This is a genomic window from Streptomyces sp. NPDC003034 (assembly GCF_053591375.1).
Genome location: NZ_JBSFTS010000020.1, coordinates 56,720 through 112,812 on the forward strand (window position 1 = coordinate 56,720; position 56,093 = coordinate 112,812).

Annotated in this window: 51 protein-coding genes and 2 pseudogenes (2 of these 53 running past the window's edge); 16 read left to right on the top strand and 37 right to left on the bottom strand. The window is 72.2% G+C overall.

Annotated elements, in window-relative coordinates; all coding sequences use genetic code 11:
* The 6 genes from ACWDX7_RS20150 to ACWDX7_RS20175 all read left to right on the top strand — a co-directional run.
* A protein-coding gene (locus ACWDX7_RS20150) for a MaoC family dehydratase (RefSeq protein WP_451489461.1) crosses the window boundary here: on the top strand, positions 1-164 show its 3' portion. 349 nt of this gene lie to the left of the window's left edge; only the last 164 of its 513 coding nucleotides appear in the window; its start codon lies off the left edge, out of view; its stop codon occupies positions 162-164.
* 2 nt (positions 165-166) lie between these two features.
* Positions 167-1,372, top strand: coding sequence for an acyl-CoA dehydrogenase family protein (locus tag ACWDX7_RS20155; RefSeq protein WP_451489460.1), 1,206 nt, complete (start codon positions 167-169; stop codon positions 1,370-1,372).
* 186 nt (positions 1,373-1,558) lie between these two features.
* Complete coding sequence (locus tag ACWDX7_RS20160; RefSeq protein ID WP_451489459.1) at positions 1,559-2,215, top strand: phosphatidylserine decarboxylase; 657 nt, start codon at positions 1,559-1,561, stop codon at positions 2,213-2,215.
* A 64-nt stretch (positions 2,216-2,279) separates the two neighbouring features.
* Positions 2,280-3,059, top strand: coding sequence for a CDP-diacylglycerol--serine O-phosphatidyltransferase (gene pssA, locus ACWDX7_RS20165; protein WP_451489511.1), 780 nt, complete (start codon positions 2,280-2,282; stop codon positions 3,057-3,059).
* 191 nt (positions 3,060-3,250) lie between these two features.
* Positions 3,251-4,741, top strand: coding sequence for an AlkA N-terminal domain-containing protein (locus ACWDX7_RS20170; RefSeq protein WP_451489458.1), 1,491 nt, complete (start codon positions 3,251-3,253; stop codon positions 4,739-4,741).
* A gap of 16 nt (positions 4,742-4,757) precedes the next feature.
* Positions 4,758-5,279 (top strand): methylated-DNA--[protein]-cysteine S-methyltransferase, encoded by a 522-nt coding sequence (locus ACWDX7_RS20175; RefSeq protein WP_451489457.1) that lies wholly within the window; start codon positions 4,758-4,760, stop codon positions 5,277-5,279.
* Positions 5,280-5,441: 162 nt separating this feature from the next.
* Here ACWDX7_RS20175 and ACWDX7_RS20180 read toward each other — a convergent pair whose 3' ends face one another.
* The 3 genes and pseudogenes from ACWDX7_RS20180 to ACWDX7_RS20190 all read right to left on the bottom strand — a co-directional run.
* Entirely contained in the window at positions 5,442-5,870 is a 429-nt protein-coding gene (locus ACWDX7_RS20180; protein ID WP_451489456.1) for a hypothetical protein, read from the bottom strand.
* A gap of 176 nt (positions 5,871-6,046) precedes the next feature.
* Entirely contained in the window at positions 6,047-6,547 is a 501-nt protein-coding gene (locus tag ACWDX7_RS20185; protein WP_451489455.1) for an NUDIX domain-containing protein, read from the bottom strand.
* Positions 6,548-6,583: 36 nt separating this feature from the next.
* A pseudogene (locus ACWDX7_RS20190) lies at positions 6,584-7,295 on the bottom strand (BCCT family transporter); the annotation flags it as partial.
* A gap of 218 nt (positions 7,296-7,513) precedes the next feature.
* Here ACWDX7_RS20190 and ACWDX7_RS20195 point away from each other — a divergent pair.
* Together ACWDX7_RS20195 and ACWDX7_RS20200 are read left to right on the top strand one after the other, a co-directional pair.
* A complete protein-coding gene (locus ACWDX7_RS20195; protein WP_451489454.1) occupies positions 7,514-8,662 on the top strand; it encodes a glycerate kinase in 1,149 nt (382 codons plus the stop codon).
* A 206-nt stretch (positions 8,663-8,868) separates the two neighbouring features.
* Positions 8,869-11,667 (top strand): SpoIIE family protein phosphatase, encoded by a 2,799-nt coding sequence (locus ACWDX7_RS20200; protein ID WP_451489453.1) that lies wholly within the window; start codon positions 8,869-8,871, stop codon positions 11,665-11,667.
* A 36-nt stretch (positions 11,668-11,703) separates the two neighbouring features.
* Here the strand turns inward: ACWDX7_RS20200 and ACWDX7_RS20205 are convergent, their stop codons facing one another.
* The 3 genes from ACWDX7_RS20205 to ACWDX7_RS20215 all read right to left on the bottom strand — a co-directional run bounded on the left by ACWDX7_RS20205 (position 11,704) and on the right by ACWDX7_RS20215 (position 16,005).
* Positions 11,704-13,767 (bottom strand): SpoIIE family protein phosphatase, encoded by a 2,064-nt coding sequence (locus ACWDX7_RS20205; protein ID WP_451489452.1) that lies wholly within the window; start codon positions 13,765-13,767, stop codon positions 11,704-11,706.
* Between the two features lie 68 nt (positions 13,768-13,835).
* On the bottom strand, positions 13,836-15,080 hold the full coding sequence (locus ACWDX7_RS20210) for an amino acid aminotransferase (protein WP_451489451.1): 1,245 nt from the start codon (positions 15,078-15,080) through the stop codon (positions 13,836-13,838).
* On the bottom strand, positions 15,073-16,005 hold the full coding sequence (locus ACWDX7_RS20215) for a DMT family transporter (RefSeq protein ID WP_451489450.1): 933 nt from the start codon (positions 16,003-16,005) through the stop codon (positions 15,073-15,075). The genes ACWDX7_RS20210 and ACWDX7_RS20215 overlap by 8 nt, the downstream gene beginning before the upstream one ends.
* A 169-nt stretch (positions 16,006-16,174) precedes the next feature.
* Between ACWDX7_RS20215 and ACWDX7_RS20220 the strand changes: the two genes are divergently transcribed.
* Positions 16,175-16,660 (top strand): Lrp/AsnC family transcriptional regulator, encoded by a 486-nt coding sequence (locus tag ACWDX7_RS20220; RefSeq protein ID WP_451489449.1) that lies wholly within the window; start codon positions 16,175-16,177, stop codon positions 16,658-16,660.
* A 16-nt stretch (positions 16,661-16,676) separates the two neighbouring features.
* Here ACWDX7_RS20220 and ACWDX7_RS20225 read toward each other — a convergent pair whose 3' ends face one another.
* From ACWDX7_RS20225 to ACWDX7_RS20245, 5 genes are all read right to left on the bottom strand, one after another.
* Entirely contained in the window at positions 16,677-17,198 is a 522-nt protein-coding gene (locus ACWDX7_RS20225; protein ID WP_451489448.1) for an O-acetyl-ADP-ribose deacetylase, read from the bottom strand.
* Positions 17,198-18,616, bottom strand: coding sequence for a phytoene desaturase family protein (locus ACWDX7_RS20230; RefSeq protein WP_451489447.1), 1,419 nt, complete (start codon positions 18,614-18,616; stop codon positions 17,198-17,200). Before ACWDX7_RS20230 ends, ACWDX7_RS20225 begins: the two co-directional genes overlap by 1 nt.
* Before the next feature lie 91 nt (positions 18,617-18,707).
* The gene (locus ACWDX7_RS20235; RefSeq protein ID WP_451489446.1) at positions 18,708-19,532 is read right to left on the bottom strand and encodes an inositol monophosphatase family protein; all 825 of its coding nucleotides are present in this window, start codon (positions 19,530-19,532) and stop codon (positions 18,708-18,710) included.
* Positions 19,533-19,716: 184 nt separating this feature from the next.
* Positions 19,717-20,694, bottom strand: coding sequence for an SDR family oxidoreductase (locus tag ACWDX7_RS20240; protein ID WP_451489445.1), 978 nt, complete (start codon positions 20,692-20,694; stop codon positions 19,717-19,719).
* A 154-nt stretch (positions 20,695-20,848) separates the two neighbouring features.
* Entirely contained in the window at positions 20,849-21,667 is an 819-nt protein-coding gene (locus ACWDX7_RS20245; protein WP_451489444.1) for a DUF6766 family protein, read from the bottom strand.
* Positions 21,668-21,918: 251 nt separating this feature from the next.
* Here ACWDX7_RS20245 and ACWDX7_RS20250 point away from each other — a divergent pair, with 251 nt between their 5' ends.
* Entirely contained in the window at positions 21,919-24,078 is a 2,160-nt protein-coding gene (locus ACWDX7_RS20250; RefSeq protein ID WP_451489443.1) for a SpoIIE family protein phosphatase, read from the top strand.
* 48 nt (positions 24,079-24,126) lie between these two features.
* Here the strand turns inward: ACWDX7_RS20250 and ACWDX7_RS20255 are convergent, their stop codons facing one another.
* The 8 genes from ACWDX7_RS20255 to ACWDX7_RS20290 form a co-directional block, all read right to left on the bottom strand.
* Positions 24,127-24,585, bottom strand: coding sequence for an AAA family ATPase (locus ACWDX7_RS20255; protein ID WP_451489442.1), 459 nt, complete (start codon positions 24,583-24,585; stop codon positions 24,127-24,129).
* The gene (locus tag ACWDX7_RS20260; protein ID WP_451489441.1) at positions 24,582-25,583 is read right to left on the bottom strand and encodes a TIGR03842 family LLM class F420-dependent oxidoreductase; all 1,002 of its coding nucleotides are present in this window, start codon (positions 25,581-25,583) and stop codon (positions 24,582-24,584) included. The genes ACWDX7_RS20255 and ACWDX7_RS20260 overlap by 4 nt, the downstream gene beginning before the upstream one ends.
* A 13-nt stretch (positions 25,584-25,596) precedes the next feature.
* Entirely contained in the window at positions 25,597-26,997 is a 1,401-nt protein-coding gene (gene hydA, locus ACWDX7_RS20265) for a dihydropyrimidinase (RefSeq protein WP_451489440.1), read from the bottom strand.
* Positions 26,998-27,014: 17 nt separating this feature from the next.
* Positions 27,015-28,268, bottom strand: a complete 1,254-nt coding sequence (locus tag ACWDX7_RS20270) for an aspartate aminotransferase family protein (protein WP_451489510.1) — start codon at positions 28,266-28,268, stop codon at positions 27,015-27,017.
* Between the two features lie 38 nt (positions 28,269-28,306).
* On the bottom strand, positions 28,307-29,149 hold the full coding sequence (locus ACWDX7_RS20275) for a nitrilase-related carbon-nitrogen hydrolase (RefSeq protein ID WP_451489439.1): 843 nt from the start codon (positions 29,147-29,149) through the stop codon (positions 28,307-28,309).
* Positions 29,150-29,315: 166 nt separating this feature from the next.
* Positions 29,316-31,025, bottom strand: coding sequence for a hypothetical protein (locus ACWDX7_RS20280; RefSeq protein WP_451489438.1), 1,710 nt, complete (start codon positions 31,023-31,025; stop codon positions 29,316-29,318).
* A 45-nt stretch (positions 31,026-31,070) separates the two neighbouring features.
* Complete coding sequence (locus ACWDX7_RS20285) at positions 31,071-31,451, bottom strand: PPOX class F420-dependent oxidoreductase (protein WP_451489437.1); 381 nt, start codon at positions 31,449-31,451, stop codon at positions 31,071-31,073.
* 47 nt (positions 31,452-31,498) lie between these two features.
* Positions 31,499-31,702 carry a helix-turn-helix domain-containing protein gene (locus tag ACWDX7_RS20290; protein ID WP_451489509.1) on the bottom strand — a complete coding sequence of 68 codons (204 nt, stop codon included), beginning with the start codon at positions 31,700-31,702 and terminating at the stop codon, positions 31,499-31,501.
* Positions 31,703-31,734: 32 nt separating this feature from the next.
* On the opposite strand from ACWDX7_RS20290, the pseudogene ACWDX7_RS20295 reads away from it, so the two are divergent.
* Positions 31,735-32,049 (top strand): annotated as a pseudogene (locus ACWDX7_RS20295) (M24 family metallopeptidase); the annotation flags it as partial.
* 30 nt (positions 32,050-32,079) lie between these two features.
* Here ACWDX7_RS20295 and ggt read toward each other — a convergent pair.
* Positions 32,080-33,879, bottom strand: coding sequence for a gamma-glutamyltransferase (gene ggt / locus ACWDX7_RS20300; protein WP_451489436.1), 1,800 nt, complete (start codon positions 33,877-33,879; stop codon positions 32,080-32,082).
* 128 nt (positions 33,880-34,007) lie between these two features.
* Between ggt and ACWDX7_RS20305 the strand changes: the two genes are divergently transcribed.
* The 3 genes from ACWDX7_RS20305 to ACWDX7_RS20315 all read left to right on the top strand — a co-directional run bounded on the left by ACWDX7_RS20305 (position 34,008) and on the right by ACWDX7_RS20315 (position 38,016).
* Positions 34,008-34,733: a hypothetical protein gene (locus tag ACWDX7_RS20305; protein WP_451489435.1), complete on the top strand. Its 726-nt coding sequence runs from the start codon at positions 34,008-34,010 to the stop codon at positions 34,731-34,733.
* A gap of 238 nt (positions 34,734-34,971) precedes the next feature.
* Entirely contained in the window at positions 34,972-36,138 is a 1,167-nt protein-coding gene (locus tag ACWDX7_RS20310) for an Ig-like domain-containing protein (protein ID WP_451489508.1), read from the top strand.
* 291 nt (positions 36,139-36,429) lie between these two features.
* Positions 36,430-38,016 (top strand): CocE/NonD family hydrolase, encoded by a 1,587-nt coding sequence (locus tag ACWDX7_RS20315; protein WP_451489434.1) that lies wholly within the window; start codon positions 36,430-36,432, stop codon positions 38,014-38,016.
* A gap of 36 nt (positions 38,017-38,052) precedes the next feature.
* On the opposite strand, the gene ACWDX7_RS20320 is transcribed toward ACWDX7_RS20315, so the two are convergent.
* The 12 genes from ACWDX7_RS20320 to ACWDX7_RS20375 form a co-directional block, all read right to left on the bottom strand.
* On the bottom strand, positions 38,053-38,934 hold the full coding sequence (locus ACWDX7_RS20320) for an amino acid ABC transporter permease (RefSeq protein ID WP_451489433.1): 882 nt from the start codon (positions 38,932-38,934) through the stop codon (positions 38,053-38,055).
* Positions 38,931-39,575: an amino acid ABC transporter permease gene (locus tag ACWDX7_RS20325; protein WP_451489432.1), complete on the bottom strand. Its 645-nt coding sequence runs from the start codon at positions 39,573-39,575 to the stop codon at positions 38,931-38,933. Before ACWDX7_RS20325 ends, ACWDX7_RS20320 begins: the two co-directional genes overlap by 4 nt.
* A gap of 17 nt (positions 39,576-39,592) precedes the next feature.
* Positions 39,593-40,504 (bottom strand): glutamate ABC transporter substrate-binding protein, encoded by a 912-nt coding sequence (locus tag ACWDX7_RS20330; RefSeq protein ID WP_451489431.1) that lies wholly within the window; start codon positions 40,502-40,504, stop codon positions 39,593-39,595.
* A gap of 12 nt (positions 40,505-40,516) precedes the next feature.
* Positions 40,517-41,260, bottom strand: coding sequence for an amino acid ABC transporter ATP-binding protein (locus ACWDX7_RS20335; RefSeq protein ID WP_451489430.1), 744 nt, complete (start codon positions 41,258-41,260; stop codon positions 40,517-40,519).
* A 136-nt stretch (positions 41,261-41,396) separates the two neighbouring features.
* The gene (locus tag ACWDX7_RS20340; protein WP_451489429.1) at positions 41,397-41,837 is read right to left on the bottom strand and encodes a DUF6278 family protein; all 441 of its coding nucleotides are present in this window, start codon (positions 41,835-41,837) and stop codon (positions 41,397-41,399) included.
* Positions 41,838-41,923: 86 nt separating this feature from the next.
* A complete protein-coding gene (locus tag ACWDX7_RS20345; RefSeq protein ID WP_451489428.1) occupies positions 41,924-42,721 on the bottom strand; it encodes an exodeoxyribonuclease III in 798 nt (265 codons plus the stop codon).
* Between the two features lie 30 nt (positions 42,722-42,751).
* A complete protein-coding gene (locus tag ACWDX7_RS20350; RefSeq protein WP_451489427.1) occupies positions 42,752-43,384 on the bottom strand; it encodes an MBL fold metallo-hydrolase in 633 nt (210 codons plus the stop codon).
* A gap of 361 nt (positions 43,385-43,745) precedes the next feature.
* Complete coding sequence (locus ACWDX7_RS20355) at positions 43,746-44,327, bottom strand: hypothetical protein (RefSeq protein ID WP_451489426.1); 582 nt, start codon at positions 44,325-44,327, stop codon at positions 43,746-43,748.
* The gene (locus ACWDX7_RS20360) at positions 44,324-45,514 is read right to left on the bottom strand and encodes an ROK family glucokinase (RefSeq protein ID WP_451489425.1); all 1,191 of its coding nucleotides are present in this window, start codon (positions 45,512-45,514) and stop codon (positions 44,324-44,326) included. The genes ACWDX7_RS20355 and ACWDX7_RS20360 overlap by 4 nt, the downstream gene beginning before the upstream one ends.
* A 16-nt stretch (positions 45,515-45,530) precedes the next feature.
* Positions 45,531-46,403 carry an ATP-binding cassette domain-containing protein gene (locus ACWDX7_RS20365; RefSeq protein ID WP_451489424.1) on the bottom strand — a complete coding sequence of 291 codons (873 nt, stop codon included), beginning with the start codon at positions 46,401-46,403 and terminating at the stop codon, positions 45,531-45,533.
* A gap of 2 nt (positions 46,404-46,405) precedes the next feature.
* Positions 46,406-47,437, bottom strand: coding sequence for an ABC transporter permease (locus tag ACWDX7_RS20370; RefSeq protein WP_451489423.1), 1,032 nt, complete (start codon positions 47,435-47,437; stop codon positions 46,406-46,408).
* The gene (locus ACWDX7_RS20375) at positions 47,434-48,444 is read right to left on the bottom strand and encodes a sugar ABC transporter substrate-binding protein (protein ID WP_451489422.1); all 1,011 of its coding nucleotides are present in this window, start codon (positions 48,442-48,444) and stop codon (positions 47,434-47,436) included. Before ACWDX7_RS20375 ends, ACWDX7_RS20370 begins: the two co-directional genes overlap by 4 nt.
* Before the next feature lie 190 nt (positions 48,445-48,634).
* On the opposite strand from ACWDX7_RS20375, the gene ACWDX7_RS20380 reads away from it, so the two are divergent.
* Complete coding sequence (locus tag ACWDX7_RS20380) at positions 48,635-49,639, top strand: Gfo/Idh/MocA family protein (protein WP_451489421.1); 1,005 nt, start codon at positions 48,635-48,637, stop codon at positions 49,637-49,639.
* Between the two features lie 215 nt (positions 49,640-49,854).
* On the opposite strand, the gene ACWDX7_RS20385 is transcribed toward ACWDX7_RS20380, so the two are convergent.
* From ACWDX7_RS20385 to allB, 4 genes are all read right to left on the bottom strand, one after another.
* The gene (locus ACWDX7_RS20385; RefSeq protein ID WP_451489420.1) at positions 49,855-50,784 is read right to left on the bottom strand and encodes a DMT family transporter; all 930 of its coding nucleotides are present in this window, start codon (positions 50,782-50,784) and stop codon (positions 49,855-49,857) included.
* 208 nt (positions 50,785-50,992) lie between these two features.
* The gene (locus ACWDX7_RS20390) at positions 50,993-51,610 is read right to left on the bottom strand and encodes a dihydrofolate reductase family protein (protein ID WP_451489419.1); all 618 of its coding nucleotides are present in this window, start codon (positions 51,608-51,610) and stop codon (positions 50,993-50,995) included.
* Between the two features lie 233 nt (positions 51,611-51,843).
* Positions 51,844-52,971, bottom strand: coding sequence for an allantoicase (gene alc, locus ACWDX7_RS20395; RefSeq protein WP_451489418.1), 1,128 nt, complete (start codon positions 52,969-52,971; stop codon positions 51,844-51,846).
* Positions 52,972-52,973: 2 nt separating this feature from the next.
* Complete coding sequence (allB, locus tag ACWDX7_RS20400) at positions 52,974-54,308, bottom strand: allantoinase AllB (RefSeq protein WP_451489507.1); 1,335 nt, start codon at positions 54,306-54,308, stop codon at positions 52,974-52,976.
* A gap of 335 nt (positions 54,309-54,643) precedes the next feature.
* Here allB and ACWDX7_RS20405 point away from each other — a divergent pair, with 335 nt between their 5' ends.
* Entirely contained in the window at positions 54,644-55,447 is an 804-nt protein-coding gene (locus tag ACWDX7_RS20405) for an IclR family transcriptional regulator (RefSeq protein WP_451489417.1), read from the top strand.
* A gap of 100 nt (positions 55,448-55,547) precedes the next feature.
* On the opposite strand, the gene ACWDX7_RS20410 is transcribed toward ACWDX7_RS20405, so the two are convergent.
* Positions 55,548-56,093: the 3' portion of an ABC transporter ATP-binding protein gene (locus ACWDX7_RS20410; protein WP_451489416.1), read on the bottom strand. The gene runs 147 nt beyond the window's last position; only the last 546 of its 693 coding nucleotides appear in the window; the start codon falls outside the window, past its right edge — the gene reads right to left on this strand; its stop codon occupies positions 55,548-55,550.

Consider the following 56,093-nt stretch of genomic DNA (forward strand, 5'->3'; position numbering starts at 1 on the left):
AGAGCGACCGCGGGATCGTCTATGTCGAGACCAAGGGCTACAAGCAGGACGGCACCCTCGTCTGCGTCTTCCGGCGCAAGGTGATGGTCCCCACCGAGACGTACGTCAAGGAGCGCGGCGGCGAGCAGCCCGGCCGGCCCCAGCTGAAGGAACAGGGGAAGTAGCCATGGCCCGACTCGCCCAGACCGCCGGGCTCACGGACGTCCAGCGGGAGATCCTCAAGACCGTCCGGGAGTTCGTCGACAAGGAGATCATCCCGGTCGCCACCGAGCTGGAGCACCGCGACGAGTACCCGCAGGCGATCGTGGACGGGCTCAAGGAGCTCGGACTGTTCGGCCTGATGATCCCGGAGGAGTACGGCGGCCTGGGTGAGTCGCTGCTCACCTACGCGCTGTGCGTGGAGGAGATAGCCCGGGGCTGGATGTCCGTCTCGGGCATCATCAACACCCACTTCATCGTCGCGTACATGCTCAAGCAGCACGGCACGCAGGAGCAGAAGGACCACTTCCTGCCGCGCATGGCGCTCGGCGAGGTGCGCGGCGCGTTCTCGATGTCGGAGCCGGGCCTCGGATCGGACGTGTCGGCGATCACGTCCAAGGCGGTGAAGGACGGCGACGAGTACGTCCTCGACGGCCAGAAGATGTGGCTGACGAACGGCGGCACCTCCACGCTCGTGGCCGTTCTCGTGCGAAGTGACGAAGGACACCCCGCGGGCACCGCACCCCACAAGTCGATGACGACCTTCCTCGTCGAGAAGGAGCCGGGCTTCGGCGAGGTCCGTCCGGGCCTGACCATCCCCGGCAAGATCGACAAAATGGGCTACAAGGGCGTCGACACGACCGAGCTCATCATGGACGGACTGCGCATTCCGGCCAATCGGGTGCTCGGCGGCGAGACCGGCCGAGGGTTTTACCAAATGATGGACGGGGTCGAGGTCGGCCGCGTCAACGTGGCCGCCCGTGGCTGCGGCGTCGCGCAGCGTGCGTTCGAGCTGGGTGTCTCCTATGCCCAACAACGTCATACTTTCGGCAAGGCGATCGCCGAGCACCAGGCGATCCAGTTCAAGCTGGCCGAAATGGCTACCAAGGTCGAAGCCGCCCATGCGATGATGGTGAACGCGGCACGCAAAAAGGACTCTGGTGAACGAAACGACCTCGAAGCGGGGATGGCGAAGTACCTCGCCTCCGAGTACTGCAAGGAGGTCGTGGAGGACGCCTTCCGCATCCACGGCGGCTACGGGTTCTCGAAGGAGTACGAGATCGAGCGCCTCTACCGGGAGGCGCCGATGCTGCTGATCGGTGAAGGTACTGCCGAGATCCAGAAAATGATCATCGGGCGACGCCTGCTTGAGGAGTACCGTCTTCAGGGCTGAAAGTACCTTTTGCGGCGAATCGTCCATTGGTTCGCCGCAGAAGAGTCACTGCCGGTCACTGGCTGACGGTCATCGACTCGGCTTCTGGCTTGCCCAGTTGTTGCGCGCAACCGATAGCATTCCAGTAAAGCCGCCGTCCCGTCCCCCTGCTTGCGGCGCGGCAATCACCCGCTACGAAGGTCATCCATGCCCCACAGCCAAACCTCTGCACCTCGCGTCGGCCTCCTCGGTGGACGTCTCGCGCGCGGAGCATCGCCGTGGCTTCTGCCGACCGTCGCCACCGCAGCGCTCAGCCTCGCCCGGGCCCGCAAGTCCGGACGCTGGGCCGCGGCGGCCGTGCCCGCCACCGCACTCGCGGCGGGCATGCTGTGGTTCTTCCGCGACCCCGAGCGCGAGATCGCTCAGGGCCGTGTCATCTCCCCCGCCGACGGTGTGGTGCAGAGCATCATGCCGTGGAAGGACGGACGGACCCGGGTCGCGATCTTCATGAGCCCGCTGAACGTCCACGTCAACCGCGCGCCCCTCGCGGGCACGGTGACGTCCGTGGAGCACGTCCCCGGCGGGTTCGTCCCGGCGTTCAACAAGGAGAGCGAGAACAACGAGCGCGTCGTCTGGCACTTCGACACCGAGCTCGGTGACATCGAGATGGTGCAGATCGCCGGCGCCGTCGCCCGCCGCATCGTCCCCTACCTGCCGGCCGGCACCAAGGTGGAGCAGGGCGAACGCATCGGTCTCATCCGCTTCGGCTCACGCGTCGACATCTACCTCCCCGAGGGCGTCGAGGTCGCGGTCGAGGTCGGTCAGACCACCACCGCGGGGGTGACCCGAATTGACCGTGACTGACCCTGAGACTCCTGCCGCCGGCTGGGTGCCCGAATCCGCCGAGGCGGATTCGGCCGAGGACGACATGCCGCTCTCACTGCGGCTGTCGATAGCGGACACGCTCACCCTCGGCAACGCGACCTGCGGTTTCATGGCGGTGTACTTCACCACCACCGGAATCCTCATCCCGCACCTCACCGGCAGCAACGAGTCGGGCATGGCCCGTCACAGCGCCGCGACGGCCGTGATACTGATGCTGCTCGCCGCGGTCTTCGACCTCTTCGACGGCATCGTGGCCCGCAAGCTGCGCAGCTCGCCGATGGGCGCGGAGCTGGACAACCTGTCCGACCTGATCAGCTTCGGCCTGGCTCCGGCGTACTTCGTGCTCGTCTACGGCATGGTCGCCGACGACGCGCACCAGAAGATGTCGGCGCTGGCCGCGATCGTGGTGCTCCTCGCCGTGGTGCTCAGACTCGCGAGATTCAGCTGCGTGACGATGAAGGACGGCATGTTCCAGGGCATGCCGAGCCCCTTCGGCGCGCTGACGGTGGTCTCCATCGTGCTGCTGGAGCTGCCGTTCATCCCGACGCTGCTGGCGATCATCGGGGTGGCCTGGCTGATGGTGAGCCGGGTGGAGTATCCCAAGCCGCGCGGTGTCCTCGCGGTCGCGATGCTCTGCTGGATCGTCGGCGCGATGGGCATGCTGGCGGCGTGGGCGTTCGACGCGCCCGGCGGTCAGCTGCTGCTCCAGACGGGCTGCGCCCTGCAGATCGCGCTGGCGGCGACCATCCCGCTGTTCGCGACGACCCGGCGGGCGAACACCTTCCGGCACAACCGCCGCGAGGCGCGGGCCACGCAGTCGTAGCGCGCGGCGCCCGTACGTGAGAGGGCCCCCGGATGCCATCGGCATCCGGGGGCCCTTTCGTCGCTCCGGCCCGCTCCGGCCCGTGGGGGAAGGGTGGGCCCGGGCGGGACGAAGAGGCGTGCGGCCGCGGCGTTAGCCTTGGTGTCGGAAAACCGCCAGCCGAGGTCCCTTCCGCACGGGATCCTGGAGCCATGCACACCGACACCGAGCGCTGCGTCAGAGCCGTCCGGTCGAAGGACGCCCGCTTCGACGGCTGGTTCTTCACCGCCGTCCGGACCACCCGGATCTACTGCCGGCCCAGCTGCCCCGCGGTCCCGCCGAAGACCGAGAACATGTCCTTCCTGCCCAGCGCCGCCGCCTGCCAGCAGGCCGGTTTCCGGGCCTGCAAGCGGTGCCGGCCCGACACCAGTCCCGGCTCCCCCGAGTGGAACGCCCGCGCCGACGCCGTGGCCCGCGCCATGCGGCTGATCCAGGACGGGGTCGTCGACCGCGAGGGCGTGCCCGGGCTCGCCTCCCGCCTCGGCTACTCGACCCGCCAGGTGGAGCGGCAGCTCAATGCCGAGCTCGGCGCCGGTCCCCTCGCCCTCGCCCGGGCCCAGCGCGCCCAGACCGCGCGGATCCTGATCGAGACCTCGCAGCTCCCCATGGCCGATGTCGCCTTCGCCGCTGGTTTCTCCTCCGTACGGACCTTCAACGACACCGTCCGCGGGATCTTCGCCCTCTCCCCCAGCGACCTGCGCGTCCGCGCCCTGAGCGCCGGCCGCCGCAAGGACGCCCGGCCCCGGATCCCGGGGACGATCAGCCTGCGGCTGCCGTTCCGGGCTCCGCTCAACCCGGACAACCTCTTCGGCCACCTCGCCGCGACGGCCGTCCCCGGCGTCGAGGAGTGGCGCGGCGGCGCCTACCGCCGCACCCTGCGCCTGCCCTACGGCACCGGCGTCGTCGCCCTGACACCGCAGCCCGACCACATCGGCTGCCAGCTGGCCCTCACCGACCTGCGCGACCTCACCATCGCCATCAGCCGCTGCCGCTGGATGCTCGACCTGGACGCCGATCCCGAGGCGGTCGACGCACAGCTGCGCTGTGACCCGCTGCTGGCGCCGCTCGTGGAGCGGGCTCCGGGGCGCCGGGTTCCCCGTACCGTCGACGCGGCCGAATTCGCCGTACGGGCGGTCCTCGGGCAGCAGGTGTCCACGGCGGCGGCGCGCACGCACGCCGCCCGGCTGGTCACCGCCCACGGCGAGCCGGTCGCGGACCCCGATCCGGCGGGCGGACTGACCCGCCTGTTCCCCTCGCCGCAGTCGCTCGCCCAACTGGACCCGCGGTCGCTCGCCCTGCCCCGCAGCCGGCGCGCCACCCTCACCACCCTGGTCGCGGCGCTCGCCGACGGTTCGCTTCCGCTCGGCATCGACAGCGACTGGGAGGCGGCGCGGGCCCAGCTGTCGGCGCTGCCCGGCTTCGGCCCGTGGACCACCGAGGTCATCGCGATGCGGGCGCTCGGCGACCCGGACGCCTTCCTGCCGACCGACCTCGGGGTCCGCCGGGCGGCGCAGCGCCTCGGACTGCCGTCCACCCCGTCGGCGCTGACCGCCCGCGCGGCCGGCTGGCGGCCCTGGCGCGCGTACGCCGTCCAGTACCTGTGGGCCACCGACGACCACCCGATCAACCACCTGCCCGTCTGAAAGGCACGCACCGACCATGCGAGACATCACGCACAGCCGCGGCAAGCGGCACACCGTCGTCGACAGCCCGTACGGCCCGCTCACCCTCGTCGCCACGCAGGGCGTCCTCAGCGGGCTCTACATGACCGGACAGCGCCACCGTCCCGGCGAGGAATCCTTCGGGGAGCGGGTCGCCGCGACCGAGGCGCCGTTCCCCGAAGTGGTGCGGCAGCTGACGGCGTACTTCGCCGGGGAGCTCAGGTCGTTCGACGTCCCGGTCCGGCTGGAGGGCACCGACTTCCAGCGCCGCGTCTGGGAGCAGCTCGTACGGATCCCGTACGGCGAGACGTGGTCGTACGGGCAGCTCGCGGCCACGCTGGGCAAGCCGAACGCCTCGCGCGCGGTGGGTCTGGCCAACGGGAAGAACCCGGTCGGCATCATCGTGCCCTGCCACCGGGTGATCGGGGCCTCGGGAGGCATGACGGGCTACGGCGGCGGGATCGAGCGCAAGGTGCGACTGCTGGCCTTCGAGTCCGGCGCGCGGCTCCGAGGCGCCTAGGTCCTGTCCGGCGGTCTTCGTGGATCAGGTCGCGTTGTCTGGTGCGGTGCATCGCAAGGCGGAGGGGCGCAGCTCGTACTCGGCCGTACTCGCGCGCTCCGACAACGCAGGGAGGCGCCGTGCCAGGCCGCGCGGGCCCGCCGAGATCGCCCGGACAGGGGCCTAGATCACGAGCAGGGGGACCAGCAGTGCGAAGGCGGCGCCGGCCTCCACGGCGTAGCTGTAGAGCGAGGGGTGCTGGACGGGGGCGGCGAGCAGGACCACGCTCTGCCGGGCGGCGGCCGTCTCCACCCAGTCGGCGTCCGCGCCGAGCCTGCCCTGGTACCAGCCTTCGCAGGCACCGGGTCCGTTGACGGCGAGGAGGTCGTCCTCGCGGCGGTAGAAGGCCTGCCAGCCGGCGGCGGGCGCCGACCAGCCGTCGAAATCGGTGAACTCGGCCCATCCGCCCTCGCGTATCGCGGTGTCGAACAGCCAGACCGGCGTGCCCTCGGGGGTGACCTCAGCGCCGGCCTGCTGGTCGGTGGTGAAGTGGACCATGGGCAGGGCGTCGGGCCCGTCGGCGGTGCTGGGCCAGGCGTACATGGTGATCATCTGCTGGATTCTGTCCTGCTCGGCGTAGGCGCGGCGTTACGGGGGACAGCGCACGGCGGGGGCGGGGGTGGGACCCGGCGCGGCGGCGGGCGGCGGGCGGCGGGCGGCGGGCGGCGGGCGGCGGGCGGCGGGCGGCGGGCGGCGGGCGGCGGGCGGCGGGCGGCGGGCGGCGCAGGTTACGAGGCCGCCGGGCGCCGGCCGTTCTCCAGCTCCGCGGTCCCCTCGCCCGACAGCAGGACCCGGTAGGCCACCTCGGTGCGCCGGCCGAGCGATCCGGGCAGGTAGGAGGTGAGTTCGGCGGGCTCGACCAGCCGCCAGGAGAGCAGTTCCTCCTCCTGGAGCTTGATGGAGGCGAGCTGCGCCGCGTCGAGGACACCGCCGTCGTACACGTACGCGACCAGGGGCGGCCGGCCGGCGCCCACGGTCCAGTCGACGGCGAGCAGGCGGCCGAGCGGGAGGTCGAGGCCGATCTCCTCGGCGCTCTCCCGGCGGGCCGCCGTACGCGGTGACTCCCCCTGGTCCGACTCGATGGTGCCGCCCGGCAGTGCCCATCCCTCGCGGTAGTTGGGCTCGACGAGCAGCACCCTGCCCTCGGTGTCCCGGTAGAGGGCGGCCGCTCCGGCCAGTACCCGGGGGAGGCTGGCGATGTAGGTGGCGAAGTCATCGGTGGTGGTCACGCCGCAACCCTACCGACCGGCCCGGCGGAAGGGGGATCAGGCCTCGGGAGTGCCGGGCCCGCCGTCCTCGCGGTCGCGGCCCTTGGACTCGGCCAGGCGCCGCAGCCGCGGGCGGCGGGCCGGGCCCTGCTCGGTGATGGCGTCGCCGACCATGGTCTTGACCGCGTCCCGCAGCCCGTGCAGGGCGTGATGGCGGGCGGGTCCGGCCCCGGGGTCCTCGCGGAGCTCCTTCACCAGGGCCCAGCACAGGACCAGCATCACGATGACGAAGGGCAGCGCGACCAGGATGGTGGCCGTCTGGAGCGACTGCAGGCCTCCCACGACGAGCAGCACGGCGGCGACGCAGGCCATCAGCACGCCCCAGGTGGCGACGAGCCAGGTCGGCGGGTACAGCGAACCGCGGCTGGTGAGCGAGCCCATGACCAGGGAAGCCGAGTCGGCGCTGGTGACGAAGCAGGTCATGACCAGCACCATGGCCAGGTACGAGGTGACCGTGCCCAGCGGCAGCGCGTCCAGCATGGCGAAGAGCGAGGCCTCCGTGCCGTCCTTGATCTTGGCGGCGAAGTCGACGGCGCCGGTGGAGCCGAGGCGGATGCCGGCGCCGCCCATCACGCAGAACCAGATGACGGTGGCGCCGCTGGGTACGAGCAGCACGCCGATGAGGAATTCGCGGACTCCGGCCGCGCGAGATGCGGGCGATGAAGGTGCCGACGAAGGGAGCCCAGGAGAGCCACCACGCCCAGTAGAAGGTCCGTCCGCGGGGCCGTCCGAGCCCCCGCCTGGGGAATCCGGACGTGGTTGTGCCAGGGAATCCGCACTCATGCGGCCACACTATGCAGCCGTATGTCCGTATTTAGGGTGAGGGCGCGCCGCCTGTGGCCCAGGCCACCCATGGGCATAGGAGGATCCTCCGGATAGGCTCATGGCGGCGCGACTGCACTGTTCGATAGCAAGGGATCAAGCAAGGTGACGGACGGAGCAGTAACTGAGACCGCGCGCGTGCTCATCGCCGCGGACAAATTCAAGGGCTCGCTCACGGCCGTTCAGGTCGCGGAGCGGGTGACGGCGGGCCTCCGCAAGGCCGCACCGGGCGTGGAGATCGAGACCCTCCCGGTCGCGGACGGCGGCGACGGCACGGTCGCGGCCGCGGTCGCGGCCGGTTTCGAGCGCCGGGAGGTACGGGTCACCGGACCGCTCGGCGACCAGGTCACGGCCGCCTTCGCGCTGCGCGAGGGCACCGCGGTCGTGGAGATGGCGGAGGCCTCCGGGCTCCAGCTGCTGCCGGCGGGTGTCTTCGCCCCGCTGACGGCCACCACGTACGGCTCGGGCGAACTGCTGAAGGCCGCGCTGGACGCGGGAGCGCGCACCATCGTCTTCGGTGTGGGCGGCAGCGCCACCACCGACGGCGGCGCCGGCATGCTGGCCGCGCTGGGCGCGGTGTTCCTGGATGCGAACGGTGAACCGGTCGGTCCGGGCGGCGGCGCGCTGGCCGGGCTTGCCTCGGCGGACCTGTCCGGGGTCGACCCGCGCTTCGCGGAGGTGGACTTCGTCCTCGCCAGCGATGTGGACAACCCGCTCACGGGCCCGAAGGGCGCACCGGCGGTCTACGGCCCGCAGAAGGGTGCCTCCCCGGAGGACGTGGCGATGCTCGACGCGGCGCTGGCTCATTTCGCCACGGTGCTGGAGAAGTCGATCGGCGCGAAGGCCGCCGAGTGCGCGGCGCTTCCGGGTGCGGGCGGCGCGGGCGGCATCGGCTACGGGGCGCTCCTGCTCGGTGCGACCTTCCGTCCCGGCATCGAGCTGATGCTGGAGGTGCTGGGCTTCGCTCCGGCGCTGGAGCGGGCCACGCTGGTCATCACCGGAGAGGGTTCGCTCGACGAGCAGACCTTGCACGGCAAGGCTCCGGCGGGGGTCGCGGCGGCGGCGCGCGCGGCGGGCAAGCCGGTGGTCGCGGTCTGCGGCCGGCTGCTGCTCACGCAGGAGGCCCTCCAGGCGGCGGGCATCCGCCGGGCGTACCCCCTCACGGACCTGGAGCCCGACCCGGCCAAGTCCATCCCGAACGCGGGACCGCTCCTGGAGCAGGTCGCGGCCCGCATCGCGGCCGACCTCCTCTGACCGTTCCGGTGCTGAGGCCCGGACCCCGTGGACACGACGCCGTCCGGGGGCGCCGGGCCTGTGCCGTCCCCCGGTCCGGGCCGCGGCCCCTCGCCGACGGCCCGCGTCGGACGGCCGGGGCCGGCGCGCCGTAGGCCGCGTGCGGCGCCGCGGCGGTTGCCCGCGCGGCCGCCCCCAAATCCCCTCGACAGTGTTAGAAATGGCTCATGACCGGACGATTGGGTCGGGAGCCGACCGGATGGGGCCCGCGGCTGCTCACGCGCCTGTCCCTGGGGGCCCGCAGCGTCGCCGGTCAGGTCTTCGCCCTCCAGGCGGTCATCGTGCTGCTGCTGATCAGCGCCTCGACCCTGGCCCTCGTACTCCAGGCCCGGTACGACAGCCAGCGCGACGCGCGCCACCGCACGCTCGCGGCGGCCGAGGGCTTCGCCCATGCCCCCGGCCTCCCGGAGGCGCTGGCCTCCGCCGACCCGACCGTCCGGCTCCAGCCCCTGGCCGAGGGCACCCGCAAGGCCTCCGGCATCGACTTCCTCGCCGTGATGACCATCGACGGGGTCCGCTTGACCGACCCGCGGCCGGAGCTGATCGGCGAGCGCGCCACCGGTGATTTCACCCGGGCCGTGGCGGGCGAGTCCTTCACCGAGATCTTCACGGGCGAGCCGAGCGACGCCGTTCGGGCCATCGTCCCCGTACGCGACTCCGGCGGCGCCGTCATCGGCCTGGTCGCCACCGGCATAGACGTGGAGAACGTCGCCGACGTGGTCGAGGGCCAGCTCCCGCTGCTGCTCGGCGCGGCCGCGGGCGCGCTGCTGCTCGGCACCGGGAGCGCGGCGCTGGTCAGCCGTCGGCTGCGGCGTCAGACCCGCGGCCTCGGCCCCGCCGAGATGACCCGGATGAACGAACACCACGAGGCGGTCCTGCACGCCGTGCGCGAGGGCGTCCTCATCATCGGCGCCGACCACCGGCTGCTCCTCGCCAATGACGAGGCCCGCAGGCTGCTCGACCTGCCGGCCGACGCCGAACAGCGGTACGTGGACGAGCTCGGCCTCGACCCGCGCACCGCCGAGCTGCTCACCTCCGGCCGGGTCGCGACGGACGAGGTGCACCTGGCGGGCGACCGGCTGCTCGCCGTGAACGTCCGGCCGACCAAGCCCTACGCGGGCCAGCCCTCCGGCACCGTCATGACCCTGCGCGACTCCACCGAGCTGACCGCGCTCTCCGGCCGGGTCGAGGTGACCCGCGGCCGGCTCCAGCTGCTGTACGACGCCGGGGTGCGCATCGGGACCACCCTGGACGTGGTGCGGACCGCCGAGGAACTGTCGGAGGTCGCCGTCCCCCGCTTCGCCGACTTCGTCACCGTGGAGTTGCTGGAGCCGGTGCTGCACGGTGAGGAGCCCACCGGCGGCCCGGGCACCTACACGGAGATGCGCCGCGCGGCCATGAGCGGGGTCCGTACCGACCGGCTGCCGCTCCAGCCCGTCGGCGACCTCATCCGGTTCGTCGTACCCAGCACTCCGATGGCGGCGGCCCTGGACTCGGGGCGCGCCGTGCTGGAGGCGGACCTGACGGTGGCCGCGGGCTGGCGGGGCCAGGACCCGGAGGGGGCCAACGCGGCTCTCGCCTACGGCCTGCACTCGCTGATCGCCGTACCGCTGCAGGCGCGGGGCGTCGTCCTCGGCATGGCGAACTTCTGGCGGGCCGACACCCCCGAGCCCTTCGGGGAGGAGGACCTGTCCTTCGCGGAGGAGCTCGCCGCGCGCGCGGCCGTCTCCATCGACAACGCCCGCCGCTTCACGCGCGAGCACGCGACGGCGGTGACGCTCCAGCGCAGCCTGCTGCCGCGGGTGCTGCCCGACCAGAGCGCGGTGGACGTCTCCTACCGCTACCTGCCCGCCAAGGCGGGGGTCGGCGGGGACTGGTTCGATGTGATCCCGCTGCCGGGCGCCCGGGTGGCCCTGGTCGTCGGCGACGTCGTCGGCCACGGTGTGCACGCGGCGGCCACGATGGGCCGGCTGCGGACCGCGGTGCACAACTTCTCGACGCTGGACCTGCCGCCGGACGAGCTGCTCGGGCACCTGGACGAGTTGATCACCCGCATCGACCAGAACGAGGCCGGCATGGGGGCCCTCCAGCACGACCGCGGGGCGGCGGGCGCCGACGCCGACGAGCCAGCCAGCATCACCGGCGCCACCTGTCTGTACGCGATCTACGACCCGGTGTCGGGGCGGTGCGTCATGGCCAGCGCCGGGCACCCCGGACCGGCGCTGGTCACCCCCGACGGGCACGTGCGCTTCCCCGAGCTGCCCACGGGTCTGCCGCTCGGGGTGGGCGGCATGCCCTTCGAGTCCACCGAGCTCCAGCTGCCCGAAGGGAGCCGGCTCGTGCTGTTCACGGACGGGCTGGTGGAGGACCGCCACCGGGACTTCGACACCGGGCTGAGCCTGCTGAGGGAGGCGCTGTCCCGCCCCGGCCGCAGCCCCGAACAGGCCTGTGCGGATGTGATCGCCGCGCTGCTGTTCCCGACGCCGAGCGACGACATCGCCCTGCTGATCGCGGACACCCGGCGGCTGGAGGCCGACCGGATCGCCGTATGGGACGTGCCCGCCGACCCGGCGGCCGTCTCGCACGTGCGGAGCGCGGGCGCGGCGCAGCTCGCCGCCTGGGATCTGGCGGACGTCACCTTCACGGCCGAGCTCATCCTCAGTGAGCTGATCACCAACGCCATCCGGTACGGGACCCCGCCGATCCGGGTCCGCCTGCTGCGCGACCGCAGTCTCATCTGCGAGGTCTCCGACGGCAGCAGCACCTCGCCCCACCTGCGGTACGCGGCCACCACCGACGAGGGCGGGCGCGGGCTGTTCCTGGTGGCGCAGTTCGCCGAGCGGTGGGGCACGCGCTACACCGAGCGCGGCAAGGTCATCTGGGCCGAGCTGTCCCTGACCGGCGGCGCGGAGCCGCCGCCGCCGGCACCGCTGGACCTCGACGCACTGGAGGACATGGCCTGGTGACGCCTGCCGGCCCCCGCCCGGGCCCGAACCGCCGGGTCAGCCGGGGGTGGGGCGGGTGCGGGCGAGGAGGACCGCGATGTCGTCCTGGGGGGCCTGGGGCAGCAGGCGCTCCAGGATTCCGTCGCACAGCTCCTCCAGCGGCCGGTCCACAGCGCGCAGCGCCTGCGCCAACTGCTGCATGCCCTCGTCGAGGTCGCGGTCGCGGGCCTCGATGAGGCCGTCGGTGTAGAGCACCAGCACGCTGCCCGGAGGCAGCCGGACCTCTTCGGTACGGAAGTCCTGGCCGCCCGTGCCCAGCGGCGTCCCGGGCGGACCGTCGAGGAAGGTGACCGTCCCGCCGGCGGTGGCCACGGCGGGCGGCGGGTGGCCCGCGCGGGCGATCACGCAGCTGCCCGATGCCGGGTCGTGGACGGCGTAGACACAGGTCGCCATCTCGTCCTCGCCGAGATCGGCCACCGCCGCGTCCAGCGAGCGCAGCAGCCTCGCAGGGGGGACGTCGTGGCGGGCGAGGGTCCGTACCGCCGTACGCAGCTGCCCCATGACCGCCGCGGCGTGGATGCCGTGGCCCATGACGTCCCCGATGACCAGCCCGGTCCGTCCGCCGGGCAGCGGGATGACGTCGAACCAGTCTCCGCCCACGTCGTGGTCGCTGGCGGGGAGGTAGCGCCCGGTGAGGTCGAGCCCGGGGGCCTCGGGCAGGGCGCTGTTGGTGAGGCTGCGCCGAAGGGTCAGGGCGGCCTGCCGCTGACGGGTGTACATGCGGGCGTTGTCGATGTTGAGCGCGGCCCGGGCGACCAGTTCGTCCACGACCACGCAGTCCTGCTCGTCGAAGGGCTCCCGCTCGCGCACACGGGTCACGACGACCGCGCCCAGTACGGTGCCCCGCGCGACGAGCGGGATCATCCGGGCGGAACCGAGGGTGGCGAGGTAGGCGCGCAGCGCCTCGGCCCGGGGGTCCCTGATCAGTGCCGGGATGTCGGGCTGGTAGAGGTTCATGGCCCGGCCTTCGGCCATGACCCGCTCGTAGGCCGTACCCCTGGGGATCCGGAAGGTCTGCCCCGCGGCGAGCCCGGCGGTGGGCGCGGACGGGTCGGGGAAGCGCGCGGCCAGGCGGCGCATGACGCCCCGGGTGGAGGCCGCGGCCTCGTCCGGTTCCATCACCTCTTCGAGCAGTTGTACGTCCGCCGAGTCCGCGAGCATCGGTACCAGGACGTCCACGATCTCCTGGGCCGTCTGGCGCAGGTCCAGGGTCGTGCCGATGCTCGTGCCGGCCTCGGCCAGCAGGGCGAAGCGGCTGCGGGCCCGGTCGGCGTCGGCCTGGGCCCGCTGGCCCTCGGTGATGTCGATGAGCGAGGCGATCAGGCCCAGCCGGCGCCCGGAGCCGTCGAGCAGCGGGGCGTACGAGCAGGACCAGGTGCGGTCCTGTCCGGGATCGGCGGGGGTCCGGCCGGTGCGGCGGGCGTCGACCACGGGGGTGCCCCGGTCGAGGACCTGCCGCATCATCGCCTCCAGCGCGGCGGCGTTAACCCCGGGCACCACCTCGGTGAGGCGTTTGCCCAGGTGGGCGGCGGCGGGGACGCCGTTCATCCGGGCCAGGGCGTCGTTGACCCGCAGGAAACGCAGATCGGGGCCGAGGGTGGCCAGGCCGATGGGTGACTGGGTGAAGAGGCTCTGGAGGGCGGCGAGCGAGTCGCGCATGTGGAGGACCTCGGAGGTCTCCACGGCGATCAGCATGGCGCCCGTACGGCCCTGCGGGTCGGCGGCGGGCACGATCCACATCTCCATGGGCACGTGGTGTCCGTCACGGTGGCGCACGGGCAGGGTGCCGACGACGGTCTCGCCCGCCTGGACGCGGCGCGTCAGCTCGTCGGCGAGCTCCCGGTTCGGCTCGGGGACGAGCACGGAGCTGCCGAGGCGGCCGATGACGTCCTCGCGGCGGTGGCCGAGCAGGTCCTGCGCGGCCAGCGACCATTCCACGACCCGCCCGTCCGCGTCCTCCCGCCACAGGGCGATGGGCAGCAGCTCCCGGAGCACGCCCGCGTAGCCGACGGCCCCCACGGGCTGATCCGGCATCTCGCTCGTCGACTGGTAAGCGTCCAACGCACCGACCTCACCCCGGCGGGCCCGATTCCTACCGGTTCACCCTATCCGAGGGCTGGTCGCCCGGCTCAGCGTCCGCCGTGCACCAGGGCCACCGGCGCGTGCCCGCGGCTCCCGGTCCGCCCGGCCGTGCCGGGGAGGACCGCCGCGATGCCCTGGGCCAGGCAGGGGATCCGGTGCGCCGGGATCCCCGCGATGTTGATCCGGCCCGAGGTGGTGCCGTAGATGGCGAACTCGCCGCGCAGCCGGAGCATCTGCTCCGGTGTGAGCGGCAGCATCGAGAACATGCCCTTCTGGCGCGCCAGCGCCTGAGCCTCGGTGTCACGGCCCAGCGCGCTCAGGCAGGCGGTGAGATCGGTGCGGTTGGCGGTGATCCGGTCCCGCATGACCTCCAGCTCCGCCCGCCAGGCGGCGCGCAGCCCGTCGTCTTCGAGGATCGTCGTCACGATGGCGGCGCCGTGGTCGGGCGGCATCGAGTACAGCGTGCGGGCGGCGTTCTGCAGCGCCGTCTCGGCATGGCGGACGGCCTGGCGGGAGGAGCCGAGGACGATGGCGCAGCCGGTGCGGTCACTGTAGAGGCCGAAGTTCTTCGAGCAGCTGACGGCGATCAGCATCTCCGGCACGCGCGCCGCGAGCATCCGCGTGGCGCCCAGGTCGGCTTCCAGGCCGTCGCCGAGGCCGTGGTAGGCGAGATCCACGAACGGCAGCCAGCCGCCGCGGACGGCCAGGGCGGCCACCGCCTCCCAGTCCTCCGCCGACGGGTCGGTTCCCGTGGGGTTGTGGCAGCAGCCCTGGAGCAGCACGACGTCCTCGCGGCGTGCGTCGCCGAGGTCCCGCAGCATGGCCGCCGTGTCGAAGCCGCCCCCGGTGCCGCGCCAGGCGTACGTGCGGACCCGCAGTCCGGCGGCCTCCAGGATGGGCCGGTGGTTGACGTAGGCCGGGTCGCTGATCCACACCGTGGTACCCGGGCGGGTCCGGTGGATCAGATCGGCCAGCAGCCGCAGCGCGCCGGTGCCCGCGACGGTCTGGACGGCCGCGGCGCGGTCGCCCGGGGCGTCCGGGCCCATGACCATCGTCAGCAGGGCCTGGTTGAAGGCGGTGTTGCCGGAGAGCCCGCGGTACTCCTTGGACTCCGACCGCTCCGCCAGGCGTATCTCGGCCTCGCGGACGGCGGCCATGACGGGGGTGCGGCCCGTGTGGTCGCGGTAGACGCCGAGGACGAGGTTCAGGCGCTCGGGCCGCTCGTCGGCGGCGAAGGCGCTGGTCAGGTCCCACAGCGGGTCGGTGGGTGGCGGGGGCAGGAGCTCAAGCATGTGCGGGGGCCTCGGGTCGGGGGCGGCGGTTCGCGAGGACGACGCCGGCGGTGATGAGGGGTACGCCGACGAGCACGGCGAGGGTCGGTGATTCGTCGAGCAGGGGGATCGCGAGCAGGACGACGGCGACGGGGCTGAGGCTGCCGACGACGGAGCTGCGCTCGGCGCCCAGCCGGCGGATGGCGAAGGCGTACAGCAGGCCGGCGCACAGTCCCACCCCGAGGCCCTGCACGACCAGGAAGAGCGCGATGTCTCCGCCCGCGGCGTGCGCGAGGGCGGTCGGGAGCACGCCGGTCCAGGCCAGGAGCCCGATCACCAGGAAGGAGGGCAGGCAGAGCAGTCCGATCGACCCGACGGGATCGAGGTCCACCTCCCGCAGCCCCACCGTGTACAGGGCCCACAGCCCGCTGGCGACCAGCAGTGTCCCCGCCCCGGTCAGCACGTCGGTGTCCACCGGGACGACGTAGCGCCAGACGAGGGCGGCGACACCGGCGGCGATCAGAGCGAGCCCGGCCGCCTGCGAACCCCTGGGGAGGCCCCGCCCGCGGGCGGCCATGAGCGCGGAGACGAACAGCGGGACCATGCCGGGGACGATCGAGCCGACGAAGGCCGCCGAGGTCAGTGCGCCGCCGTGCATCGCGGCCAGGAAGAAGGGCACCCCCGCACCGCAGATGATCTTGGCGGCGGGCCCGGGCCGTACGGCGGCGATACGGCGGCGTCGGCGCCACAGGGCCGGGAGCAGGACGACGAGCGGGACGCCGAAGCGCAGCAGGGCGGCGTCTGCGGGCAGCAGGGTGGAGGCGCTCAGGGCGCGGGCGCTGAGCGCGAAGGCGGCCCAGATGGCCACGGTCACGAGCAGCGCCAGCATGCCCTGGGCCTGCGGTGAGAGCCGGCGCCGGGCAGGCCCGGACAGCGGGGGTGCCACGGGGGGAGGCGCTGTCGCCCCCATGGTGTTCGTCGCGACCAAGGAGGTAGCTCCAGCCTCTGGGACCCGTATCTTTTCGTGGGCAACGCTAGGGCTTCGGGCGGGGCAGCCGATTGCGAGTTCTGCTCCTCGCGCATAGGTTTGGGGCAGAAGCTGCCAAGGAGTGACGATGGACGCGGTCGATCTGCAGATCATCCGGGAATTGCAGGCCGACGGACGCCTGTCCAACCAGGACCTCGCGGACCGTGTCCGGCTGTCCCCGTCGCCCTGCCTGCGCCGGGTCCGGCGCCTGGAGGAGGCCGGCCTGATCCGCGGCTACACCGCCGTGGTCGACCAGGTGGCCTTCGGGCTGCCCATCACCGTCTTCGTCCGGATACGCCTGGAGCGCCACACCGCGGAGGCGGTCGGCCTCTTCGAGGAGCACGTCGGGGTGATCGAGCACATCCAGGACTGCTACCTGATGGCGGGAAGCAGCGATTACCTGCTCAGGGTCGTCATCGAAGACCTCGAAGCGTACGAACGGCTGGTGCGCGACCGGATCCACGCCATTCCCGGCATCGCCTCGATCGAGTCCAGCTTCGCCTTCGGCAGCGTCAAGCAGTCCCGCACCTACCCCCGCCCCTCCCCCGGCCCCTCCGCCCGCCGCCTCCAGTGAGGCAGCCGCCCGCCGCTCAGCCGGTGCTCGCCGCGAGCGCAGCCGCGAACGCCTCGTAGGCCGCCTCGTCGAAGAGGACGAACCGCGCTTCCTCCACCGCGGTCCGCGCCGCCCGGACCGTCTCCACGGCGATCCGGGCGCCGTCGTCCATGGGCCAGCCGTAGATGCCGGTGGAGATGGCCGGGAAGGCGACCGTACGGGCGCCCAGCTCATCGGCGACCCGCAGGGATTCGCGGTAGCAGGAGGCCAGCAGCTCCGAGCGGTCCTCCTGGCGCGACCAGGCCGGGCCGACCGTGTGGATCACATGGCCGGCCGGCAGCCGGCCCGCCGTGGTGGCGACGGCCCGGCCGGTCGGCAGGCCCTTGCCGTAGTGGGAGCGGCGCAGGTCCTCGCAGGCGGCGAGGATCTCCGGCCCACCGCGGCGGTGGATGGCTCCGTCCACTCCGCCGCCGCCGAGCAGCGAGGAGTTCGCGGCATTGACCACCGCGTCCGCCCGCTGCTCGGTGATGTCTCCTCGGACGAGGGTGATGCGGACCATCAGGATTCCTTCCGCAGCCGGCGCCAGACCGCCTTGGCCGCGTTGTGGCCGGACATGCCGTGCACCCCCGGGCCGGGCGGCGTCGCCGAGGAGCAGATGAAGACCGCCGGGTGGGCGGTGCTGTACGGGGAGAGCGAGAGCTTGGGCCGCAGGAGCAGCTGGAGTCCGGAGGCGGCGCCGCAGGCGATGTCGCCGCCGACGTAGTTGGGGTTGCGGGCGGCCAGCTGCGGCGGGCCGGCGGTGGCACGGGCCAGGACCAGGTCGCGGAAGCCCGGTGCGAAGCGCTCCAGTTGGCGCTCAATGGGGTCGGTGAGGTCGCCGTCCCAGCCCGCGGGGACGTGTCCGTACGCCCAGAACACGTGCTTGCCCTCGGGGGCCCGGCCGGGATCGACCAGGCTGGGCTGCGCGGTGATGAGGAACGGGTGGCGGGGGGCCCGGCCACTTGAGGCGAGCTGCAGGGCGGCGTCGATGTCGCGGGGGTGCGGGCCGATCTGGACGGTGCCGGCCCGGTGCGGCTCCTCGGCGGTCCAGGGCACGGGTCCGTCCAGCGCATAGTCGATCTTGAACACGGAGGCGCCGTACCGGTAGCCGTCGTACGCGCGCCCCAGGCGGGCGATCCTGGCCAGGGCGGTCGGCGAGGTGTCGAAGACGTAGGCGCGGGCCGGCGGGAGGTCGTCGAGCCGCTTCACCTCGAAGCCGGTGTGGAGGGTGCCCCCGAGGTCGCGCAGGTAGGCGGCGAGCGCGTCCGAGATGGACTGCGAGCCGCCGCGCGGCATCGGCCAGCCGTTCGCGTGGGCGGCGAGGGCGAAGACCAGGCCCACGGCGCCCGTGGCGATCCCTCCCAGCGGGGCGATGACGTGCGCCACGAGCCCGGCGAACAGCGCGCGTGCGCGGTCGTCGCGGAAGCGGTGCATGAGCCAGGTGGAGGGCGGCAGTCCGGTGAGGCCGAAGCGGGCGAGGGTGACCGGGTCCCGGGGCAGCGCGGTGCTCGGCAGCGACATGAAGTCCCGGGCCAGGGTGTCCCATTTGCCGAGGTACGGGCCCACCAGCCGGCGGTACGCGCCCGCGTCGCGCGGTCCGAAGGACGCCGCCGTCTCCGCGACCGAGCGGGAGAGGACGGCGGCCGTGCCGTCGTCGAAGGGGTGCGCCATGGGCAGCGGTGCGTGCAGCCACTCCAGGCCGTACCGCGCCAGCGGCATCGTGGCGAAGACGGGGGAGCCGGCGCCGAGCGGATGCACGGCGGAGCAGGGGTCGTGCCGGAAACCGGGGAGCGTGAGCTCCTCGGTCCGCGCTCCCCCGCCGACCGCCTCCGAGGCCTCGAACAGGGCGACGGAGAAGCCGCGCCGGGCCAGCTCGACGGCGGCCGTCAGCCCGTTGGGCCCCGCCCCCACCACGACCGCATCGAGAATCGACGGCACTTGCGACTCCTTCGTCCGGTGGCGCCACCACCACCAGGGTATTGCGCACCGCTCGCGCGGCCCCTCGCCACCCGGCCGCGCCTGATCAAAACTACGCGCCGCGCAGCAGCTCGCGGATGCGGACCGCGGTGGCCTCGTCACGGCCGACCGCGAAGGGCAGCGCATTGTCCCGGTCCACCCGGAAGGGAACCCCATCGACGGTGCTCTGCGCCCCGCCCGCCTCGGCCACCAGCAGCAGCCCGGCCGCGTGGTCCCACGCCGAGGGCCAGGTGAAGGCCAGGCCGTCCATCTCACCGCGGGCCACCCTCAGGTACTCCAGGCCCGCCGAACCGCAGGGGCGGGCCACGACGCCGGGCACGTCCAGACGGGCCAGGATCCGCTTGTCCGCCTCGGAGGTGTACAGCGGGTGGGCCATCGCGACCCGCAGCTCGGCGCCCGGCTCGGGCGAACCGCTCAGTATCCGCTCGCCGTTGACGTACGCCCCCTGGCCGCGCACGGCGGTCGCCAGCTCCTCCCGCGCCGGGGCGAAGGTCCAGGAGGCGAGGATCTCCCCGCGGTGGGCCAGCGCCACGAGGGTGCAGAAGCCGGGGTCGCCGGACACGAACTGCCGGGTGCCGTCGACCGGGTCCACGATCCACACCGGGGCCTCCCCGCGCAGCGCCCCGTACATCGTCGGGTCGGTGTGCACGGCCTCCTCGCCCACCACGGCGGAGCCGGGAAGCAGCCGCGTCAGCGAGGCCGTGAGGTGCTCCTCGGCCCTGCGGTCGGCGATGGTCACCAGGTCGTGCGGTCCGGTCTTCTCGTCCACCTCGTGCTCGGCGAGCTGCCGGAATCTCGGCATGATCTCGACCGCCGCCGCCTTGCGCACGGCTTCTTCCACGTCGGACAGGTCATGGGCCAGGAACTCATCGATCATGTCCCCCAGCAAAGCACGCCGGACCGACAAACCCCACCGACAATCCAGGACGGACGTCTGGACACCCGGTGGCCACGGGGTGAAGCGCCCTGGCCCCGCCGGCGGAATCCGCAGGTCCGCCCGGCCGCGCGTCACCCCGGACCGGCCGCGCGTCACCCCGGGCCGGCCGGGCGGAGTCCTCGGGTCAGGGTGTGCGGACCCGTCGTGCGACGCCCGCCGCCGCACAGGCCAGCACGGCGACGGCGGTCATCCGGCGCGCCGCGGTCCGCCGGCGTCCGGCCCATCCGCCGTGGGCGGCGCCGGGGCCCGGCGCCGGTACGTGCAGGTTGCCGTGACCGGCCGGAGCGGACTCCTTGCGGGACAGATGGGTCTTGTCCACCTGATGGGCCATCACCCGCTCCACCATGCCCGGCATGATCCTGGACTCCAGCACCATGGAGCGGCCCATCGGACCGACCACGACTTCCCGTCGGGGCGCGCGCACCAGGTCCACGATCGCCTTGGCCACGCGCTCGGGGCTGTAGACCGGGGGCATCGCCAGCGGCTTGCGGCCCGTGTAGTTCGCCGCGTGTTCGAACAGCGGTGTGTCGATCGTGGCCGGCAGCACCGTGCACACGTGGATGTCCTTCGCCTTGTCCAGCCGGAGCTCCTGGCGCAGGCTCGCGCTCAGCGCCCGGACGGCGTGCTTCGACATGCCGTAGGCGTGGGCGTACGGCTGGCTGACGACACCCACGATGGAGGAGACGTTGATCAGCGTTCCGCTGCCCTGCCGGCGCATGACGCGGAGGGCGGCGCGGGCGCCGTGCACGTACCCCATGACGTTGACGTCCATGACCTTGCGGAAGTCCTCCAGGGGGACTTCCTCGAAGGGTCCGAACACGGTGACGGCCGCACAGTTGACCCAGACGTCGATACGGCCGAAGCGCCCCACCGCGCGCCGGGCGAGATCATCGACCGCCGCGGGATCCGTGACGTCGGTCGGGACGGCGAGGGCCTGCGCGCCGCGGTGACCCTCGCATTCCGCCCTGACCGCTTCCAGTGCCTCCGCACGGCGCGACGCCAGCACCACGGAGCAGCCTTTGCGGGCGAAGGCGACGGCAGTGGCCCGGCCGATGCCGCTGGAAGCCCCGGTGATCACGACCACGGAATCACGCACGCGCATGGAGAACCTTTCTTCGCGGCCTGTCCGGCCTGTCCGGCCTGTCCGTTGCGTCACTCAGTCACTCAGTCACTGAGTCACTGAGTCACTCAATCACCGGATCGCTCGTTCCACCCCCCGGCGAGTGCCCTTCGGGTGCTTTGGGCAGCGGTTCGGTTCAGCCTTCGACGCCGGTGTCGGAGTGGGAGGCGCCGACGGGCTTGGACTCCGGTGATCCGCGTTGCCTCAGGTAGATGGCGAAAATGGCCATGGACGCCACCGCCAGCAGCTCGGACTGCCAGTTCTGCAGCGTACGGCTCCAGAAGTCCGCGGATGACAGGTAGTCGGCCCACATGGTCGGGGCTTCAAGCCGGCGCAACCGCTCCTCGTTGTAGGACGCGACGCCCGTGACCGACTGGGTGAGCCAGGAGAGCAGGAAGACGGTGCCCATGACCAGCCCCAGCGAGCGGGAGAAGAGAATTCCGCGCCAGTCCTTGTACTCGGCCCAGCGGGGCGAGTCCTCCCTGGCGTACTCCCCGGTCTTCTGGTCGCGGTCCGACTCGGTGCCCGCCTCGTCGAGCTCCTTGGATTCCGGGGACCCCCGTTGCACCAGCCAGACGGTGGCGAGGATGTAGAGGAAGAACTGCATGTACTCCGACTGCCAGTTCTCGGTGACGTCGACGGCGAAGTCAGACGAGGACACGTACGAGCCGAAGGAGACGGGCGCCATGCCGTCGCTGAGGAGCTGGCTGTTGAACTGCGCGTGGCCTGCCACGGCCTGGCCCACGAGCGCCAGCAGGAAGGTGGTCAGGAAGAACAGCCCGAGGCCGTTGTCGCGCAGGAAGCGCCGTACGCGGTGCCGGGCGGCCGGTGCCTGCTCGAAACGGGTGACTTCCCCGGTGACCTCGTCACGGCGCTCGGAGAGCGAGGCGCAGCCACTGACCGCGGCAAGAACCGCCAGCACCCCGATCCCGGCCCGGTAGCGCCGTCCTCGCATCCTGCCTCCTCGGCGGCCCGGGCAGAGACCGGGCCCACCCTGTCGATCGACTGACGTGCGGTTTCCACTCATAGGACATTCGTGGTCACGTGTCCGCAACCGCGAGATCGCGGACAGCTACGGGCGCCGGTGGCGGCACGGGCGCGCCTGCGGCGTCGGAACAGCGCGGCCTCGGGGCATCGGCGACGGCTACGCGTGGTGTGGTGGGGCACGCCAGGTGCGGGGCAGCGGCTCCGCATACTGTCGGATATGTGACAGATGAGAGTTATGGCGGGCCGAGTGGCGAAGCGTCCCTGGAGGAGGCGCTCAGCGCCACGGTGCGGCGTACGGGGGCCTTCGCGGGGGGCGTGTACCTGCTGTCGGCGGCCGAGCCGGTGCTCGGCCTGGCTGCGGTGTGCGGGGTGCCGGCGGTGGCAGCGGCGCCCTGGTGGCGGGTGGCCGTATCGGCCGCCGGCCCCCTGTCGGAGGCGGTGCGCGAGGACCGTCTGGTGTGGGTGGGCCGGCAGGAGGACATGGCCCGCCTGTATCCGAACGCCGCCGCCGGAATCCCGTACCAGTGCGCGTTGGCCTTCGCCCCGCTGCACGGTGCCCGCCGTTGGGGGGCGCTGGTGCTGGTCTGGTCCGCGAACCACCCGCCGTCCCTCACCCGCCGCGAACGCGGGCACATCCTGTCCAGCGCCCGCCGCCTCACCCAGGCACTGGACCAGTCGCCCGCCCCCTCGACCCTTCCGGATGCGCCTCGTGCCGTGCCCCTGCGCGGGCCGGGCCCCGATCCGGCCCAGAGCGGGCTGGCCGCCGCCGACCTGCTCCAGCGGCTGCCCATGGGCGCGCTCAGCCTCGACCTGGAGGGTCGCATCACCTACCTCAACGACGCCGCCGCCCTCCTCCTCGGCGGCAGTGCCGACCGCCTCCTGGGCACCCTGCCGTGGCAGGCCGTTCCCTGGCTCGACGACCCGGTCCACGAGGACCACTACCGCACGGCGGTCCTCAGCCGGGAGGCCGTCGCCTACACGGCTCCGCGCCCGCCGGACCACTGGCTCGACATCCGGCTCTACCCCGACGACAGCGGCATCAGCGTCCTCATCTCCTCCCGCACCTCCTCCCATACCTCCCATCGCGATGGAGACGCTGCCGACGCCCCGCCGCCGCGCATCACCGCCCGTCTGGGCCCGGCACCCGAGGGTGCCGGCACGGGGCGGATCCACCAGTTGATCCACCTGGCGGCCGCCCTGAGCCAGACCGTCACCGTGGCCGACGTGATCAGCGTGGTGGCCGACCAGATCCTGCCCGCCTTCAGCGCCCAGAGCATGGTGGTCTCCGCCACCGACGCCGGGCGCCTGAGAATCCTCGGACACCGGGGGTACGACCCTCGCAGCATCGCCCGTTTGGACGGCCTGCCGCTGGACACCGATCTCACCCCCGCCGGTCACGTCCTGGAAACCGGCATCCCCGCCTTCTTCACCGACCCCGGCGAAATGGCCCGCGCCTACCCGCGGGCGCCGGTGCTCAGCACCAAGCAGGCATGGGCCTTCCTGCCCCTGGTCGTCTCCGACCGCCGTGTCGGTTGCTGCGTCCTGTCCTACGACCGTCCACACGCCTTCGGCGCGAGCGACCGCGCCGTCCTCGTCTCACTCGCCGGGCTCATCGCCCAGGCCATGGACCGCGCACTCCTCTACGACGCCAAGCACGACCTCGCCCACGGTCTGCAGCAAGCCCTCCTGCCGGTGACCCTCCCGCACCTGCCCCACCTGGCCGTCGCCGCCCGGTACCTCCCGGCCGCCCACGGCATGGACATCGGCGGGGACTTCTACGATCTGATCCGCCTCGGCGACACCACGGCCGCCGCCGTCATCGGAGACGTACAGGGCCACAACATCTCCGCCGCCGCCCTCATGGGCCAGGTCCGCACCGCCGTCCACGCCACCGCCGGCGCGGCGCCCGGTGAAGTCCTGGCCCGCACCAACCGCGTCCTGCTGGACCTCGAAACCGACCTGTTCGTCTCCTGCCTCTACATCCACATCGACCTCGCCGCCCGGCGTCTCCACCTCGCCAGCGCGGGACACCCTCCCCCGCTCCTGCGCAGCCCCGCGCCCACGGCGCAGACGCGCGTACTCGACGTCGAGCCGGGTCCCCTGCTCGGCATCGGTCTGGGCCCCGGACCGGGCCTCGACGGCGTCTATCCGGTCACCACCGCACCGCTGCCGCCGGGATCACTCCTCGCCCTGTACACCGACGGCCTCGTGGAGCACCGCGGCGCCGACATCACGCGGTCCATCGCCGACCTCGCCGACCACCTGACCAGGAGCGGCGACCGACCGCTCGACGACCTGGCCGACAGCCTCGTGCACCACGCCTTCCCCCAGGGCGCCTACACCGACGACATCGCCCTGCTCCTCCTGCGCAGCGCTTGAACACCCGCCGCCCCGGCCCCCCTCCTCAACCGACCGCCTGCGTACCCCTCAGCCCCGCACCTCGAAGCCGCCCCGGCCGTCGAACCGCACTTCTCGCACCGCGTCGAACCCATCCGCCGGCGAGGGCTTGCGCAGCTGCTTCAGCGTGCGCAGAACGCCGACGTCCGGCACGCGGGCCCGGCCCGCACGAGCGGCGTTGCGCCGCAGCGAGCCCGCCAGGTCGGGCGGGAACCAGTACGCGGTCACCGTCGCCCCGTGTGCGTGGGCGAGCTCGACCAGCGGGCGCCACTCCTCGGGCGACGGGTTGGTGTTGTCGACCGCCACCGACCCGCCCGCCTCCAGGACCTCGGCCAGCAGCCGCATCTGCCGCCGCTGCTTGTCTCGGGCGCCCCGCGGAAAGCGGTCCTTGCTGACCAACTGGTAGCGGCCGGCCAGGCGCTGCTCGTAGAACGTCGACTTCCCGGACGCTTGGAGCCCGACGAGCACGGCCACGTCCACCTCCGTCATCCGGTGAGTCGCGGGATGACGTCGGAGCCGTAGGCGTCGATCACGGCCTCCTTCGCGTCGTGCATGTCGTAGACCGCGAACTGGTCGACCCCGAGGTCGCGTAGGGTGCGGAGCTTCGTGATGTGGGCCTCCGGGGGGCCGAGGAGGCAGAAGCGGTCGACGATCTCGTCGGGGACGAAGTCGGTGGAGGGGTTGCCGGCCCGGCCGTGGTGGCTGTAGTCGTAGCCCTGGCGGGATTTGATGTACTCGGTCAGCTCCTCGGGCACCATCCCCGAGTGCTCGCCGTAGCGGGAGACGAGGTCGGCGACGTGGTTGCCTACCATGCCGCCGAACCAGCGGCACTGGTCGCGGGCGTGCGCCAGGTCGTCGCTCACGTACGCCGGCGCCGCCACGCAGATGGTGATCGCGGCCGGATCGCGGCCGGCCGCCACCGCGGCCTCCCGGACCGACTTGATCATCCACTCCGTGAGGTACGGGTCCGCGAGCTGGAGGATGAAGCCGTCGGCCTTCTGCCCGGCGAGGGCGAGGGCCTTGGGCCCGTACGCGGCCATCCAGACGGGGAGGCGGCCCTCGCGGATCCAGGGGATGCGCACCGGCTTGCCGTCGACCTCGGCTTCGCGGCCCTCGGCGAGGTCCCGGATCACGTCGATGGCCCCGCCCAGGCGGGCCAGGGTGTTGGGGGCCCGCCCGGCGACCCGCATCGCCGAGTCGCCGCGCCCGATCCCGCACACGGTGCGGTTGCCGTACATGTCGTTGAGCGTGGCGAAGGTGGAGGCGGTGACCTCCCAGGTGCGGGTGCCCGGGTTGGTGACCATCGGACCGACGTGCAGTTTCCGCGTGTTGGCGAGGATCTGGCTGTAGATGACGAACGGTTCCTGCCACAGGACGGCGGAGTCGAAGGTCCAGCCGTAGCGGAAACCGTTGCGCTCGGCCCGCTTCATGAGGCTGACGACCTGCGAGGCCGGTGGGTCGGTCTGGAGGACGAGGCCGAAGTCCATGCGGGGACTCTCCTTACAGGTACTGGCAGGTGGAGCGGTGCAGGAAGGCCCCGTGGCCGGCGCGGCCGGTGTACTCGCGCCGTTCGATGACGAGTTCGCCGCGGGAGAGCACGGTGTCGACGCGTCCGGTGATCCGCTTGCCCTCGTACGCCGAGTAGTCCACGTTCATGTGGTGGGTCTCGGCGGAGATGACCTGCTCGGCGTGCGGATCGTAGAGGACGATGTCGGCGTCGGAGCCCGGCGCGATGGTGCCCTTCTGCGGGTAGAGGCCGAACATCCGGGCCGGGGTCGCGCAGGCGATCTCGATCCAGCGGCGGCGGCTGATGTGACCGTCCAGGACGGCCTGGTGCAGGAGGTCCATCCGGTTCTCCACGCCCGGCAGCCCGTTCGGGATCTTGGAGAAGTCCCCGCGGCCCAGCTCCTTCTGACCGCGGAAGCAGAAGGGGCAGTGGTCGGTGGAGACGACCTGGAGGTCGTTGGTCCGCAGTCCCCGCCACAGCACCGCCTGGTGCTCGCGCGGGCGCAGCGGGGTGGAGCAGACGTACTTGGCGCCCTGGAAGTCCGGCTCCGCGAGGTTGTCGGTGGACAGGAAGAGGTACTGCGGGCAGGTCTCCCCGAAGACGGGCAGGCCCTTGTCGCGGGCCGCGGCCAGTTCGGCCACGGCCTCCTCGGCCGAGACGTGGACGACGTAGAGCGGGGCGCCGGCGACGCGGGCGAGCTGGATGGCGCGGTGGGTGGCCTCCGCTTCGAGGAGGACTTTGCGGACCTCGCCGTGGTGGCGGGGGTCGGTTTCCCCGCGCGCCAGGGCCTGTTCGACCAGCACGTCGATCGCGATGCCGTTCTCGGCGTGCATCATGATCAGCCCGCCGTTGCCGGAAGCCCGCTGCATGGCGCGCAGGATCTGCCCGTCGTCCGAGTAGAAGACCCCCGGATACGCCATGAACAGTTTGAACGAGCTCACGCCTTCCTCGACGAGTCCGTCCATTTCCTTGAGGGTGTGCTCGTTGACGTCCGAGAGGATCATGTGGAAGGCGTAGTCGATGGCGCACCGGCCGTCGGCCTTGTCGTACCAGGTGTCGAGCCCCGCGCGCAGGGACTGGCCCACGCTCTGCACGGCGAAGTCCACGATGGTGGTGGTGCCGCCCCAGGCGGCGGCCCGGGTGCCCGTCTCGAAGGTGTCGGAGGCGGCGGTTCCGCCGAAGGGGAGCTCCATGTGGGTGTGGGCGTCGACCCCGCCGGGGATGACGTACTTCCCGCTCGCGTCGATCGTACGGTCGGCCGTCCAGGCCTCGGCGGCCGCCGATCCGTGGGCGGCGAGCGCCGCCACGCGGCCGTCCTCGATCAGGACGTCCGCGTGCGTTTCGTCGGCGGCGGTGACGACGAGTCCGCCGCTGATCAGGGTGCGGATGGTCATGGCTCTCCTCCCGGGGGTCAGTCGATGGCGCGCAGGGCCTGAGCGAGGATCTCGGCGCCCTCTTCCGCCTCGGCGACGGTGAGGGAGAGCGGCGGCGCGACGCGCAGCACGCTGGTGTTGTGGCCCCCGCCCTTGCCGAGCAGCAGGCCGCCGGCGCGGGCGGCTTCCAGTACGGCGGCGGCCGCGGCCGGGTCGGCCTGGTCGGTGCCCGGTTTCGTCAGTTCGAGGCCGGCCATCAGGCCGCGGCCGCGGACCTCCCGTACGGCGGGCACGGCCGCGGCGACGGCGCGCAGCCGCTGCAGGAGCAGTCCGCCGACGCGCCGGGCGTTGCCCTGGAGGTCGTGCTCCAGCAGGTACGCGAGGTTGGCTACGCCGGCGGCCATGGTGACGGGGGAGCCGCCGAAGGTGGAGATGGAGCTCGCGTCCAGGCAGTTCATCACCTCGCCGCGGGCCACCACTCCGCCGATGGACATGCCGTTGCCGATGCCCTTGGCGAAGGTGAGGATGTCCGGCGGGCCGTTCTGCGCGTGTGCCTGCCAGCCCCAGAAGTGTTCGCCGGTGCGGCCCCAGCCGGTCTGCACCTCGTCGCTGATCCACAGGATGCCGTGCCGGTCGAGGACCTCGCGGAAGGCCCCGTACAGGCCGTCGGGCGGTGAGGTGAAGCCGCCGACGCCCTGGATCGGCTCGGCGATGAGGGCGGCGACTTCTCCGCGGGCCTGACCGAGTACGTCTTCCAGGTCCGCGACGGCGGCGGCGGTGAACTCGGCGTCGGGGAGCGCCGCGAAGGGGCCGCGGGTGCGGACCGCGCCGTGGACGTAGTACGTCTGGAGAGGCGAGAGGCTCGTCGGGGACCAGCCCCGGTTGCCGGTGACGGAGACGGTGGAGAAGGACCGGCCGTGGTAGCTGTTGCGCATCGCCAGGATCTGGTTGGAGCGGCGGTACGTCGTCGCGAGGAGCAGCGCCGTGTCGTTGGCCTCGGTGCCGGAGGTGGTGAAGAAGACCCGGGCGTCGGGGATGCCGGACAGGGCCGCGACCCGCTCGGCGAGCTCGATCATCGGCCGGTTGAGGTACAGGGTGGAGGAATGGATGAGCCGCCCGGCCTGGTCGGCCACGGCCTTGGTGACTTCCGGCAGGGCGTGGGCGGTCATGGTGGTGAGGATGCCGCCGAAGAAGTCGAGGTAGCGGTTGCCGTCGGCGTCCCAGACGTGGCGGCCCTCGCCGTGGGTGAGCTCGATGGGGCGGTCGTAGTAGAGCGTGAGCCAGTCGGGCATCACGGTCCGGTGGCGGCTGTGCAGGCCAATCGGGTCGGTCACGGCTGTACGAGCCCTCCGTAGGCGTCGGGGCGGCGGTCGCGGTAGAAGGCCCACTGGGTGCGGACCTGTTCGATGAGGCCGAAGTCGAGGTCGCGGACGAGGAGTTCCTCCTCCTTGTCGCTGGCGGGCTCACCCACGAACTGGCCGCGCGGATCGACGAAATAGCTGGTGCCGTAGAAGTCGTTGTCGCCGTATTCCTCCCGCCCGACCCGGTTGATGGCCGCGATGAAGTACTCGTTGGCCACGGCGGAGGCGGGCTGCTCCAGCTGCCACAGGTGGGCCGAGAGGCCGCGGTGGGTCGCGGACGGGTTGTAGACCAATTGGGCGCCGGCCAGTCCCAGTTGGCGCCAGCCTTCGGGGAAGTGGCGGTCGTAGCAGATGTAGACGCCGACCCGGCCGGCGGCGGTGTCGAAGACGGGCCAGCCGAGATTGCCCGGGCGGAAGTAGTACTTCTCCCAGAACCCCTTGACCTGGGGGATGTGGTGCTTGCGGTACTTGCCCAGGTAGCTGCCGTCCGCGTCGATGACGGCGGCGGTGTTGTAGTAGAAGCCGGCGCTCTCCAGCTCGAAGACCGGTACGACGATCACCATGCCGGTCTCGCGGGCGAGTTCCTGCATCCGGCGGACGGTCGGGCCGTCCGGGACGGCCTCGGCCCAGCGGTAGTGCTCGGGCTCCTGGACCTGGCAGAAGTAGGGGGCGTTGAAGACTTCCTGGAAACCGATGATCTTCGCGCCCTGGGCGGCCGCCCGGCGCGCGTGCTCCTCGTGTTTGGCGATCATCGACTCGGTGTCTCCGGTCCAGGTGGCCTGGACCAGCGCGGCGCGGACGACTTGTGCCATGAGCTGCTCCTCGCGACGGGAACGCCGGTTCTACGCACGTAGACGGTGTGCGTAGGGAGTAGAACGTAGGCCTCGTCACACCGTGGGGCAAGACCGCCGTGCGCGGTTGGAGTAGTCGATCACGTTACGTCGCCCCGTGGTCGATTGCGGTCAGCAGACGGGCGGTTTACGCCGCGGCGATGCCAGCCACGCGGAGGGCGTGGACCAGGTCGCGGTGGCGCGTCGCGGAGAGGGCGCGCGCCGCCCGGAGCAGCCGCGGGGCGAACCACCGCGGGTCGCGCCGGGCCAGGAGCGCCGCCTCCTCGGCGGTGCGGACCTGGACGAAGGCGCCCAGCAGGGCGTCGGCCTCGCGGGCGCGGCCCGCGGCGCCGAGGGCGAGCGCCGCGTCGGCGATCTCGGTGGCGGGGCGGGACACGCTTTGGCGCAGCAGGCGCTCGCTGTCGGCCGCCCGACCCGACTCGCCGAGGGCGGCCGCGGCCGCGGCGAGCCGGTCCGGCGGGAGCGAGGCGGCCTCCCAGAGCAGGGTGGCCCAGTCGGCGGCGAGCCCGGCGCGGGTCAGCTCGGCGGCGAGCCCGGGCAGCCACTCGGCGGGCCACGCCGCCGCCTCGCACAGCAGGACGTGGGCCTCACCGGTCCGGCCCTGGGCGCGGAGCGCGAGCAACTGCCCGACGACCGCCCGGGTGGGCGGAGGCGCTGCCGCGGGCGGGGGTGGCGGTGCGTCCGCCCGCTGCCCGCCGGGCGCGGCGGGGGCCGCACGGACGTCCCCCGGCGCCGCCCCTGCGGGCCACCCGGCCGGGGCCTGCGACCGATCGCCGCCGAGACCCGGCCCCCCGCTGGCACCCCGACGACCGAAACGGGCACCGGGCGGCCCGGACGGGGCCGCTTCTGCGGGCCACCCGGTCGGGGTCCGCCCCTCGGCCCCCGACTGCGGCCGATCGCCGCCGAGACCCGGCCCCCCGCTGGCACCCCGACGACCAAGGCGGGCACCGGGCGCGGCGGACGGGCCGGCTTCCGGCCCCGCTCCGCCTCCGGAGTCCACGGGGCCTGACGGCGCCTCCAGCCCGCCGAAGCGGGCGCCGCGCGGGGGTGGAAGGGCGGCGGCCACCCCCTCCAGCCCGCCCTCCCGGCCCCGCTCCCCTGCGGCTTCCGCGAGCCCTGAGCACTCCCCCTCCAGCCCGCCGAAACGCGCACCGCGCGGGGCCGGGAGGGCGGGCTCCTGGGAAGTCGGGGGTGGGGCGGCGGGGTGCGGGCGGTCGACGGATCCGGCTCCCGGCTCGGCCGGGCCCGCGTACCGGGCGCCGCCGGCCCGCCGGGCGCCGCGCGGCCTGCGCTCCGGCGCCTCCTCCTCGACCGCCCGCTGCGGCGGCACCCCGGCGTACGGCCGCGGGCGGGGCGCCACGGGCAGGGCGGCCAGACGGGCCGCGAGGTCCTCGTACCGCGCCGCGGCGCGCGCCGCGTCGTCCCGGGCCCAGGAGACCTCCCCCGCCAGGGCGTCCGCGCCCAGCGAGGCGGTCAGCCTCCGCAGGTCCGCCTCCGTGTCGGCCCGCCGCGCGGCCGCCGCGACGAGCAGGCTCCGCAGTTCCCGCTCGCCGCCCGGCAGCCGGTCCCACGCGGCGACGGCGGCGGCCCGCAGCTCGGCCGCGTAGACCGTCTCCCGCGCCGCGCACTCCCCGCCCCGCGCTTCCGCGAGGTCGTACAGCAGTGACTCCACCACGTCCCAGGGCGGTATCGCGGCCCCGTCGAGGCAGGCCCGCACACCCTCCGGGTCCCGGCGCAGGAACTCCCCGTACCAGCCCGTCCCGGGGTCCAGCCTTCGCGTCAAATCCCTGAGGTATTCCGAGAATTGGCCGATCACCAGCGAAGTCGCGGTCTCCATGACCGCATTGGATCCCATCCTTGTTACGGGTGGGCTACGGGAATCTCAAACCTTGACGGCGATCGCGGTGTGCGGCCGCTTGCCCCGGCGCACCAAGGCGGCGGGCACGTCCACCGCCCAGAACTGCCACGTGTACTTGCGCGACATCAGTTTCCGCACGCGCCGCAGCCCCGCGTCGTCCAGCAGCCGCGCCCGGCCCTCCAGCACGGGCGCCCCGTCCTCGACGCGTCCGCGCACATCGCATGCGGTGAGGGTGACCCGCCCGTTGTTGCGGATGCGCTTGACCTTCCACGCATCGCTGCGCGTCCATACGTAGAGCTCACCACCGTCGGCCACCGCCCAGACCGGGGTGGGGACGGGGGTGCCGTCCTTGCGGAAGGTGGTGAGACTGACGTACCGCGCTCTGCCGAGCTCCTGGAGATCCATAGCCCGAGCCTAGGGCGCGCACCCGCGCCGCGGCAGCCGGTCGGCCGTCAGACGGGGGCGAGGGCGCAGCGCTTCACCACCTCGTCGAGGGAGAGCCCGAGCACCTCGGCGAGGGCGGCCACGGTGAAGAAGGCGGGGGTGGGCGCCCGACCGGTCTCGATCTTGCGGAGGGTTTCGGCGGAGAGGCCGGCGCCGGCCGCGATCTCGACCATGCTGCGCGGACCGCGCGCCTCGCGGAGCAGCGCGCCCAGGCGCTCGCCGCGCTCGCGCTCGGCGGGGGTGAGACATCGCCCACGCCGTCGGTACGGTGTGCCGCGCCGCCGGGTACGGCATTCCCGACGGTTTCGGCGGCCACGGTGTGGGCCGCACCATGCACGAGGACCCGGGCGTGCCCAATGAGGGCCGGCCGGGACGCGGCATGAAGCTGCGCCCCGGCATGGTCCTCGCGATCGAGCCGATGCTCACCGCGGGCGGTACGGACGACTACACCTGCGATGCGGACGGCTGGACCCTGCGGACGGCGGACGGCAGCCGCGCCGCGCACGCGGAGCACACGGTCGCCATCACCGCCGACGGGCCGAGGGTCCTGACGGCCTTGTCGGAGTCCCGAGGTACGGGCCCCCGCTTCCTACGGCCGGCCGTGCGGGCGCACCACCATCGCCGAGCCGCCGCCCCGCCTGCTCTTCTCGGCGGCCGCCAGCCAGCGGCCGTCCGGCAGCCGCTGTACGCCCGTGGCGGCGCCGATCTCCGGGTTCTGCCGGAAACCGTGGCCGATGGCCTCCAGTTCCGCGCGCAGCGGGCTGTTCCACAACCCCGGCTCCAGCTCCGTCGTGCTCTGGTTGCGCTGGCTGGCCCGCGGCGCGGCGATCGCGTCGACCAGCGGCAGTCCCCGGTCCAGGTGGCCGGTCAGGGTCTGCAGGACGGTGGTGATGATGGTGGCGCCGCCCGGGGAGCCGACCGCCAGCACCGGCCGCCCGTGCTCCAGCACGATGGTCGGGGCCATCGAGGAGCGCGGCCGCTTGCCGGGGCCGGGCAGGTTCGGGTCCGGGACGCCCGGTGCGGCCGGGGCGAAGGAGAAGTCGGTCAGTTCGTTGTTGAGCAGGAAGCCGCGGCCGGGGACGGTGATCGCGCTGCCGCCGGTGGACTCGATGGTCAGCGTGTAGGAGACGACGTTGCCCCAGCGGTCGGCCACCGTCAGGTGCGTGGTGTTCTCCCCTTCGTACGTCGTCGGAGCGGCCTGCCCGCCGGAGGCGCAGGGCGCGGGGCGGCGCGGGTCGCCGGGCGGCAGCGGGCTGGTCAGCGCCCGGTCCGGCTCGATGAGGCAGGCGCGTGAATCGGCGTACTCCTGCGAGAGCAGTTCCCGCGTCGGCACGTCCTCGGCGGCCGGGTCGCCGACCCAGCGGCCCCGGTCGGCGAAGGAGATCCGCGAGGCCTCGATGAAGCGGTGCAGGTACTGCGCCTCGGAGAGCTTCGCGAGATCGGTGCGCTCCAGGATGTTCAGCGCCTCCCCGACGGTGGTGCCCCCGGAGGAGGAGGGCGCCATGCTGTAGACGTCCAGGCCCCGGTAGCCGACGCGGGTCGGGGCCTGCCACTTGGTCTCGTACGCGCGCAGGTCACCGGTGGTCATGTCACCGGGCCGCACGATCCGGGTGGCGGCCGGATCGACCGGGGGCGTGCGGACGGTCCGGACGATGTCCTCGGCGATCGGGCCCCGGTAGAGCGCGCCGGTGCCCTTGCGGGCGAGCTCCGCGTAGGTCGCCGCCAGATCGGGGTTCTTGAAGGTGGAGCCGACCACCGGCAGGGCCCCGCCGGGCAGGAAGAGCTCGGCGGTGTCCGGGAAGTCCCTGAAGCGGGCCTCGTTGGCCTGGGTCTGCGCCCGGAAGGTGCTGTCGACGGTGAAGCCGTCACGGGCCAGTTTCTCCGCGGGCTTCAGCAGCTGGCGCAGTGGGCGGGTGCCCCAGGCGTCGAGGGCGCTCTTCCAGGTGGCCGGGGTGCCGGGGACACCGACGCCGAGGCCGCTGGTCTGGCCCTCCGGGAAGGGGATGGGGGCGCCGTTCTCCTGGAACAGCGTGGAGGTGGCCGTCGCCGGGGCGGTCTCGCGGCCGTCGATGGTGTGTACCCGGCGGGACTTCGCGTCGTAGTGGACGAAGTAGCCGCCTCCGCCGATGCCCGCCGAGTACGGCTCGGTGACCCCGAGCGCGGCGGCGGTGGCGATCGCCGCGTCCACGGCGTTGCCGCCCGAGCGCAGGACGGCGATGCCGGCCGCGGAGGCGTCGGCGTCGACGCTGGCGACGGCTCCGCCGTAGCCGGCCGCCACCGGGACCTTGGGCGGGGTGGGGGGCGCCGACGGCGGGGCGGCCGCGCCGGTGGACACGAGGGCTCCGGCGAGGGCGACGAGGACCAACTGACGTGCGGGGGGACGAAGCATCCGTACCTCCAGTCGACGGCCGGCCGTGGCGTGGCCATGCCTAGGCTGGGCACTGTAAAGCCATTTGGGCCGCGGGGGCACCGCACACCCCGCGTCACGAGGGCATGCCGCGGGCTACGATCCGCCGCATGGACGACGACGTGCGCAACATCGTGCTCGGGGTGATAGCCACTGCCGTCAGCGGCGGTTTCGGCTGGTTCACCCGGACCTACCTGTGGCGGCGCACGCTGCGCCGCAAGCAGGCCTTCTTCGGCCTGCCGACCGGCTCCGACTGCCTTTTCGTGGTGAACCGGCAAATGGGCGGCACGGAGGGCTCGGTGCACCGCAACGACGCCTTCGCGCTCCTGGAGATATCCGCCCTGATCAAGGACTGCGGGGCGACGGTGCAGATCGTCCCGCACGACCGGGCGCGGCAGGGCTTCGGTGAGCGCGCCGAGTTCTGTGTCGGCGGACCCGTCTCCAACGTCCGTACGGCGGCGCACCTGCTCTCCATGCTGCCCGGGGTGCGGGTCGACGTCAGCACCGAGCCCGGCCCGGACCGCGGGGCGATCCACGTCGGCGGGGAGACGTACCGCTGGGAGCCGGGCAAGGCCGAGTACGTGCTGCTGGCGCGGCTGGCGACGGGTCACGGGACGCGTCCGGTCTTCCTGCTGTCGGGTCAGACCGCCAACAGCAACCAGGCCGCGGCCCGTTATCTCGCCAGGCATCACGATCGGCTGGCCCGCACGTACGGCCGGGACTCCTTCTGCCTGGTACTCAAGGTGATCAACTCCGATGCCTACGGCCCGGACGTGACCGAGCTGGTGGCGGACGTCACCCAGCAGGCCCGGACCCCCGCGCCGGCGGTCGTGTGAGCCCGTCGACGCCGTCCGGGACCGGCAGGGGCAGGCCGTCCGGAAGGGTGGTGGGGCCCGGGCCGGCCCGAGCTGCGCGCTGACGGGCCACTGACCCGGTTCGGATGCCGGGAAAATACCGACTTTTTGCCTGGAACTCGCAACCGGGAGGCGTTCCACCCGGTCTCACTCTCCGGACGTTCGTTACTTCGGAGGGGTTTCCTTGAGCCGCACACGCCGCACCGCTCGTCATGCCGCCATGGCCGGCACCGCACTTCTGGCCGCCGCGCTGACCGCCTGTTCGGGCGGGGGCGGCACGGGAGGCGGGACCGGCAAGGCGGAGCTGAAGCAGAAGCCGGACATGGCGATAGCCGTGAACCTCACGGGTGATCAGGTGAAGGCCGGCGAGCCGGTCAAGCTGACGATCGCCGACGGCAAGCTCTCCCAGGTGAAGGTCACCGACGCCAAGGGCGGTGAGCTGGCCGGGAAGATATCCGACGACGGCAAGACCTGGGCCTCCGAGCGCAACGCCCCGCCGGCCACCGAATACACGGTCGAGGCCCAGAACACCGACGGCCAGAGCGCCAAGGCGCAGTTCAAGACCGGCGCCGCCGACAAGGTGAACAAGGTCTCGATCAATCTGCCCAAGGGCAGCACGGTGGGCGTGGCCATGCCCGTCTCGCTCGTCTTCGACAACCCGGTGAAGAACAAGGCCGAGGTGGAGAAGCAGCTGAAGGTCACCGCATCCGACAACACCGAAGGTTCCTGGGGCTGGTTCAAGGACTACTCGGGCAACGACCGCGTGGACTGGCGACCGAAGGAGTACTGGAAGCCGGGGACCGAGGTCAAGGTCGAGATGAAGCTGAACGGCGTGGACTCCGGCCAGGGCGGCGGCCTCTTCGCCCGCGACTACGAAACCGGCTTCACGATAGGCAAGGACCGCCGGATGGAGGTCAGCCTCGACACCAAGAAGATGACGGTGACCGAGGGGGGCCAGGTCGTCAAGACGATCCCGGTCTCGGCCGGCACACCGGGCGGCCAGAAGGCCTCCTGGTCCGGGAAGCTGGTGCTGATGTCGAAGGAGGGCACCATCCGGATGGACTCCCGGACGGTGGGCCTGGCCGACGCCTACGACAAGATGGTCGACTACTCGATGCGGCTGACCTGGTCGGGGATGTACGTGCACGCGGCGCCGTGGAACGCGGGCAACTTCGGCAGGGCCAACACCAGTTCGGGCTGTGTGGGCATGAGTGACGCCGATGCCGCGTCCTTCTACGCACAGGTCCAGGTCGGCGACCCCTTCGAGGTGGTGGGCAGCGGCTCCAAGGGCGAGGCGGAGCTCGGCAACGGCTACGGCGAGTGGAACCTGTCGTGGGACGAGTGGAAGGCCAAGAGCGCCCTGGCCGGCGCTCCGCAGAACGGCTGACCGCGGCAGACTCCATCACGCCCACCACGCCCACCATGCCCACCATGCACACCAGGCCCACCATGCCGACCATGCCGACCAGGCCGACCAGGCCGACCAGGCCGACCAGGCCGACCACACAGGCCACGCGGACCGCACCGACCACACAAGCCCCACCGGCCGCGCAGCCCACCCCGACTTGACTCTTGTTCAATTGTTACCACCGCGTAACCTACTGATGGGTTACCCGCAGTAAGCCCCTCCCGTTACCGTCGGGTCACTTTGACGATCCGGCGTACGCGAGGAGCACCCATGCAACGCACCACCACCGCGGGGGCCGTAGCGGCCCTGCTGGCGGCAGCCGCCCTGGGCCTGGCCCCCCACCAGGCCCAGGCGGCGCCCGCCACCACCCCGGCCCCGGCCTCCGACGCCTCACCCGAACTGCGCTTCCACGACATTCCGGGCTCCGGCGGTATCACCCTCAAGGGCAACGTCTTCACCCCGGCCAGCGCCCGCGCGGATCAGAAGTACCCCCTGATCGTGCTGCCCACCAGTTGGGGCATGCCGCAGATCGAATACATCGCGCAAGCCAAGAGACTCGCCGACTCCGGTTACGTCGTGGTCAGTTACACCTCCCGCGGCTTCTGGCTCTCCGGCGGCGAGATCGAGGTGGCCGGTCCGCCGGACATCGCCGACGTGTCCGCCGTCATCGACTGGGCCCTCGCCCACTCCCCCGCCGACCCCGGCCGCATCGGCCTCGGCGGGGTCTCGTACGGCGCCGGCATCAGCCTGCTGGCCTCGGCGCACGATCCCCGGATCAAGGCCGTGGTCGCGCTGAGCGGCTGGGCCGACCTCATCGAGTCCATCTACTCCGGCCGCACCCAGCACCTCCAGGCCGCCGGGGTGCTCGGAATCGCCGGCCATCTCACCGGCCGTCCCGGTCCCGAACTCCAGACCATCCTCAGCGACTTCCTCGGCTCCCGGCTGGACAAGGAGCAGGCGATGATCGATTGGGGCCGGAAGCGCTCCGCCGTCGAGAAGGTGGACCGGATCAATGCCAACGGCCCCGCCATCATGCTCGGCAACGCCTGGGGCGACACCATCTTCCCGCCCAACCAGTACGCCGGCTTCTTCGAGAAGCTGACCGGCCCCAAGCGCCTGGAACTGCGCCCCGGCGACCACGCCACCGCCGAGGCCACCGGCCTGCTCGGGCTGCCCAACGACACCTGGACCAACGCCCACCGCTGGTTCGACCGCTACCTCAAGGGCGAGCGCAACGGCGTCGACACCGAGGCCCCGGTCCAGATCAAGTCCCGCAGCGCCGAGGGCTACGAGGAGTACCGCGACTGGAAGTCGGTCGGTTCCGGCGGCAGCGAGCGGCTCGCGCTCTCCGACAGCGAACACCTCTTCGCCAATGTCGACTCCGGGGCGAACGGCGGCATCGTCTTCCTCTCCAGTGTCCTCGACCAGTTCGTGAAGGCGCCCCCGGTGGCCTCCATCCCGCTCCTGCCCCGTTCCTTCGCCGCCGTCTGGCAGTCGCCGCGCTACGAGGAGGCCCGCCGCATCCGGGGCACGGCCCGGCTGCACACCACCGTCACGCCCACGAAGGCGGACGGCACCTTCGTCGCGTACCTCTACGACGTCGGCCCGCTCGGCATCGGCAAGCTGGTCAGCAACGCCCCGTACACCTTCCACGGCCGTACCCCCGGCGAGGCGTTCGGCGTGGACCTGGACCTGTTCTCCACGGCCTACGACGTCCCGCAGGGCCACCGGCTGGCCCTGGTCATCGACACCGTCGACCCCCTCTACATCGAGCACAACCCGTCCGGCGCACAGCTGACCTTCTCCTCACCGCGCACCGATCCCTCGTACGTCTCGGTACCTCTGCGCGAGCAGTGATCTGCGGCTGCTGCCGGGCGGGGTGGCTCTCCGGGGCTACCGGTGGCCCGGCAGCACCGGGCCCGGTTCGGGCGGGGCGACCTCCACCGCCTTGGTCTTGAGGCTGCGCCGCTCCCGCTCGGCCACCCACGTGGCGAACCACGAGAGCAGCATGCACATCCCGATGTAGATTGGGGAGATGATCAGGACGACGGGGATGAAGGGCAGGTCGTAGTCGAGGTCGGAGGCGATCAGCTTGCCCGCGTGCAGGAACTCCTCGTAGGTGATGAGGAAACCGAGCGAGGTGTCCTTCAGCGCCACGACCAGCTGGCTGATGATCGTGGGCAGCATCGCCCGGACCGCCTGCGGGGCGAGGACGTAGGTCATCACCTGTGTCTTGCGCATGCCCAGTGCGTACGCCGCTTCGCGCTGCCCCCGTTCCACGGAGTTGATGCCGGACCGGAAGACCTCGGCGAGCACCGAGCCGTTGTAGAGGGTCAGCCCCGCCACCAGCGCGGGCAGCGGCTGGACCTTCAGCGCGACGAAGATGAAGAAGATCATCACCAGCACCGGCATGGCGCGGAAGAACTCCACGCACAGGGTGGCCAGCCAGCGCACCGGCCGGTGGACCGAGAGCCGGCCGGTGGCGAGCACCGCGCCGAGCAGAAGCGAGAGCACCGAGGCGTACGCGAAGGCCTTGAGGGTGTTGCCGAGTCCCGTGAGCAGCAGTTCCTGGATGCCCGTGTACGCGAAGGGGCGCCACTTGGCAGCGGTGAACTGCTCGGTGTCGAAGAGCAGGTGGAGGATCCAGCCGAGCAGGGCGAGGATCACCAGCGTCGCGGCGATGCCGTAGAGGACGTGCCGGCGCCGGGCCCGCGGGCCGGGGAGGTCGTAGAGGGCGGTGGACTGCGTGTCCCCCTGGAGCGCGTGCGCGGTCATCGGGCGACTCCCCAGCGCATTTCCAGCACGTTGAAGAGCGCGCTGATGGTCAGGGTGATGATCAGATAGCCGACGGCGATCCAGACGAAGGTCCAGACGATGCTGTAGCCCAGCTCGTTGAGGGTCTTGTAGGTGCCGAGCAGCTCGGTGACGCTGAAGGCGCCGGCGATCGCCGAGTTCTTGGCGAGCGCGATCAGGGTCGAGCCGATGGGCGGGATCACGGAGCGGAAGGCCTGCGGGAGGACCACCGTGCCGAGGGTCTGCGTGAAGGACATGCCGAGGCTGCGGGCCGCTTCGCCCTGGCCCTTGGGCACGGTGTTGATGCCCGAGCGCAGTGCTTCGCAGATGAAGGCGGAGGTGTAGCAGCCGAGCGCGAGGACGGCGAAGAGCTGGAAGGGCAGGACCAGGCCGAAGCGCGGCAGGCCGAGCAGGACGGCGAAGAAGAGCAGGGTGAGCGGGGTGTTGCGGAGCACGGCGACCCAGACCGTGCCGAAGACGCGGAAGGAGCCGACAGGAGCGACGCGGAAGGAGGCCATGACGAAGCCGAGGGCCAGGGCCAGCAGGGAGGCGTAGACGGTCAGTTCGACGGTGCCGAGAAAACCCTTCCCGTAGAGCGAGAAGTTGTCGGTGAGTACGTCCATGGCGGGGCCCTCTCCTCTCAGTTCGCCGGATAGCGGTCGATGGGGGGCGGCGTCGGGGCGGGCACGCCGGACAGGCCCAGGGTGGCCTCGTAGGCCTTCTTCCAGTTGCCGTTCTTCTCCTGTGCTTCCAGGGCGTCGTCGAGGGCGAAGCGCAGGGCGTTGTCTTCGCGCGGGACTCCGATGCCGTAGGGCTCCTTGGAGAAGGGCTGACCGACGACCTTGAGCTCGTCGGGGACCTTGGCCGCGTAGCCCAGGAGGATGGAGTCGTCGGTGGAGACGGCGTCGACCTGGTAGGTCAGCAGGTTGTCGACGCAGACGGAGTAGGTGTCGTAAGCGATGAGAACGGCCTGCGGGAAGTCTCTTTGGAGGCGCTGGAAAGGGGTGGAGCCCGCGGCCGAGCAGACCTTCTTGCCCGCCAGGTCGCCGGGGCCCTTGATGTCCTCGTCCTGGCGGACCAGCAGGGACTGGCCGGCCATGTAGTAGGGCCCGGCGAAGCCCACCTGCTTCTTGCGGTTGTCGTTGATCGTGTAGGTGCCGACGTAGTAGTCGATCTGGCCGTTCTGCAGGGCCGTCTCGCGGTTGGCGGAGGCGATCGTCGTGAATGCGGTCGTCTGGGGCTCAAAGCCCAGCGAGGCCGCCATCATCTTGGCGATCTCGATGTCGAAGCCGGAGTAGCTGCCGGTGGCGGGGTCCTTCTCCCCCAGGTACGGCTGGTCCTCCTTGGCGCCCACCACCAGATGGCCGCGGCGCTTGGCCTTGCGCCAGGTGGGCGAATCGGGCAGCTGGAAGCCAGTCGCGACCTCGTACGAGGGCAGGTCCTCGGGTTGCGGCCCTTTGACCGGAGGGCTGCCGGGCCTGCCGCAGCCGGTTGCCGCCCCGGTGCCCGCGAGCAGGAGGAGGGCGAGGGCCAGTGCGCGGATCTGAATCATCGGCCGGCCCCCTCAGTGCTTCAGGATCTTGGAGAGGAAGTCCCTGGCCCGCTCGCTCTCGGGCGCGGTGAAGAACTGCTCCGGGGTCCGGTCCTCCACGATCCTGCCGTCGGCCATGAACACGACGCGGTTGGCGGCGGAGCGGGCGAAGCCCATCTCGTGGGTGACCACGACCATCGTCATGCCCTCTCGCGCGAGCTGCTGCATGACCTCCAGCACCTCATTGATCATCTCCGGGTCGAGCGCCGAGGTGGGCTCGTCGAAGAGGAGTGCCTTGGGGTTCATGGCGAGGGCGCGGGCGATGGCGACGCGCTGCTGCTGGCCGCCGGAGAGCTGTGCGGGGAACTTCTCGGCCTGGTCGGCGAGGCCGACCCGGTCCAGGAGTTCACGGGAGCGCTTGTCCGCTTCCTCCCTGCCGCGTTTTCGGACCTTGATCTGCGCCAGCGAGACATTGGCGAGGACGGTCTTGTGCGCGAAGAGGTTGAAGGACTGGAAAACCATCCCGACCTCGGCGCGCAGGTGGGCCAGTTCCTTGCCCTCGTCGGGCAGCGGCTGCCCGTCGATCAGGATCGTGCCGGACTCGATGGTCTCCAGCCGGTTGACCGCCCGGCACAGGGTGGATTTCCCGGAGCCGGAGGGGCCGACGACCACCACCACCTCCCCGCGGCCGACGGTGAGGTTGATGTCCTGGAGGACATGCAACTGCCCGAAGTGCTTGTTGACGTCCCGCAGCTCGATCAGAGGATCGACGGCCATGCGCTGCCCTGCCCAGTTCTCGGTTATCGAGGTCAGCGCAAACTATCCAGCCAGGAAGGGCACTTCGCCGCGACACGCCTAAAAGTGGCATAAAGACCGCCGTACTCGCCCGTACCGCCCAGGCCCGAGCGTGCCGTCAGCCCTCGGAAGCCTCGGCGTACACCTGGCTGAGCTCGGGGGAACCGGTCATCGCCCAGGACACCCCCGACTCGACCACGTTCAGCTCCCGGCCGGAGGCCAGCCGGATCACCGGCTGGCCGTTCGGCCAGACCTGCCAGCCGGCTCCCGGGACGGTCCGCAGGATCACGGTCCCGAGGTAGCAGCCCGCGTCGTTGCCGAGCCAGGGAACGGCCTCCGGGTCCCCGCGCCAGCGGGGCATCAGCTGGTCGAGCGCCTCCAACGAGGCTGGACTCTGGTCGAGTTCGAGACCGGCCGCCCTCGCCTGGTCGCGCAGCATCTGGCATTCCGAGAACAACTCGGCGATGCCCTCGGGGTCATGCGCGAGAGCGGCCGCGAGCCCCGCACCCTGTTCCGCCTCGTGCCGGTTCAGCCACTTGTCCAGGAAAGGGATGTTCATACTGCCCAGCCTCGCACCAGGACCGGCACCTGGCCACAGGGCGCGCATCGATCGGCGGACGCGGCCGGGCCCCGCGCAGCCCGGGACTACCGGGCCGGATCGGGGTCCAGGTCCAGGTCCACGACGACCGGCGCGTGGTCGGAGGCGCCCTTGCCCTTGCGCTCCTCGCGGTCCACGTAGGCGTCGGTGACGGCCTTCCCGAACGGCGCGTTGGCGAGCACCAGGTCGATGCGCATGCCCCTGTTCTTCGGGAAAGCGAGCATCCGGTAGTCCCAGAAGGTGTAGGCGCGGTCGTACTTGAGCGCACGCGGCGGCACATCGGACAGACCGGCGGTCCGCAGCGCCTCCAGGGCCGCCCGCTCGGCCGGGGTGACGTGGGTGGCGCCCTCGAAGACGGCCGGGTCCCAGACGTCCTCGTCGGTCGGGGCCACATTGAAGTCGCCGAGCACCGCGAAGGGGCGGGGGCCGGCCGCGTCCTCGGCGACGGCCGCGGTCAGGGCCTGGAGCCACTTCAGCTTGTAGCCGTAGTGGTCGTGCGCGACCTCGCGGCCGTTGGGCACGTACACCGACCAGACCCGCACGCCGCCGCAGGTGGCGGAGATCGCGCGGGGCTCCTGGACGCCCTCGTAGTCCGGTCCGCCGGGCAGCCCCGGGGCCACGTCCTCCAGGCCGACCCGGGAGACCACCGCCACGCCGTTCCACCGGCCGTCGGCATTGACCGCCGACTCGTACCCCAGCTCGCGCAGCTGCGCGTGCGGGAACTGCTCCGCGGAGCACTTGGTCTCCTGGATGCACAGGACATCCGTACCGGAGCTCTCCAGCCAGGCCAGCAGGCGCGGCAGCCGGGCGGTGATCGAATTGACGTTGTACGTGGCGATACGCATGCGTCCCAACCTACCGCCCGGCACCGACGGTCACAGCTCGGTGCTCTGCCCGGCGGTCAGCCGGCCGTGGTCGGTGCCGCCCAGGGCGTCCAGGGCCGAGTCGTAGACCGGCCGGGCCAGGTCGGCGAGGTAGGCGTCGTGGATGTCGATCGCGCGGCGCGGCTTGACCTCGCGGAGGTAGTCGACCACCTCGGCGATCTTGTTCCAGGGCGCGTGCACCGGAAGCATCAGGGTGTCGACGGGCGTCCCGGGGACGGTCAGCGCGTCGCCGGGGTGGAAGAGCGAACCGTCCACGAGGTAGCCGACGTTCGTGACGCGCGGGATGTCGGGGTGGATCACGGCGTGCAGTTCGCCGTGCACCTGGACGTCGAAACCGGCGGCGTTGAAGGCGTCGCCGTGGCCGACGGTGTGCACGCGGCCCGGATAGGCCGGGGCGAGGCGCTGGGCCACGCTGCGCAGGGTCCACAGGGCGGCCGCCGGGTTCGCGTCGAGGGCCGCCCGCAGCCGGCCCTCCTCGAAGTGGTCGGGGTGCTCGTGCGTGACGAGCAGCGCGTCCGCCCCCCGTCCCGCGTCCGGTTCGCTGAAGGCGCCGGGGTCGATGACCAGCGTGCGTCCGTCCTTCTCCAGCTGGACGCAGGAATGCAGCCGCTTGGTGAACTTCATGATCCCAGGCTAGCGGTGGACGCGGGAGCCCGCGGGACTAGGGCGTGTCTTTCGGATCTTGTCGGCCGAGCCCGCGTTGTCCGGTGCCGTGCATCCCAAGGCGGAGGAGCTTGCCTCGTACTGGACGTACCTGGAAGCCCCGACAACGCGGGGAGGTGCGGCGCCGGGCAACGCGGGCCCGGCAAGATCCGAAAGACACGCCCCAGGTCCTGTCCTGGCGGTCTTCGTGGATCAGGCCGCGTTGTCTGGTGCGGTGCATCGCAAGGCGAAGGGGCGCAGCTCGTACGTGGCCGTACTCGCGCGCTCCGACAACCCGGGGGCCCCTCCCAGCGGTAGCTGGGGGAGATCGCCCGGACAGGGCCTAAGGGGTGGTGGTGGAGACCACGTACACCTTGGGGTGGGTGGTGTCCGTGAGGTCGACCGTGATGTCCCGGGTGGGGCGTGGGTTCGGCTGCTCCAGGGTGACGCCGTGCCACGAGGCCTTGGGGCTCCAGCTCCAGCCGGCGACCTCGGCGTCGTGCGGGGAGATCGCCACGCCCGGGGTCAGCGCGTCGCGGCTGGTGCCGGCGGAGGCCAGGAAGGCGTCGAGGTCCTGCGGGGTGACCGCGAACTGGGCGAACAGCCGGCTCGTGCGCCAGTTGTTGGTCTCCAGGAACCCGACCCGCCAGGCCCCCGGCGGGATGGGCACCTCGTAGATGCTGCGCTGCACCTTGGAGGGCCAGCCGGGACGCACCTTGGTCGCCCCGACCTTGGCCGCCTTGTCCCGGCCGCTCTGGCGGCTCTGCTGGGCGGAGATCGCGAGGTAGCCCGCGGGGACGCCGACCAGCAGCAGGATGATGATCGCGGTGATCCAGCGGCGCCGTACGACGCGCCTGCGGTTCTCGGCGGGACGGGGCGCGCCGTCGCCGTCGGCGGGCTGGTGGGGCGGGGAGGGTGGGGTCACTTCTTTTCCTGGTCCTCGGGGCCGGTGGCGCTGCCCAAGCCGCCGCCCGAGCCGGTGGCGCCGCGCCAGCCGAGCTGCGCGTACCGCTCGTACCGCTCGACCCGCCTGCGGGTGGCGCGGCGGAAGCGCCGGGCGACGAGCCGGGCGAGGTCGGCGGCGCCGACCATGCCCGCTTCGGGGCCGAGCTCGGCCTTGGCGATCCGGGCCTCCGGCCGGTAGCCGCGGCCGGTGAGGTGCCGGCGGAAGGCGTCCCGGGCGGGGCCGATCAGCAGGTCGTCGGCGGCGCTGACGCCGCCGCCGATGACGAAGCAGGAGGGGTCGAGGGCGGCGGCGAGATTGGCGATGCCGACGCCGAGCCACTGGCCGATGTCCTGGAGCAGCTCGACGCACATGGCATCGCCCTCGCGGGCCAGCTCGGTGATGAGCGGGCCGGTGATCTCGTGGACGTTCCCGCCGACCCTGGCGATGATGTTGTACGCGACCGGGGAGTCGGCCGCGGCCAGCTCGCGGGCCTCGCGGACCAGGGCGTTGCCGGAGCTGTACTGCTCCCAGCAGCCGCGGTTGCCGCAGGGGCAGCGGTGGCCGCCCGGGACGACCTGCATATGGCCGAACTCGCCCGCCACCCCGTACCGGCCGCGCTTGACCTGGCCGCCTTCGAGAATGGCCCCGCCGATGCCCGTACCGAGCGTGATCATGACCAGGTGGTCCTCGCCCCGACCGGCTCCGAAGCGCCATTCGGCCCAGGCCGCGGTGTTGGCATCGTTGTCGACCATGACCGGGACCGCGAGGCGGGACTGGAGTGCGTCGCGCAGCGGCTCGTCGCGCCAGGCGAGGTGGGGCGCGAAGAGCACGCGCGAGCGGTCCGCGTCCACCCAGCCCGCCGCGCCGATGCCGACGGCGTGCACGTCGTGGCGGTCGGAGAGGTCGAGCACCAGCTCCACGATGGTGTCCTCGACGACCTTGGCGCTCTTGGACTTGTCCGGCGTCTCGGCGCGGATCTTCTCCAGGATGATGCCGTCGGCGTCCACGACGCCGGCCATCACCTTGGTGCCGCCGATGTCGATGCCGACGGTGGGGACGCGCGGGGCGGTCAGGTGCGACCGGCGCTCACGGGTCCCGACGGTCCGCAGGACGGTGCCCCGCGCCGAGCCCCGGTGGGCGAGCGTGAAGTCCCGGTACGTGCTCATCGAGTCGTGCCGTCCCTCATGGTGCGGTGGTGCCGGACGGGGCGCCCGGGCCTGATGTCGTGCCGTCTGGCGCTGATTGTGCCACTCGCTCCAGCTCGTGGCTCAGCTCGTCCAGCTCGGAGCCGCCCGCCATCTGGCGGGTGAGCTCGTCCAGGGTGATGGAGTCGCGGGTGTGGCTGCCCGCCATGGTGCCGCGCTTGAGGAGGACGAACCGGTCCCCGACCAGGTGGGCGTGGTGCGGGTTGTGCGTGATGAGGACCACGCCGAGGCCCGCGTCACGGGCGGCGGCGACGTACTTGAGGACCACGCCGGACTGCTTCACTCCGAGGGCGGCGGTCGGCTCGTCCAGGACGAGCACCTTCGCGCCGAAGTGGACGGCGCGGGCGATGGCCACGCACTGCCGCTCGCCGCCCGAGAGGGTGCCGATCGGCTGGTCCACGTCGCGCAGGTCGATGCCCATGCGCAGCAGCTCGGCGCGGGTCGTCTCGCGCATGAGCTCCACGTCGAGGCGGCGGAAGGGGCCGCGGCCCCTGGTGGGCTCGGAGCCGAGGAAGAAGTTCCGCCAGACGGGCATGAGCGGGACGACGGCGAGGTCCTGGTAGACGGTGGCGATGCCGCGGTCGAGGGCGGCCCGCGGGTTGGCGAGCACGGTCTCCTCGCCCTCGATCTCGAAGGTGCCGGCGTCGTGCCGGTGCAGCCCCGCGATGATCTTGATGAGGGTGGACTTGCCCGCGCCGTTGTCGCCGAGGACGCAGGTGATCTCGCCCGCCGAGACCTCCAGGGAGACGCCTTGCAGGGCGCGGATGCTGCCGTAGTACTTGCTGACGCCGGTCAGCCTGACGAGCGCGGGCCCGGCCGGGGCCGGGGTCGTGGCCTGGGTCGTGGTCATGGTCACTTCGCCTCCGCCCGCTTGCGCACCCACGCGTTGAGCAGCGTGGCCAGCAGGAGCATCGCGCCGAGGAAGAACTTGAACCAGTCCGGATTCCACTGGGCGTAGACGATGCCGTTGCTGGTCATGCCGAAGATGAAGGCGCCGACGGCCGCGCCGATGGCGGAGCCGTAGCCGCCGGTCATCAGGCAGCCGCCGATGACGGCCGCGATGATGTAGAGGAACTCGTTGCCGACGCCCTCGCCCGACTGGACCACGTCGAAGGAGAAGAGGATGTGCTGTCCGGCGATCCAGGCGCACAGCGCGACGCCCATGTAGAGGCCGATACGGGTCTTCACGACCGGCACGCCGACCGCGCGGGCCGCGTCGGCCCCGCCGCCCACCGCGAAGATCCAGTTGCCGGCGCGGGTGCGCAGCAGGATCCAGGTGGCCACGGCGACCAGCAGGAGCCACCAGAGGATGGTGACCTTGACGGTGACCGAGCCGATGGTCCACTGCGAGGCGAACAGGGCCCTCGCCGAGGAGAAGCCCTCCATGTCGGCGATGGTCTTGGTGGAGACGGATCCGCTGAGCAGCTTGGTGAAGCCGAGGTTCAGGCCGGTCAGCATCAGGAAGGTGCCCAGGGTGATGATGAAGCTCGGCAGCTTCGTGCGGGTCAGCATGTAGCCGTTGAAGAAACCGATGGCCAGGGTGACCAGCAGCGACACCAGGACGCCGACCCAGACGTTGGCGGTCATCTGATAGCTGAACATCGAGCCGACCAGGGCCGACGTGGTGACCATGACGCCGGCGGACAGGTCGAACTCCCCGCCGATCATCAGCAGCGCCACCGGCACCGCCATGATCCCGATGGTGGAGGCCGAGTACAGGATGGTGCTCAGGCTGGAGGCCCGCAGGAAGCTGTCGGCGGCGAAGGAGAAGAAGACGAAGACCGCGGCGGCGCCGACGACCGCGCCCAGCTCGGGGCGTCCGAGCAGTCTGCGGAGCAGGGAGGCCGGCGCGAGCCGTTCGTCCACGGTTGTGACCGCGCTCATCGGCTGCCCCGCTTGATGAACTCCTCCAGCTTGCCGGCTTCGGCGGCGGTGACGATCTGCGGTCCGGTCAGGACCGGGCGGCCGCCGCCCAGCACGTCCGCGTTGTAGCGGTAGAGCCACAGCAGGTCGACGGCCTGGTAGCCCTGGAGGTAGGGCTGCTGGTCGACGGCGAAGCCGAGGGCGCCCGATTTCAGGTCGCGGGCGACGGAGTCGTTGAGGTCGAAGGTGTCCACCTCGGCCTGGCTGCCCGCCGCTTCCTTCGCCTTGACGGCGGTGGGGGCGAAGGGCGCGCCGAGGGTGAGGATGGCGTCGACGTCCGGGGCGGCCTGGAGCTTGGCCTGGAGGGACGCCTGGACGGAGGGCATGTTGGTGCCCTCGACGTACAGGTTCTCCATCGTGCCGTCGAAGGTCTTCTTCGCTCCGGCGCAGCGCTGCTCGTGGCCGACGTTGCCCTGTTCGTGCAGGACGCACAGGGCCCGCTTCTTGCCGCGCCGGGTCAGCTCGGTGCCGACCGCCTCGCCCGCGATCTCCTCGTCCTGGCCGATGTGGGCGAGGGCGCCGTACTGGGCGGACTGGGCGGAGCCGGAGTTCACCGTGATCACCGGGATGCCGGCCTTGACGGCCTTGGCGACGACGTCCTTGAGCGCCTCGGGCTTGGCCAGGCTGACGATGATGCCGTCGGCCTTCTGGTCGATGGCGTTCTGCACGAACTGCGCCTGCTGCTGTGCCTGGTCGTCGTGGGAGTAGACGAAGTTGATGTTGTCCTTCGCCGCGGCCTCCTTGGCGCCCTTCTGGACGATGTCCCAGAAGGTGTCGCCGTCGCCGGCGTGGGTGACCATCGCGAAGGTCCAGCGCGGGGTGGAGACGGCGGGCCGGCCCTGTTCGGCGGCCTTCGCCCGCTCCTCGGCGCGCTTGCCGCCCGTACTGCTGCAGCCCGCCAGCGAGGCTCCCAGTACCGCCGCGAGCACGGCGCCGACGACGCGTACCCCTGTCCGAACCCTAGCCACGTCGCCGTGCCCTTCCTTCGTCACCATTTCGGCCTCGTCACCATCTCGGCCTTGCCACCATCTCGGCCTCGTCACCATTCCGGTCATTCCGGTGCCAGCCGCCCAGTATCCGCCACAGTCGGCCACGCGCGGACATCGGGGCATCCGCGGGCGGATTGACAGGGCCCCCGGACGGGGTCACGTTGAGTGCATGCGCATCGGGCTGATCGGGACCGGCCGGATCGGGTCCTTCCACGCGGCGGCACTGGCCCGCCGCCCGGACGCGGGCTCGCTCCTGCTCGCCGACGCCGACCCGGCCCGGGCCGCGCGCCTCGCCGCCCGGCTCGGCGCCACCGCCGCCCCCTCCGTGGAGCAGGTCTTCACCTGGGGCGTGGACGCGGTGGTGGTGGCCTGCGCCACCTCGGGGCACGCGGAGCTGGTCGTCCGGGCGGTGCGCAGCGGGCTGCCCGTCTTCTGCGAGAAGCCCGTGGCCCCGGACCTCGCGCGCTCCCTGGCGGTGCTGCGGGAGGTGGAGGCCGCGGACGGGGTGCTCCAGGTGGGCTTCATGCGCCGCTTCGACGCGGGCTACGGCACGGCCCGGGAGCTGGTCCGTTCGGGCGCACTGGGGCGCCTGCACACCGTACGGACGATGACGGCCGATCCCGCGCCGCCGGCCGCCGCCTATCTGGCGACCTCCGGCGGGCTGTTCCGGGACTGCCTCGTGCACGACTTCGACATGGTCCGCTGGGTGACCGGCCACGAGGTCGCCGAGGTGTACGCGGCCGGTTCGGACGCCGGACCGGCGCGGTTCCGGCAGACGGGCGACATCGACACGGCGGCGGCCCTGCTCACTCTGGACGACGGGACACTCGTCTCCTCGACCGGTACCCGGTGCAACGGCGCGGGGTACGACGTGCGGATGGAGCTGGCCGGGGAGCTGGACCAGGTCTCCGTCGGACTGGACGACCGTACGCCGATCGCCTCGACGGAACCGCACGGACCGCCCCCGGCGAGCAAGCCCTGGACCGGCTTCCTGGAGCGGTTCGCCTCCGCGTACGAGGCGGAGCTGACGGCCTTCGTCCAGTTGGTGCGCGGGGAGGGCCCCAACCTCTGCGACGGGCGGGAGGCACTGGCCGCGCTGCGGATCGCGGAGGCGTGCGGGCTTTCGCGCCGGGAGCGGCGCCCGGTGCGGCTGGAGGAGCTGCCGGACCTGTGAGCGGCGCTCGGCGGGAGGGGACATCCGCCGCGGCTACCGGCGCACCGCAGAGCGCTCCGCCGGGCTGCACCGGGCAGGCCGCCGCGCTGGCCGGGCGTACCGGCTCTGCCGGGCGGGCCGGCCCGGCCGGACGGTCGAACGGGCGTCTGGAACGGGCATGGGGGTCATGGTAGGGCCCTCGATCCCGACCTCCCGGGGCGAGTTCCGGACAATCCTCAGCCGGCCGCGCGACGGCCCCAGGCCGTGCCCGCCAGGACCAGCGCGGCGCCGGTGAAACCGACGGGTCCCAGGTGCTCGCCGCCGATCGCGATGCCGGCGGCGGCCGCCCACAAGGGCTCCGTGCCGAGCAGCAGGCTGACGCGGGAGGGCGAGGTGCGGCGTACGGCCCACATCTGCACGAAGAAGGCGAAGAGGGTGCAGAAGACGGAGAGGAAGACCAGCCCCGCCCACTCGGCGGCGCCGAAGTCCGCGGCGGCGGCCAGGGGGCCGGCGCCGGTGCCGGGCACGGCGGCCAGCAGGGCGAAGACGAGGACGGCGCTGCCCAGCTGGACGGTGGTCAAGGAGAGCGAGTCGGCGTCCTGAACCGCCTTGATGCGGGCCATCAGCAGCACGTGCAGCGTGCGGGCGAGGGCGGCGCAGAGGATGAGCAGGTCGCCGGTACCGGGCGCGGTGAATCCGCCGCTCTGGGTCAGCAGCACGACTCCGGCGACGGAGACGGCCGCGGCGCCGAGGAAGGCGGCCGACGGGGCCTCGCGCCGTACGGCGGCCTCCGCGAGCGGGGTGAAGATCATGGTGAGGCTGATGATCAGACCGGCGTTGGTGGCGGAGGTGTGGACGACCCCGAAGGTCTCCAGCAGGAAGATCCCGCCGAGGACGAGCCCCAGCAGCCCGGCGCCGCGCAGCTGGGCGGGGGTCAGCGCCCGCAGCCTCCGCCATCCGGCGAAGACCAGGACGGGCAGCACCAGCGCGAAGCGCAGTACGAGCACGGCGATGACCGTGTGCGCGGTGGTGATGCCCTTGGCGGCGAGGTAGCTGCCGCCCCATACGACGGCGACGGCCAGGACGGGCAGATCGGCCCACCAGGTCCGGCGGGGGGCGGCGAGGTCTGGCGCGGCAGGGGCGGGCGGGGTCGAGGTGACGGTCACCGGGGTGTCTCCAACGGCGGGAAGCGGGTGGAGACTTCGGCGGCTCGCACGGGTGCGCGCTCACGCTACCCGAGCCGATCAAGCCGGTCGACCCCTTTCCGGCCGCCTCGCCGGACACCCCGGCACCGGCGCCCTGGCCGGCCGCCCGCCGGCCGCCCGCCGGCCGGCCCGCCCGTGACCCCGTGTCCGGGCGCCGGGGCGGCCGTCCCTATGCGCCGATGGTGCCGAAGGTGGCGCGGCCCTTGGGGCGGTAGGTGTGGATGGCCGCGCCGCTGCCGGTGGTACGGGAGCCCGTCAGTTCGTAGGCCGTGGGCAGGCCGCCGGTCGGGAACAGCCTGCGCCCCGCGCCCAGGAACACTGGGAAGACCATCAGGTTCAGCTCCTCCACGAGGTCCCGGGCCAGCAGCCACTGCGCCAGCGCGCCGCTGCCGTGCACCTGGAGCTCCCCCTCGGTGGCGTCCTTCACCCGTACGATCTCGCTCTGCAACTGCTCCCCGTCGATCACGGTGGTCCCGGCCCATGCCGGTTCCTTGAGCGTGGTCGAGGCCACGTACTTCGGCAGCCCGTTGAGCCGGCTCGCGATCGGGTCGTCGGGGTCGGTCTGCCGCGGCCAGTAGCCCGCGAAGATGTCGTACGTCCGGCGGCCGAGCAGGAAGGCCCCGGCCCGGTCGAAGACCTCGTCCACGAACTCGCCCATGCCCTCGTCGGCGAAGGGCGTGAGCCAGCCGCCGTACTGGAAACCGCCGCTGCGGTCCTCGTCCGGGCCGCCGGGGGCCTGCATCACGCCGTCGAGGGTCAGAAAGTTGGTGAGGGTCAGCTTTCCCATGGCTCCGCGCTCCTTGTTCGGTCGTCGTTACAGGGATTCAGACTCCCCGGCCCGGCGGAACTCATCGGTGCGGCGCGCACGAGCACCCCGCGATTTCCCGCCACCGCCTCCGCGACCCCCGTGGGCCGGTCCCGCGACAACGCCGAGGGGGCGCACCGGTTTCCGGTGCGCCCCCTCGGGGTGTGCCTGGCCTCGGGGGTGTCGGCCCCCGGGGCGTCAGCGGGTGGGTGGCGTCAGCCGCCGAGCTCCTGGTGGCGGGCGGCGTGCGCGGCGGCGCCGGCCTCCGTCAGCGAGCCGTACAGGCGCAGGCGGGAGAAGCCGCCGTCCGGGAAGATGTCGATGCGGACGTGCGTGCCGACGACCGGGGCGTCCAGGATGAAGCGGTGGTTGGTGTCGGGCTGCAGCCGGGTGCGGGGCAGGAACTCCGCCCACTCGCCCTCCTCGCCCGTCTTGACGGACAGCGAGGCCCAGCCGGCCGAGTTGCCCTTGAGGTAGGCGGTGTCGATCTCGACGGCGCGGATCTCGGACTCGGCGACGAGCTGGTAGCGGATCCAGTCGTTGCCGTTGTCGCGGCGGCGGGCGGTCTCCCAGCCGTCGTCCATCTTGCGGGAGCGGCCCGGGTTGATGGTGTTGGTCGGCGGGGAGTAGAAGCGGTTGGACGCGTCCTGCACCGAGCCGCCGTTCTCCAGTGCGACGACGTCGAAGGTGCCCAGCGCGGCGAGCCACTTCGGGTCGGGGCGGACCTCACCGTAGACGCGCAGGCGGGCGACGCCGCCGTCCGGGTGCTGGTTCAGGCGCAGGTGCGTGAAGCGCTGCTCGACGCTGACCTCGAAGCCGTTGGCCGCGTGGCCGCCGACGGGGGTGCGCTCGACGAGGGTGGTCCACTTCACGTCGTCGGAGAGGAGTTCCTCCGCGGTCGGGGCGCCCTCCACCGAGGTGGCCTGGACGGATACGGCCTGCGGCATGTTGCCGCGGAAGTGGGCGGTGTCCACGACGATGCCGCGGATGACGCCGGGGGCGCCGAGGCGGATCAGCGCGTAGTCGTGGTCCTCGGGGGTCGGCCAGGGCTGCTCGGCCGAGATGCCGCGGCGGCGGCGGGTCTCCCAGCCGTCCATGACCTTGCCCTTGTGACCGAAGTGCTCGGGGTCGAAGTGGGCGGCCTCGGCGATGAGCAGGTTCTCGCGCTCGGCGAAGAACTCGTCGTTGGCGGCGATGACACCGGCGCCCAGCTCACGGGCGGCGAGGTTCGCGTACTGCGTGAACGGGAAGTCCGCGGTGCGGTAGTCCGCGTACGGGTCACCGCCTCCGTACGGGTTCGCGTTGCCGGTGAAGGAAGCCAGAGGAGTCGAACGCTGTGCCACTGTCAGTTCTGCCTTTCGAGGAGGAGGCCCGTGGGCTCGGTCGGGGTGCCGTGTTCGGCGATCTGCGTACCGCGCAGCCAGGTGGACTTCACGACGCCGTGCAGGGTCTTGCCCGCGTACGCCGTGATCCGGTTGCGGTGGTGCAGTTCCGCGGGATCCACGGTGAAGGTCTCTTCGGGGGCGAGGACGGCGAAGTCGGCGTCGCGGCCGGCTTCGATCGCGCCCTTCTGCGTCAGGCCGGCGAGGGCGGCCGGAGCGGTCGACATCCAGCGCACGACCTCCTCCAGGGAGCGTCCGCGACGGCGGGCCTCCGTCCAGATCGCCGGGAGGCCCAGCTGGAGGGAGGAGATGCCGCCCCACGCGGTGGCGAAGTCGCCGGTCTTCAGGTCCGGGGTGGAGGGCGAGTGGTCGGAGACGATGCAGTCGATGGTGCCGTCGGCGAGCGCGTCCCACAGGAGGTCCTGGTTGGCGGCTTCGCGGATGGGCGGGCAGCACTTGAACTCGGTGGCGCCGTCCGGGACTTCCTCGGCCGTGAGGGTGAGGAAGTGCGGGCAGGACTCGACGGTGATCCGTACGCCCGCGGCCTTGGCGGCGGCGATCAGCGGCAGCGCGTCGCTGGATGACAGGTGCAGGACGTGGACGCGGGCGTTCAGCCGCCTGGCCTGGTCGATCAGGTTCTGGATGGCGGTGTTCTCGGCGTCCCGGGGGCGGGAGGCGAGGAAGTCCGCGTACTTGGGGCCCGGCACCTGCGGGGCCGAATCCAAGTGGTGCGGGTCCTCGGCGTGCACGATGAGCAGACCGCCGAAGCCGGTGATCTCGGCGAGGGAGGTGGCCAGTTGCTCCTGGTCGAGCTGGGGGAACTCCTCCACGCCCGACGGCGACAGGAAGCACTTGAAGCCGTAGACGCCCGCGTCGTGCAGGGGGCGCAGGTCCTTGACGTTGTCGGGCAGGGCGCCGCCCCAGAAGCCGACGTCCACGTGCGCCTTGGGGCGGGCGACCTCCTGCTTGACGCGCAGGTTCTCGGTCGTGGTGGTGGGCGGCAGGGAGTTCAGCGGCATGTCGAGGATCGTGGTGATGCCTCCGGCCGCCGCGGCTCGGGTGGCCGTCCAGAAGCCTTCCCACTCGGTGCGGCCCGGGTCGTTCACGTGGACGTGGGTGTCGACCAGGCCGGGGAGCAGGACGTCGTCACCGAAGTCCTCCAGCCGGGCACCGGCCGGAACCTCGGCCTCGTACGGCAGCACCGCCGCGATCTTCCCTCCGGCGACGGCGACCGAAGCGGCGCGCGTCCCCTCGGGGGTGATGACGCGCGTCGAACGCAGTACCAGTTCCACAGCCACGTCGGACACCGGAACCTCCCCATCTACTTCCACAGAGCGAAATTCAACGTTCTGTTGACGGAGTCTTCACGCCGATCGGGGGCCCGTCAAGAGTGCCCGGACGGACGGACGACGCCATCGCGCCGCAATTGGATGTTTCCACAGAATGGAATTAAGATTTCACTCTACAGAATGTATGTACCACCACGGGGTGCCGTACGACACCTCCCCGAGGCCGTTCACCACCCGGGACAAACCGCCTCTGACCGGCGGGGACGGCAGTGCCCGGCTCTAGGGCCGACGCCGACCGACCGGTAGGCTGCTCTCTTGCCTGCCAGCACCGAAAGGACCGCGCCGTGCCGACGTCCAGCGCCAGCACCACCGACGCTTCCGCCAAGCCCACCGCCGCCAGCGGTGGCGTCCAGTCCCTTGAGCGCGCCTTCGATCTGCTCGAACGCATGGCCGATGCCGGGGGCGAAGTCGGCCTCAGCGAGCTCTCCGCCGCCAGCGGTCTGCCGCTGCCGACCATCCACCGCCTCATGCGCACCCTCGTGGCGTGCGGCTACGTCCGCCAGCAGCCCAACCGACGGTACTCCCTCGGCCCCCGGCTGATCCGCCTCGGCGAGTCCGCCTCCCGGCTGCTCGGCACGTGGGCCCGCCCCTACCTCGCCCGCCTGGTCGAGGAGACCGGCGAGACGGCGAACATGGCCCTGCTCGACGGGGACGAGATCGTCTACGTGGCGCAGGTGCCGTCCAAGCACTCCATGCGCATGTTCACCGAGGTCGGCCGCCGGGTGCTGCCGCACTCCACCGGTGTCGGCAAGGCACTGCTCGCCTACACCCCGGCCGAGGAGGTACGCGCCCTCCTCACCCGCACCGGGATGCCGGCCGCGACCGAGCGGACCATCACCACGCCCGAGGGCTTCCTCGACGCGCTAGAGCAGGTCCGCAAACTGGGGTACGCGGTGGACGACAACGAGCAGGAGATAGGAGTCCGCTGCCTCGCCGTCTCGGTGCCGAACTCGCCGACCCCGGCCGCGATCTCCATCTCGGGCCCGGCGGGCCGGGTGACCGAGGCGCTCAACGACTCGCTCGTGCCGATCCTGCAAGGCATCGCTTCCGAGCTGTCTGTGGTCCTGTCGAACCAGAACCCCGCCTAGCGAACGCCCTGCGACGGCCCCGGCTCCCTCTCGTCGGAGGGAGCCGGGGCCGTCGCCTGTTCCCGGCCGCCCTCGCCGGCGTGCGGGCGAGGGCGGACGTTCAGGAGGCTCCGGCCGTGACCGCGCTCCGCGTCAGACGGCCGTCGGCCATCGTCGCCGTACGGTCCATCCGCTCCAGGTGGGCCTGGTCGTGCGTGACCAGCACGGTGGCGGTGGAACGCTCCCGCGTGAGGGCGACCAGCAGGTCGAGGACGGCGGCGCCGCGCTCGTGGTCGAGCGCGCTGGTCGGCTCGTCCACCAGCAGCACCGCGGGCTCGTTCATCAGGGCGCGGGCGATGTTGACGCGCTGGCGCTGGCCGCCGGAGAGCTGGTGGGGGCGCTTGTCCGCCTTGTCCGCCAGCCCCACCGCCTCCAGCAGCTCCAGGGCGCGGCGGCGTGCCTGCCGCGCGCGGCGCCCGGAGAGGTGCGCCATCACCTGGAGCTGTTCGGCGCAGGTCAGCGAGGCGAGCAGGTTCGGCTGCTGGAAGACGATCCCGATCGTGTCGCGGCGCAGGGCCGCCTTCTCGGCGGCGCTCAGCCGCGCGGTGTCCTGACCGGCGACGGCGACCCGCCCGGAGTCCGGGGTGACGAGGGTGGCGGCGACGGC

Excerpts from the sequence above, each read along its gene's own strand:
- ACWDX7_RS20360 (WP_451489425.1), bottom strand. The coding sequence starts at position 45,514 with ATGAGCACGTACCGGGACTTCACGCTCGCCCACCGGGGCTCGGCGCGG.
- ACWDX7_RS20175 (WP_451489457.1), top strand. The coding sequence starts at position 4,758 with ATGCGAGACATCACGCACAGCCGCGGCAAGCGGCACACCGTCGTCGAC.
- ACWDX7_RS20180 (WP_451489456.1), bottom strand. The coding sequence starts at position 5,870 with ATGATCACCATGTACGCCTGGCCCAGCACCGCCGACGGGCCCGACGCC.
- ACWDX7_RS20235 (WP_451489446.1), bottom strand. The coding sequence starts at position 19,532 with ATGATCGATGAGTTCCTGGCCCATGACCTGTCCGACGTGGAAGAAGCC.
- ACWDX7_RS20255 (WP_451489442.1), bottom strand. The coding sequence starts at position 24,585 with ATGACGGAGGTGGACGTGGCCGTGCTCGTCGGGCTCCAAGCGTCCGGG.
- ACWDX7_RS20335 (WP_451489430.1), bottom strand. The coding sequence starts at position 41,260 with ATGGCCGTCGATCCTCTGATCGAGCTGCGGGACGTCAACAAGCACTTC.
- ACWDX7_RS20320 (WP_451489433.1), bottom strand. The coding sequence starts at position 38,934 with ATGACCGCGCACGCGCTCCAGGGGGACACGCAGTCCACCGCCCTCTAC.
- ACWDX7_RS20200 (WP_451489453.1), top strand. The coding sequence starts at position 8,869 with ATGACCGGACGATTGGGTCGGGAGCCGACCGGATGGGGCCCGCGGCTG.
- ACWDX7_RS20160 (WP_451489459.1), top strand. The coding sequence starts at position 1,559 with ATGCCCCACAGCCAAACCTCTGCACCTCGCGTCGGCCTCCTCGGTGGA.
- ACWDX7_RS20285 (WP_451489437.1), bottom strand. The coding sequence starts at position 31,451 with ATGGATCTCCAGGAGCTCGGCAGAGCGCGGTACGTCAGTCTCACCACC.
- ACWDX7_RS20245 (WP_451489444.1), bottom strand. The coding sequence starts at position 21,667 with ATGCGAGGACGGCGCTACCGGGCCGGGATCGGGGTGCTGGCGGTTCTT.
- hydA (WP_451489440.1), bottom strand. The coding sequence starts at position 26,997 with ATGACCATCCGCACCCTGATCAGCGGCGGACTCGTCGTCACCGCCGCC.
- ACWDX7_RS20280 (WP_451489438.1), bottom strand. The coding sequence starts at position 31,025 with ATGGAGACCGCGACTTCGCTGGTGATCGGCCAATTCTCGGAATACCTC.
- ACWDX7_RS20390 (WP_451489419.1), bottom strand. The coding sequence starts at position 51,610 with ATGGGAAAGCTGACCCTCACCAACTTTCTGACCCTCGACGGCGTGATG.
- ACWDX7_RS20240 (WP_451489445.1), bottom strand. The coding sequence starts at position 20,694 with ATGCGCGTGCGTGATTCCGTGGTCGTGATCACCGGGGCTTCCAGCGGC.
- ACWDX7_RS20340 (WP_451489429.1), bottom strand. The coding sequence starts at position 41,837 with ATGAACATCCCTTTCCTGGACAAGTGGCTGAACCGGCACGAGGCGGAA.
- ACWDX7_RS20220 (WP_451489449.1), top strand. The coding sequence starts at position 16,175 with ATGGACGCGGTCGATCTGCAGATCATCCGGGAATTGCAGGCCGACGGA.
- ACWDX7_RS20270 (WP_451489510.1), bottom strand. The coding sequence starts at position 28,268 with ATGCCCGACTGGCTCACGCTCTACTACGACCGCCCCATCGAGCTCACC.
- ACWDX7_RS20365 (WP_451489424.1), bottom strand. The coding sequence starts at position 46,403 with ATGACCACGACCCAGGCCACGACCCCGGCCCCGGCCGGGCCCGCGCTC.
- ACWDX7_RS20345 (WP_451489428.1), bottom strand. The coding sequence starts at position 42,721 with ATGCGTATCGCCACGTACAACGTCAATTCGATCACCGCCCGGCTGCCG.
- ACWDX7_RS20330 (WP_451489431.1), bottom strand. The coding sequence starts at position 40,504 with ATGATTCAGATCCGCGCACTGGCCCTCGCCCTCCTCCTGCTCGCGGGC.
- ACWDX7_RS20350 (WP_451489427.1), bottom strand. The coding sequence starts at position 43,384 with ATGAAGTTCACCAAGCGGCTGCATTCCTGCGTCCAGCTGGAGAAGGAC.
- ACWDX7_RS20275 (WP_451489439.1), bottom strand. The coding sequence starts at position 29,149 with ATGGCACAAGTCGTCCGCGCCGCGCTGGTCCAGGCCACCTGGACCGGA.
- ACWDX7_RS20370 (WP_451489423.1), bottom strand. The coding sequence starts at position 47,437 with ATGAGCGCGGTCACAACCGTGGACGAACGGCTCGCGCCGGCCTCCCTG.
- ACWDX7_RS20155 (WP_451489460.1), top strand. The coding sequence starts at position 167 with ATGGCCCGACTCGCCCAGACCGCCGGGCTCACGGACGTCCAGCGGGAG.
- pssA (WP_451489511.1), top strand. The coding sequence starts at position 2,280 with ATGCCGCTCTCACTGCGGCTGTCGATAGCGGACACGCTCACCCTCGGC.
- ggt (WP_451489436.1), bottom strand. The coding sequence starts at position 33,879 with ATGCTTCGTCCCCCCGCACGTCAGTTGGTCCTCGTCGCCCTCGCCGGA.
- ACWDX7_RS20325 (WP_451489432.1), bottom strand. The coding sequence starts at position 39,575 with ATGGACGTACTCACCGACAACTTCTCGCTCTACGGGAAGGGTTTTCTC.
- ACWDX7_RS20310 (WP_451489508.1), top strand. The coding sequence starts at position 34,972 with ATGGCCGGCACCGCACTTCTGGCCGCCGCGCTGACCGCCTGTTCGGGC.
- ACWDX7_RS20315 (WP_451489434.1), top strand. The coding sequence starts at position 36,430 with ATGCAACGCACCACCACCGCGGGGGCCGTAGCGGCCCTGCTGGCGGCA.
- ACWDX7_RS20225 (WP_451489448.1), bottom strand. The coding sequence starts at position 17,198 with ATGGTCCGCATCACCCTCGTCCGAGGAGACATCACCGAGCAGCGGGCG.
- ACWDX7_RS20380 (WP_451489421.1), top strand. The coding sequence starts at position 48,635 with ATGCGCATCGGGCTGATCGGGACCGGCCGGATCGGGTCCTTCCACGCG.
- ACWDX7_RS20260 (WP_451489441.1), bottom strand. The coding sequence starts at position 25,583 with ATGGACTTCGGCCTCGTCCTCCAGACCGACCCACCGGCCTCGCAGGTC.
- ACWDX7_RS20210 (WP_451489451.1), bottom strand. The coding sequence starts at position 15,080 with ATGCTTGAGCTCCTGCCCCCGCCACCCACCGACCCGCTGTGGGACCTG.
- ACWDX7_RS20170 (WP_451489458.1), top strand. The coding sequence starts at position 3,251 with ATGCACACCGACACCGAGCGCTGCGTCAGAGCCGTCCGGTCGAAGGAC.
- ACWDX7_RS20305 (WP_451489435.1), top strand. The coding sequence starts at position 34,008 with ATGGACGACGACGTGCGCAACATCGTGCTCGGGGTGATAGCCACTGCC.